Raw genomic sequence first — 55,680 nt, forward strand, 5'->3', positions numbered from 1 at the left:
ATCGGCGACCTGGCCCACCGTCTTGTTCGCGAACACCTCGGGGTGCGCGTTCGCTTCAGCCACCGTCCGCGGATCGTCCGGCCAGCCGGGTGTGAGCGCCGAGTAGCCGGCCTGCTCGAACACGCCCGCCCAGCGGTCCCAGCTGCTGGGCAGGAGCCACAACCCATGAACGAAAACGACCGGCTGCAGGCCGCTGGCGTTGGCCCGCGCGATCTGTTCGGCCTCGCGCGGCGTGATGGAGGAAGAAGTGGTTCGCGCTGCCGCATCGGCGATGGCCATGGGGACCTCCGGGGGGAGTGGGCAGATGGTTGTGCGCATCGGCTCTCGGTGGTTATATGCCTCCTGCATGCCTGTACCAACTGCCGAGCACCGATGACCCCTCCCCCTTTTGCGGCCGCTTGGCCGCCGCTTCCCCTCGCCGAATGGCAAGGCACGCACGACGCGCTGCACCGCTGGACCCAGGTCGTGGGGAAGCTGCGGCTTGCCTGTGCGCCCTGGACCAATCACTCCTGGCATGTGACCCTGGTGCTGACGGCGCGCGGCCTGGGAACCGGTCCGCTCGCCTGCGGCGATCATTTCTACCAGGTGGACTTCGATTTCCTGGCGCACCAGCTGCGCATCGAGGTGAGCGATGGCCGCTCCGCGTCCGTTCCGCTGGAGTCCCAATCGGTTGCGCGGTTCTACGCGCGCGTGCGGGCGGCGCTGCACTCGCTCGGGGTGCCGATGGAGATCCATCCCAGGCCTTGCGAAATCCCCGACGGGACGCCCTTCGAGGAGGACACGGCACCGCGGCCCTATGACGGCGAAGCCGCGCAGCGCTATTGGCGCGTGCTGCTGCAGGCCGACCGAGTGCTGCGCATCTTTCGCGCGCGCTTTGGGGGCAAGTGCAGCCCCGTGCATTTCTTCTGGGGCTCCGCGGATCTCGCCGTCACCCGCTTCTCGGGCCGCACCGCGCCGCGCCATCCAGGCGGCGTGCCCAACCTTGCCGACTGGGTGGTGCGGGAAGCTTATTCGCACGAGGTCAGCTCCGCCGGCTTCTGGGCGGGCACTGGCCTCGGCTATCCGGCGTTCTATTCGTATGCCTATCCGGAACCGGCTGGGTTCGCGCAATGGCCGGTTCAACCGGCGCAGGCCTTCTACAGCCAGGCGCTGCACGAATTCATCCTGCCTTACGACGCCGTGCGGACGGCGGAAGATCCGGACGCGACACTGCTGGCATTCCTGCAATCCAGCTACGAGGCCGCGGCCGTGACCGCTGGCTGGGATCGGGAGGCGCTGGAAGCGAAACTGCCGCCCGCAGGCGGCAGTCAATGAGGCACTCGCAGCAGCGTCAGGCCGTGACGGCCTGCGTGCAATAGTGCTTCACCAGGCTGAGGAGCTCTTCTTCGGAGTAAGGCTTGCCCAGGTAGTGGTTGACGCCCAGTTCCTTCGCGTGTTCGCGGTGCTTCTCGGCGATGCGCGAGGTGATCATCACGATCGGCAGGTGCGAGAGGCGGGCGTCGCCGCGGATGTTGCGCGCCAAGTCGAAACCGTCCATGCGCGGCATCTCGATGTCCGACAGCACCACCGACGGCAGCTCTTCGGCCAGCCGCTCCAGCGCCTGCAGGCCGTCGGCGGCCAGCGCCACGCGATAGCCTTCGCGCGTGAGCAGGCGCTGCGTCACGCGGCGCACGGTGATCGAGTCGTCCACCACCAGCACCAACGGCACCGCGGGCGCCGCCGGAATCGCTGCCACCGGCACGCCGGCCTTGCCTGACTGCTCCAGCATCTCGGGCTGCGCATGGTCGGCGCTCATTGCGCGCGCCTGCTCGCCATACACCTGCGCCAGCGCCACCGGGTTGTAGATCAGCACCACGGCCCCGGACGCCAGCACGGTCATGCCGGCGAGGCCCGGCAGTCGCGCCATCTGCGGGCCGAGGTTCTTCACCACCACTTCCTGGTTGCCCAGAACTTCGTCGACGTGCACCGCCACTCGCTGCGCGGCGGAACGGAACACGACCACCGGTAGCGTCTTGCCCTGAGGCTCCGAGCTGCGCGCGGAGGACTGCAGCAGGCCGCCGGACCAGAAGAACGGCAGCTGTTCACCGGCGAAATCGAACGTGCCGGCGTTGTACGCTTGCTGGACTTCCTTCAGGCTGGCGCGGCGAACCAGTTCCACGAGGTTGGCCGGTACTCCGATTGCGAGCTTGCCCGATCGCACCATGACCACCTGCGTTACGGCAGTGGTCAGCGGCAGCACCAGCCTGAAGCTGGTGCCGCGACCGGCCTGGGTGGTGGTCTCGATGCGGCCGCCCAGCGCGTTCACTTCCGCGCGCACGACGTCCATGCCGATTCCACGTCCGGCGAGTTCTGTCACCTGCTGCGCCGTGGAAAAGCCGGGCAGGAAGATCAGGTTGGCGGCTTCGGCATCGGACAGCTGTTGGTGCGGCGCGATCAAGCCCTGCTGGATCGCTTTCTCGCGGATCCGGGAGACGTTGAGGCCGGCGCCATCGTCCTGGAATTCCACGGAGACGTCGTTGCCTTCGTGGCGCACGTGAATGGTGATGCTGCCGGCGGCATCCTTGCCGGCGGCTGCCCGGCCTTCCGGCGTTTCGATGCCGTGGGCCACGCAGTTGCGCAGCAGGTGCTCGAACGCCGGCGTCATGCGGTCCAGCACGCCACGGTCCATCTCGATGGAGCCGCCGAGGATGTCCAGCTTGACCTGCTTCGCGCTTTCCTTGGCGGCCAACCGCACCACGCGGTAGAGACGGTCGGAGATGCCTTCGAACTCCACCATGCGAGTGCGCAGCAGGTCACGCTGCAGTTCGCGGGTCTGCCGAGCCTGCGCAATCAGGTCGTCTTCGGTCGCTTCCACGACGCGGTGGATGTTCCGCTGCACGGTGGCCACGTCGTTCACCGACTCGGCCATGAGGCGGGTCAGTTCCTGTACGCGGGTGAATCGGTCGAACTCCAGCGGGTCGAAGCCGGCCGCCGTGTCCTTCGCCTGCGCCATGCGCGATTGCATCTGGGATTCGGCCTGCAGCTCGATTTCCCGCAACTGGGTGCGCAGGCGATCCAGGTTGCCCGTCAGGTCGCCAAGCGAGCCGCGCAGCTGGCGCAGCTCGGATTCGAGGCGCGAGCGGGTGATCATCACCTCGCCGGCCTGAGTCACCAGCCGATCGAGGAGCTGCGAGCGAACACGCACGGCCTGGTTCGAAGCCTGGCGCGCGGAGGTGACGCTCGTCTGGACCGGCATCGCGATCGCGGTGCGGGAGATAGCGGGCGCCTGCACCGGTGCGGCAGGGGGCGCCTGGATCTCAACGGGCCGTGACTGAACCGGCGCGGCTTCCACGGGTTTGCCCGGCGCCTGCATGGGCGTGATTGACTGCAGTGGCGCGGCCGGGTGGTTGGCCGCCAGGGCCGCCCCGGGTTCTGCCGTAGCCGCGTCCGCCGGAGCGAAACCTCCGGTGGCCCGCAGCGTGTCGAAGCGCGCCTGCATCGTGTCGAAACGTTGCAGCAGGGCCTCGATGTCAGCCACGTGCACGTCGTCCTGGCCAAGGTACTCGACCTCGGATTCCATCCGGTGCGCCAGTTCACCCAGCTGGAGCGCGCCGGCCAGACGGGCACTGCCCTTGAGCGTGTGCAGAGCGCGCAACACCTGGTCGCGCGGTTCGCGCTGCTGGGGATGGGCCACCCAAGCGCGCAGTGCGCTGCCCAGGGAAGGCATGAGTTCCGCGGCCTCTTCCTCGAAGATCGGGAACAGGTCGGGATCGATCGCGTCGACGACGTCGAGTTCTTCCTCGTCATCGGCGTGCACCAGCGGCTTGCGCGGTGTGGCTGCTTGCACGAAGGTGGCGGGTCTTGCGATGGGCGCCTGCGGAACCATGGGCGCGGACGGTGCGGCCAGAGGGGGCGGATTGAGGCCGAGGTCCGCGAACCCTGAGATGGGCAGCTCCTCCGGGACGTCCGCACGCGATTCCCCTTCGGCGTCCTTGAGATCCTGCAAGTCCTGCAACAGGCGCGGGTCCGCTTCCTTCAGGAAACCGGCAGCGAACTGGTGCAGCAGGCGACGAACTTCCTCCGCTGCCTCGGTGAACGTGCGGGCATGCTGCGGAGTGCCCTCCGCGAGCGACTGCGTGTGCTGCAACGCGGCCTCGAGCGCCCGCGCGATGTCCGACAACGCTTGGAATCCCACGGTGGCAGAGCTGCCCGCGAGCGCGTGCGCCCATCCGACGGCGGAGTCCGGCACGGCCTTGTTCATTTCCAGCGTCCACTCGCTGATCTCGGTGGCCAGCCGGCGCGACCACTCATCCGCCTCGTTGAGGTACACGTTGTACAGCGGGATGCCGATGCGCAGGTCGCCGATCACCTTGACCTGTTCGTCGCGCGTCGGCGCGGCCGCTTCCATCGCTTCCGCCTCGGACGAGGTCTCGGGCAGGTCGATGTGGAACGCGTCCAGCGGCGCCATGGGCACTTCGCCCGTCGCCAGCGGACCGGTTGCGGCTGACAGGCTGGAGAAGTCGATGGCGGCGATCTCCATCGGCGCTTCGGCCGACTGCACCGGCGCGGGAAATCCGAAATCCATCTTCGGCAGGATGGCCGTGTTGACCAGCTCGGGGATGTCCTGTTGCGGCAAGGACGCGGTCGAAGCGTTCAGCGCGTCGGTCCGCGCCGGTTCAGGAGTGATGCCGAACTCTGCGAATTCCGAGGGAAGTTCATCGGCGCTGAGCTCGGACACCTCGGCTCCCGCAGGAGCGGCGGCCAACAGCTCGGCGCGATCCCCGAGATCGAACTCCATGGCTGGCAGATCGCCGTTCGCGGGCGTCGCCACGGTCGAAGCGGGTGCATCGAGGTCCAGCGAAAACGTCAGTTCCGCCCCAGTGGCAGCGGGCGGAAGTGCGGTCGGCGCGTCGAGCGTGACTTCCTCTGCGGCCCCGGCGCTCTGGTCGATGGCCAACAGATTCGAGAGAATGTCGGCGTCCTGCGCTGGCGCTCCTTGCGCTGCTGGCGCATGCTCCATGACCGCAGCGGCCGGCACAACCAAGGCCACCAGCCGTTGCTCGGAACGCATGGCTTCGCCTGCATCCCGGAACACCGAAGCCTTCCAGGCCGCGTCCGTCCCCTTCGCGATGTCATCGACCCAGCGACCGAAGGCCTGTAGCGCGTCGGTGGACAGCGAAAGCAGGTCGTCAGTGGCCGGCTTCTGGTCGGCCAGCCAGGTGTTGAGAACCTGCTCGAGTGCCCAGGCCGCCTCGCCGAACTCATTGAGGCCCACCATGCGCGAGCTGCCTTTGAGCGTATGGAACGCCCGGCGCAGGGTCGTCAGCTCCGCCACGTTCTTCGGCTCCTCGGACAGAACCTGCAGCGCATTCATGCCGTTCTGGACGACTTCGCGCGCTTCCTCCAGGAAGATCTCGCGCAATTCTTCGTCACCGTCGTCGTCTTGCGCCGCGGCCGTCGCGCTGGCAGGCGCCGACGCGACTGGCGCTGCGGTGCGCACTGCGGAAGCCGACGGAACAGGGGACGAAGCGGTCGCGAGTTCCAGCGAGGGCAGCTCCAGCGAAGGAGTTGCGGCCTCGGCGGTGATCGAGGATGAAATCGCATGCGCAATGTCCGAAGAAGCCGAACCCGGCTCAACGGCCGGCCGGGGCAATTCGGCACGGCCCATCAGCGGACGCAGCTCCGCGTGCACGTCGTCCCACACGAACAGCTTCTTGGCCAGCGTGGGCTGGTAGTTCAGCATGTCGATCAGGAAGCCGAGCGCACCGAGGTTGACGCCCAGCTTGTCGAAGGTGCCGGCCGTCCGCACCTGCTCCTCCTCGACTTCGGTGGTGATGGTGTCTTCCACCGTTTCGCGCATCCGCAGCACGGCTTGTGCGGCCTGGTCGAGTCCCAATACGGACAGCACCCCCCGCATCTGCGCGAGGAAGTTTGGCGCGTCGCGCAGAGGGCCCTTGTCGGCAGGGTTGCGGAAGAACTGGTCCAGCAGTTTTTCCAGTTCCGCCATCGTGCCGCGCAGCTCGCCCACCACGCTTCCCATGGTTTGCTTATCGCTCACGCGCCGATAGAGATCTTCGACCCAATGCTCCAGCGGTTCGGGATGTCCCCCCTGAACGACTTTCTTCAACCGTTCGGAGAGTCGCGCGGTCCGATCGGCCAGCTGCTGGTCGTTCGGGTCGAGGTCCTGGAAGGCAGCCTCAAGGTAAAGCACGGCCGTGGCAACTTCCATTGCCATCTCGGCGCTGGGCGCCTTGTTGCCCTTGACCACCGTGTCAACGGCGGAAGCCAGTGCCCCGGCCAGCGGCTGGGCTGCGGGATAGAGCTTCACCAGCGTGTCGCACAACGCGCCGAACTGCTCGCCGACTCCCTTGACCTTGTGGGCCTCGCCACCCGAAACCGCGGACCAGGTTTCCTTGCACGCGGCGATTCGCTTGCGCAGTTGCGTGAGCAGCAGCGGATCGAAGCGGCCAAAGGGACTGCTGGCGTAATCCACCGGCTTCGAGGCCGTCAGTGCGTAGCCCTGGCGCACCGCACTCAGTGCGGGCACCGGAGAGTCAGGCGCTGCCTGCGCGCAGAAGAAAACGAGGTCCTGGGCGAGCCGATCCGAGACGGCCGGGTCGCCCTTTGCGAGCGATGCGTACTGGAGCAGCACGCGCGAGGCGGCCCGCTTGACGTAGACATCGGCCGGCAACAGGCCTTGCGCAATGGCTTCGAAGTAGCCCGCGGCGATCTTCCAGAAGATCTTCGGCTGACGCGCGTCCTGCGCCGCCGCGAGCCCCAGGCTCACCGCGACCAGATCCTTGCCGGCCGCCGCGTCGGCAGACTTGACGATGCGCAGCACGGCCTGGTCCATGCGCCCACGGACGGTGACGTCATAGGCCAAAGGTGCCGCTGACGGCGCCGGGAAATCGTTCCAGCGCCAGTCCATGCCCCAGAGGTCGGCTGGGTGCACGCGATCGCCACCCGCGAGGTCCTGGACGTCCTTGTATTGCAGGAACAGCGACAGGGTCGACACGTTCTTGCCGCCCAGCAAGGCTTCGAGAAATTCGGTGAGGGCGAAGCCGGCGCGCTCCACTTTGGCCGCGGCGGCCTCGGTGCAAAGCTCCGGCCGCTCGACGAACTTTTGCGCGACGGCCTCCATGCTGCGCAGCATGTGCGCGGGCGCGGCCAGGCCGACCATCTCCAGCGCGCCGACCGCCTGGTGCATGTGCTGGCGGGCAATGCGCAGGTGGCCGTTGTCGACGTTGGTGAGGTCCTCGCCCCTCGCTTGCGCGGCATCGCGCACGAAGCGGCGCAACGCGGACGAAGCGGACTCGAGGGACTTGCGCAGTTCGTCCAGCACCCAGGCCAGGGGGCCCAGGTCATTGTTCGCCAGATCGGTTTCTTGGGCTGCTTGCATTGAGTGTTCCGTCTGCTGACGCTCTGCGCGGTGGGCGGCTCCCGCGACGCCCGCTGCCTTCTCTTATGCGATCTTGAATCGCGACACCGACTGGCGCAGTTCTTCCGCCATCCGGGTCAGTTCGCGAACCTGCTGCGCGGTCGACCGCGTTCCTTCACCGGTCTGCTCCGTCACCGCGAAGATGTGCTGGATGTTGCCGGCCACCACGTTCGCCGACTCGGCTTCCCGGGATGCGGACTGCGAGATCTGCTCAATGAGGTCCGCAAGCCGGCGCGACACCTGGTCGATCTCGGTCAGAGCAGTACCTGCGTTGTCGGACAGCTTGGCCCCTTCCACCACGCCCTGCGTCGAACGTTCCATGGCGGCCACCGCGTCCTGCGTGTCCGTCTGAATCGCCTTCACCAGCGCCGAAATCTGGCGCGTCGCGTCCGCGGAGCGCTCAGCCAGTCGCTGCACTTCTTCCGCAACCACCGAGAAGCCGCGTCCCGCTTCACCGGCCGACGCGGCCTGGATGGCTGCGTTCAGGGCCAGCACGTTGGTCTGTTCCGTGATGTCCGAAATCAGTTCGGTGATTTCGCCGATCTCCTGCGAGGATTCGCCAAGCCGCTTGATCCGCTTCGACGTTTCCTGGATCTGGTCGCGAATGGCGTTCATACCGCCGATCGCGTTCTGCACGGCCTGGAGGCCCTGCTCGGCGGCTTTCAGCGATTGGCGCGCCACCTGGGCAGACTCCTGCGCTTGACCCGACACGGTATTGATGCGGCCCGCCATGTCGAGCACCGACTGGCCAGTTTCGCGAATCTCGCGCAGCTGCTCGGTCGAAGCCGCAAGCAGTTCGGTCGAGGTGCTTTCCACCTGCGCCGTCGTCTGGGCCACCTTGGTCGCCGTGGTCTGCACGCTGCCCACCAGCTGGCGCAACTCTTCCACCGTGTAGTTCACCGAGTCGGCGATGGCGCCGGTGATGTCCTCGGTCACGGTTGCTTCCTGCGTGAGGTCGCCTTCGGCCACCGATTGCAGTTCGTTCATCAGCCGAAGAATGGCGGCTTGGTTCGCGTCGTTCACGCGCTTGGCTTCCTGCTCCTGGCGCTCGGCTTCCTGCCGCATGTTCTCGGCGCGCTCCTGGCGGGTGCGGCTGTCCTGCAGCTGCACGTAAGCGAGTCCGAAGGCGCACAGGATGGCGAAGGCAGCGGCAAGGGCCAGGGTCGCCAGGGAGCCGGCGCCGAGACCAGTCTGCGCGGACAGCTTGCCCTGGAGGTCTTCCAGCTGCCGGCGAAGCGGTTCCGAGTCCGCAATGATGGAAGCCTGAGCTTCACGCGCAGAGACCAGGCCTTGCAGGTTGCCCAGAATGGCGCCAGCCTGCGTGCGGGTCTGCTCGTACAGCTTCAGGAGCGCGTCCAGACGCTCGCGCGTCTGTTCATCTTTCGAACCCGGCAAACGCAGCTCGGGGCTGCCATCCATCAGGCCCTGCGCGATTTCCTTGAAAGAGTTCAGGTCCTTGCCAAGCAGGAACACGGCTTCCGGCGAGACACCCTCCATCGTCAGGAACTCGTTCGCCGACTTGCCGATCCGCTGCGTCAGCATCACGAGCTGACCGGCAGCGGAGATCTCCGCCGGGTTCGCGTTCTGCTGCAGCTTGAGGGAGGACACCGTCTCGGCGATTTCCAGCAGGTCCGAAGACTGGCGGTTGATGGTGCGCAGCGCCGCACCCACCTGCGTCAGGATCTTCTGCTGGCTCAGCACGGTCTGCGCATTCTTTTCAGCGCGCTGCATCAGCGGGAAGATTTTCTGCAGGTCGCCTTGCAGGTCTTCAGAAATAGGCGCCAGGCGCAGGTTGGCGTCGCCGTCCTTGAAGCCTCGCACCGTCTGCGCCAGCACCTGCGCGGATTCCTTCACGTCCGGGAAGGCCTGAGGGCTGCCGATGAGCGCCTGGGACACCGACTTGGCAAGCCGCTGCGACTGCATCAGCGAGTTACCCGTGCCAGCCACCTGCTGGGCCACCTTGTCGGCCTGCGTCACCGCCACACCGGCCACCGTTCCCAGTACCGCCAGCGCGAGCGCCAGCAGGGTGAACAGAATCCGCTGGTGGGTCGCCGTCGTGCGTCGTCCAAGCAGCGGCACAGAGATGAGTTCAGCCTGATCGATCTCCTCGACGATCGAGTCCTCGCCGATGGTGCTCTCGTTCTGCGTGCTTCCCGCCTCGATGGTGGCCGTGGTCGGATCCGGCGTGCCGAAGCTGAGGTTCTGGGTCACGGAGGGATCGGCTTCCTCGGGAGGCTTCTTGCCGAACAGGTTCTTCAGAGAAAAGACGACGGACATGGTGGTGCCTTCGGGAGGTCTAAGCGCTGATGCTCAGGAATTGCGATTGTTGAGACAGCGCCTGCAGATTGATTTCCTGCCAGTAGGCGCCACTGGCATCGGTGTAGCCGCTGCCGAAGTAGTCCGGAGAGCCTTCGGGAGCATCGCTGGACGAGACGAATGCGTCCATGTTGCGCAATCCGGCGAGCCGGTCGATCAACAGGGCGCAATTGATTTCGAGCAACTGGTTGAGCGCAACGAGGCGAGACTCGGCGCGCGCCGCGTCGGATCGCTGTGTCGGCGGCCTGCCGCTGACGTAACTCGCCAGATCGACCACCCCATACAGGCCACCGCGCAGGTTGGCCACGCCGAGAAACCAGCTCTGCGTATAGGGAACCGTCTGCGTAGCGGCGTACGGAAAGATTTCGCCGGATTGGCTCAGCGGAAACAGGTACTTGCTGCCGGCGGTTTCCACCGCGAGCCAGCCAGCCTGCACGCCCTCGGTCCGGGCTGCCTGCAGCCGGCTGGCGAGCCGGCTTTGCAGTTCGCGGAGGGCTTCGCGATTGGCCATGAGAGGGTGCGGCGCGCCGCTCTCAGCCCAGGGCCTTGATCTTGGCCATGAGCTCGGCGGAGTCCACCGGCTTGGTGATGTAGTCGCGCGCGCCTTGCCGCATTCCCCAGACCCGGTCGGTTTCCTGGTTCTTGCTCGTGCACATGATGATGGGCACGTCGGCGAACTGTGGGTCGCGCGTGATCGCGCGGGTCAGCTGGAAACCGTTCTGGCCGGGCATCACCACGTCCATCAGGATCAGATCGGGCTTCTCCTCGCCCAGCCTGCGGAACGCGTCTTCAGCGCTCTCGGCAGTCTTGACGGAAAAGCCGTTCTTTTGCAGCAGGTCCGTCATGAACATCAACTCGGTCTTCGAATCATCGACCACGAGTACTTTGCGGATGGCCATCGCCTCTCTCCTTATTGTTTCGCGCTGCCGAACTGCTGCACGGTCTGCAGCAGCTGGTCTTTGGTGAAGGGTTTGGTCAGGTAGTCCTGCGAGCCGACCATGCGGCCGCGGGCCTTGTCGAACACGCCGTCCTTGGAAGACAGCATGACCACGGGAACGGACGAGAACTTGGCGTTGCGCTTGATGATCGCGCAGGTCTGGTAACCGTCCAGCCGGGGCATCAGGATGTCGCAGAAGATCAGGTTGGGCTCGTAGTCGTTGACCTTGGAGAGGGCGTCAAAGCCGTCTTCGGCCAGCATGACCTCGTGGCCGCCCTGCTTCAGGAAGATCTCCGCACTGCGCCGGATGGTGTTGCTGTCATCGATCACCAACACCTTCAATCCAGTGGTGCTCACTTGACGCCTCTCCTCACTTGTAACTTCTCGAGGTGCGGCATCTCCTCAGACTCGCCCCAACGCCGCTTTCTCAGATCTGGACCATTTCGAAGTCTTCCTTGCGCGCCCCGCATTCGGGGCAAGTCCAGTTCATGGGCACTTGGTCCCACGGTGTCCCGGGGGAAATTCCATGTTCCGCAGCACCAGCGGATTCGTCGTAAATCCACCCGCAAATCAGACACATCCAGGTTTTTGTCTCGGTCACAGCTTAAAGGGCCTTCGCTTAGAATGCAACGATTGTATCTAGGCCCTCTGCCTACGAAATCGTCGGCGCGCCACAGCGAAGATCACGGGCCCATGACTAATTCCACACCTATCGAGACGAAGCCCTCGCAGCCCGAAGGCGACGACCAGGGACCGGCGTGCGTGTTGGTGTTCAACGCGAGCGACCCGAGCGGTGCAGGTGGACTCGCTGCGGACATCACTGCGATCGCGTCGGTCGGTGCGCATCCCCTGCCCATCGTCACCGGTGCCTACGTGCGTGACACCGCCGAAGTGTTCGACCATTTCGCCTTCGATGAAGATGCGGTCGCCGAGCAGGCGCGCACGATCCTCGAGGACGTCCCGGTGCAGGTGATCAAGGTTGGATTCGTGGGCAGTCCGGAGACACTGAGCACCATCGCGGAGATCACCGCGGACTATCCGGACGTGCCCGTCATCTCTTACATGCCGGCGTTGTCGTGGTGGGATGAAGGACCGACGGATCTCTACGAAGACGCGTTCCGCGAACTGATGTTGCCGCAGACCACCGTGTTGGTAGGAAACCACAGCACGCTGTGGCGATGGCTGTTGCCGGAGTGGAACAACGAACGCAGTCCCACGGCGCGCGACATTGCAAAAGCCGCATCCGAGATGGGCGTGCCCTACACGCTCGTCACCGGCGTGCCGCTGCCGGACCAGTTCGTCGACAACGTGCTGGCCACGCCGCAGGCCGTGCTGGCGAACGAAAAGTTCGAGCGTTTCGACGCGGTGTTCTCCGGCGCCGGGGACACGCTGTCCGCCGCGCTTGCCGCCCTGGTCGCGGGAGGTGCCGACCTCACGGCCGCCGCCGGCGAATCGCTGGCCTATCTGGACCGCTGCCTCGACGGCGGCTTCCGCCCGGGCATGGGAAATGTCGTGCCCGACCGGTTGTTCTGGGCCCAGCCCGACTCCGAGGAAGCCGACGACGAGGACGGCACGAGCAACGGCCCTTCGGCCTTCGACCTTCCTGCGCATGACACCAAGCACTGACAAGAACCAGCAACTGTTCGACCGCGCCCGCGCGCTCATCCCCGGTGGCGTGAACTCGCCGGTGCGCGCGTTCCGCGCCGTCGGCGGCACGCCCCGCTTCGTGCAGCGTGCGCAAGGCGCTTACTTCTGGGACGCCAACGACACCCGCTACATCGACTACATCGGTTCCTGGGGTCCCATGATCCTGGGCCACGGCCACCCCCGCGTGGTGGAAGCCGTGCAGAAGGCCGTGCTGGAAGGCTTCTCCTTCGGAGCCCCGACCGAACGCGAAATCGAGTTGGCCGAGGAGATCGTGAAGCACGTGCCGTCGGTGGAGATGGTGCGGCTGGTCAGCTCCGGCACCGAAGCGGCCATGAGCGCGATCCGCCTCGCGCGCGGCGCCACCGGCCGCAGCCGCATCATCAAGTTCGAGGGCTGCTACCACGGCCACGCCGATGCGCTGCTGGTGAAGGCGGGCTCCGGGCTCGCCACCTTCGGCCACCCCACCAGCGCCGGCGTGCCGCCCGAAGTGGTGCAGCACACGATGGTCCTGGAATACAACAACATCCAGCAGCTGGAAGAGGCCTTCGCCACGCATGGCCGTGAGCTCGCCTGCATCGTGATCGAAGCGATCGCCGGCAACATGAACTTCGTGCGCGCCAACGTGCCTTTCATGAAGCGTTGCCGCGAGCTGTGCACGCAACATGGCGCATTGCTCGTGTTCGACGAGGTGATGACCGGCTTCCGTGTCGCGCTGGGCGGCGCTCAGAGTGTTTACGCCAGGCAGATCCGCGGATTCGCACCCGACATCACCGTGATGGGCAAAGTGATCGGCGGCGGCATGCCGCTCGCGGCCTTCGGTGGTGCCCGCGCCCTGATGGAGCGACTGGCGCCCCTGGGCCCTGTCTACCAGGCAGGCACGCTGTCGGGCAATCCGGTGGCCACCGCCTGCGGCCTCGCGACCCTCAAGGAGATCTCGCGACCCGACTTCTTCCCTGCCCTCGCGCGGAAAACGAAGTCGCTGGTCGACGGCCTGCAGGCCGCCGCGGCTGAAACGGGCGTCCCCTTCTCCGCCGACTGCGAAGGCGGCATGTTCGGCTTCTTCCTGCTGCCGCAATTGCCGCAGAACTATCCCGCCGTGATGCAGAGCGATTCGCCGAAGTTCGGCAAGTTGTTCCACGGACTGCTCGACCGGGGCGTGTACATCGCGCCCGCCCTGTACGAAGCCGGCTTCGTGAGCTCCGCGCACACGGACGCCGACATCGCGCAAACCGTGCAGGCCGCACGCGAGGTGTTCAAGACGCTGGCCTGATCGAACGCGTTCATCCCAAAAGAAAAGCGGCCCGCGGGCCACTTTCTCCTTGCAGCTACGCGATTCAGTGTCGGAAGTGCCGCACGCCGCTGAACACCATGGCGACCCCGCGTTCGTTCGCGGCGTCGATGACCTCCTGGTCGCGCATCGAACCGCCCGGCTGGATTACGCAGGTCGCGCCCGCATCCACCACCACGTCCAACCCATCGCGGAAGGGGAAGAAGGCATCGCTCGCGACCGCCGTGCCCTGCAACGACAGCTTGGCGTGCTGCGCCTTGATGCTGGCGATGCGCGCGGAATCGAGACGGCTCATCTGCCCGGCGCCCACGCCCATCGTCATCCCGTCCTTGCAGAACACGATCGCATTGGACTTCACGTACTTGGCCACTTTCCATGCGAACAGCAAGTCCTGCAACTCCTGCTGCGACGGCTGCTTCCGGGTGACCACCTTCAGTTCGCCGAGTGTCAGTTCGCGGTTGTCGGCCGTCTGCATCAGCAGCCCGGAGCCGACGCGCTTGATGTCCATGAGGTTGCGGCCGTTGTCCCAGTCGCGCGAACCGCCAGGCGGCAGCGCGATCTTCAGCAGCCGGACGTTGGCCTTGCTGGAGAACACCTGCAGCGCCTCTGGCGAAAAGTCTGGCGCCATCAGCACCTCGACGAACTGTTTGGCCACCGCCTGTGCGCCGGCGCCATCCAGGGGACGATTGAAGGCGATGATGCCGCCGAACGCCGAGGTCGGATCGGTCTGGAAAGCCTTGCTGTACGCCTCGAGCGGATCCTTCCCGAGTGCGACACCGCACGGATTGGCATGCTTGACGATGACGCAGGCGGGCGTGTCGAAGCTCTTCACGCACTCCCATGCCGCATCGGCATCCGCGATGTTGTTGTACGAGAGCTCCTTGCCCTGCAGCTGCTGCGCCACCGCGAGGGAACCGGGGGCCGGGTAGAGGTCTCGGTAGAAGGCCGCCTGCTGGTGCGGGTTCTCGCCATAGCGCAGGTCCTGCAGCTTGACGAAGCGGCCGTTGGCTTGTGCCGGAAAGGGCGATCGGCTGCCGTCCTCCTGCAATGCGGACAGGTAGTCGCTGATCGCCGCGTCGTAGTTGCTGATGCGGTTGAACGCAGCGACTGCCAGCGAGAACTTGGTCTTCTGCGAGATCGCGCCGCTCGTGCGGAGCTCGGCGAGCACGGGCTCGTACTGCGAAGCGTCCGTCAGCACCGCGACGTCCTTCCAATTCTTCGCCCCGCTGCGCACCATGGCCGGGCCGCCGATGTCGATGTTCTCGATCGCGTCCTCCAGCGTGCAGCCCGCCTTGGCCACCGTCTGCTCGAAGGGATACAGGTTCACCACCAGGATGTCGATGGTGGTGATCGCATGCCGGTGCAGCGCCGCCACGTGGTCGGGATGGTCACGCCGCGCCAGCAGGCCGCCGTGGATCTTGGGATGCAAGGTCTTGACCCGGCCATCCAGCATTTCGGGGAAACCGGTGAGTTCGGCCACCTCGGTGACGTGCAGGCCGCTGTCGGACAGCAGCTTGGCAGTGCCGCCGGTCGAGATCAGGCGGACGCCGGCGGCGTGCAGCGCCCGCGCCAGTTCGACCACGCCGGCCTTGTCGGAGACGGAGAGAAGTGCGTTCATTTCAGCAGCTTGTGTTCGATCAGTTTCTTGCGCAGCGTGTTGCGGTTCAAGCCCAGCCACTCCGCGGCGCGCGACTGGTTGTTCTCGGCCTTCGCCATGACGACTTCCAGCAGCGGTTTTTCCACCACCTTCACCAGCATCTCGTACATCCCATCCGGCTCGGTCCCGCGCAGGTCGCGGAAATAGCCTTCCAGGCTGGCACGGACGCACTCTTCGATATGTTTCTTGCTCATGCGTCGTTCTCTACAGGTTCCTCCGTCGGCACGATCGCGGACGGCGCCGGCATCCGGTCCGCGTGCGCGGCGAGCTTGTCGAAGAAACGATGGACGGCCGCCACCTGCTGTTCGCAGTCCTCGATGGCGTTCATCTCGGCACGGAAAGCTTCCCCCTCCGGAAGGTCCCGCACGTACCATCCGATGTGCTTGCGCGCGCTGCGCACACCGGTATATGGACCGTACAGCGCATAGTGGTCCTCGAGGTGACCAAGCAGCGCGCGCCGGATCTCCGCCACCAGGGGCGGCGCGAGCCGCGTGCCGGTGGCGAGGAAGTGCACGATCTCCCGGAAGATCCACGGGCGGCCTTGCGCGGCGCGGCCGATCATGACGGCGTCGGCGCCGGTCCATGCCAGCACGTCCCGCGCCTTCTCGGGCGAGCAGATGTCGCCATTGGCCACCACGGGAATGCCCACCGCCGCTTTCACCGCCGCAATGGTCTCGTACTCGGCCTCGCCTTTGTAGCCCTGCTCGCGCGTGCGGCCATGCACCGTGAGCATCCGCACACCGGCCGATTCGAAGGCTCGGGCCAGGGTCACCGCGTTGCGGTGCTGCTGCGACCACCCGGTCCGCATCTTCAGCGACACGGGCACGGCATGGGGCTCGCAAGCCCGCACCACCGCCTCGGCGATGGCGAGTGCCAGCGGCTCGTCCTGCATCAGCGCCGAGCCCGCCCACTTGTTGCACACCTTCTTGGCGGGACAGCCCATGTTGATGTCGATGATCTGCGCGCCGCGATCGATGTTGTAGGCGGCGGCTTCGGCCATCATCTGCGCATCGGTGCCGGCGATCTGCACCGCCACCGGACCGGGTTCGCCTTCATGGTTGGCGCGGCGTGAGGTCTTCAGGCTGTTCCACAGATCCCTGCGCGACGTCACCATCTCGCTCACCGCGTGGCCGGCCCCGAACGCGCGGCACAGCTGCCGGAACGGGCGGTCGGTGACGCCCGCCATCGGCGCCACGAACACGTTGTTCGCGAGTGGGTAGGGGCCGATGTGCATGGAGGACGAACGGAAGGCTGCCGAAAAAAGAGGCACGATTGTAGGCTGGCGGCATTTCAGCGCTTGAAATCGATCCACTTGCGCTGCGGCAACCCGGAACCGTCCGACTTCCCTAAGATGGACGCGCATGCAAGCCTGGCTCCAGACCGCTCTCGCGCTGCTGGCTCTGCCCGAATACGGGCTGAGCACCCTGTTCGTGGCCGCCTTCGTCTCCGCCACGCTGCTGCCGGTGGGCTCCGAGCCGGCGTTGTTCGGACTGCTCCAGCTCAATCCCGACTTGTTCTGGAGCGCCCTGTTCGTGGCCACGGCGGGCAACACCCTGGGCGGCATGGTGGACTGGTGGATGGGCTATGGCGCGCACCAGGTCGCCGACAAGTACGGCACCTCCCGCGCGCACCTCAAGGCATTGGATTACCTCAAGCGCCTCGGACCCAAAGCCTGCCTCCTGGCCTGGCTTCCGATCGTCGGCGATCCGCTGTGCGCGGTGGCAGGCTGGCTGCGGCTGCCTTTCTGGCCCTGCACCGCCTACATGCTGGTGGGCAAGTTCCTGCGCTACCTGGCCATGACGACGGCCCTGCTCTGGATGTTCCCGCACTGAGGAGCAGGGTCGTCCCGGGCTCCTGCCTCTGGACAGCGACCGAAGCGACCAGCATTCTGTAAAGCCACAAGTCGTCGAACTGCAGACGGCGCAAGGCGGTCCAGTGGAGCTTGGAAATCCAGAGTGCTCGAATAAAGCCGAATCGTGCGCTTGCCACGAATGTTGAACGCGAGGAAGTAGTCATTTCGCCACGGCGACATAGACATCTCCCGTACGGCTCGCTTACATTCACTCACGTCCGCAAACCAATTTACTACTCATGGATTGATGGGTTGGCGGCCTGAACGCGGTTGTATTCAGGCGCGCGCTCATCGCACGGACCAACCGAGGAGGCCCCAGGCGTATCGCAGATTTCGGAAGCGGATCCGGCCGCCTGGAAAAGCTCCTCTCACGAACATACAGCAGGACAGCGCACAGCAGGCCCTTGTGGGCATTGCTTGGGCGGAGCTTTGAGTGAAGGAGATGAAGAAGAGAGACGACCCAAGAGAAAGGAAGACCAAGCTCGCACATTGACTTGCACCCTTACGCAGGTGGCCGCCGTCGTTGGGGCCAGACTGTTCCAGATCAAGACTTACCAAGAGGAGACAAAGATGAAGGCCATCCAATCCGTGTTCGCATCGGTCATCACCGCAGCACTACTTTGCACCGCCGCTTCCGCGCGTGCGACGGATCTGCTCGACACCGTCAAGCAGGCCGGCGTGTTGAAGATTGCGGTCGAAGGCACCTACCCGCCATTCACTTTTCGCGGCGCCGGTAGCGGACTCGAAGGTTTCGACATCGAGGTCGCCAAGGCCGTCGCGGCAAAGCTCGGAGTGAAGCCGGAGTTCGTCGTCACCGAGTGGAGCGGAATCATTGCTGGCCTGCAAGAAGGCAAGTTCGACGTCATCGTCAACCAGGTCACCATCACGCCCGAACGCCAGAAGGTGCTGGATTTCAGCCAGCCCTATGTTTTTTCTGCCGCGCAACTGATCCAACGCGCCAAGGACGACCGCCAGTTCACGGCGCTTTCCGATTTCACGGGCGACAAGAAGCTGGGCGTGGCTGCGGGTTCGAACTATCAGCAGATGGCTCGTGCGGTTTCCGGCATCAACGTGAAAACCTACGAAAGTGCACCCGAGAAACTGGGTGATCTGGTTCGCAGCCAGATCGACGCAACGATCGATGATCGTCTGATGGTGGCGCACACCATCAAGACGTTCCGCCTGCCGCTGCGCCCGGGCGCGATCCTGAAAGGACCCCAGCAGGAAATGGGCATTCCGTTCCGCAAGGGGAATCCGAAGTTCGCGAAGGCGATCGACGAAGCGCTCTCCTCGATGCGACAAGACGGATCGCTGAAGAAGATGTCGGTGGCCTGGTTCGGTGCTGACACCTCGGTGCCGGCAGGGCTGTAACGCAGGCACGACGGCGTTTCGGCGCGCAGCCGCGAGGGCGGCGCGCGCCCGAGACCCGTTCTGAGAGATTCTGGCCGTGCACTGCCCGCACGGGTGGCAAGTTCCTGCGCTATTCGGTCATGACGACGACGCTGCTCTGGACCCGCACTGAATGGGCTCCTCCGGCGGATCCTGCGCCGAGGCGGGGATCAGCGCGCCGGCAGCCAGTGCCAGCAGCATGGCGTACAGAAGGGCGTCGTAAGCCTGCAGGACGCGACGCCGCAGGCGCACGAAGAAGCGAGAAAGGTCCGGCATGCCGCCTCCTGGCCGCGCAGGGCGCGCGGCAGAAGGGGACTCTAGGCAGCAGCGCCGGCGGATTGCAGTGAACTCTTCACCGCAACCGAGCGGCGTTCAGACGTTGAACAGGAAGTTCATGACGTCGCCATCCTTGACGATGTACTCCTTGCCTTCGCTGCGCATCTTGCCGGCATCCTTGGCGCCCTGCTCCCCCTTGAAGGAGAGGAAGTCCTCGAAGGCAATGGTCTGCGCCCGGATGAACCCGCGTTCAAAATCGGTGTGGATCACGCCCGCCGCCTGTGGGGCCGTGGCGCCGATCGGGACCGTCCAGGCGCGCACCTCCTTCACGCCCGCCGTGAAGTAGGTCTGCAGGCCCAGCAGCTTGAACGCCGCCCGGATCAGGCGGTTCAGGCCGGGCTCGTCCTGGCCGATTTCCGCCAGGAACATCTTCTTGTCCTCGTCCGGCATGTCGGCGATCTCGGATTCGATCTTGGCGCAGATCGCCACCACCGGTGCGTTCTGGGTCGCCGCATACGCGCGCAGCTTGTCCAGGTGCGGGTTGTTCTCGAAGCCGCTTTCGTCCACGTTGCCGACGAACATCGCCGGCTTGGCAGTGATCAGGAACAGCGGCCTCAGGAGTGCCTTCTCGTCGTCGGTCAGCGCCAGCGTACGCACCGGCCGGCCCTCGTTCAGCGCCGCCTGCACCTTGGGCAGCACCTGCACCATCTTGGCGGCTTCCTTGTCGTTGCCGGACTTGGCGGCCTTGCTGTAGCGGGCGAGCGTCTTGTCGACCGTGCCCAGGTCGGCCAGGCACAGCTCGGTCTGGATCACCTCGATGTCGGACACCGGGTCGACCCGTCCCGCGACGTGGATCACGTTGGCGTCCTCGAAGCAGCGCACCACGTTCACCACCGCATCGGTTTCCCGGATGTGGGCGAGGAACTGGTTGCCCAGGCCTTCCCCCTTGCTCGCGCCGGCCACCAGCCCTGCAATGTCCACGAACTCGACGATGGCGGGAACGATGCGTTCGGGCTTGACGATGTCCGCGAGCGCGGTGAGCCGGGGATCGGGCAGTTCGACCACCCCCACGTTGGGTTCGATGGTGCAGAAGGGGTAGTTTTCGGCAGCGATGCCCGCCTTGGTCAAGGCATTGAACAACGTGGACTTGCCGACGTTCGGCAGACCCACGATCCCGCACTTCAAACTCATGTCAGTTCCCGCAAATCAAGCCGGAAAGTGTATGCCATGGCCATCTCCCGGCCTGCCGAGGCCGGGACCAGCACTCCGGGGAGCGGCGTCCTAGTCGAACTTCCAGCCCGCGCTCACCGGCTGGCCGACCCGCAGGGTGCGGTCGATTCCCTCCACCACGATCGCGTTCATGCCGAACGTGACGGCGCCTCCCACCAGGTCGTTGCGGCGGTATCCCTGCAGCGTGTCGGTGACCACCGGATCGCTTTCGGCGGTCGCCGGGTCGATGTTGGGGATGGGACAGCGCGGGCAAGGCTTGACCGGCCGCAGTTGCACCTCGCCATCGTCGGCGGCGATGCGTACCAGGTCCAGGCGATCCTCGTCCTGCGCCTGCAGCCCTTCCAGCACGATGTTGGGGCGGAATCGCTCGATGCCGACCGCCGGCTGGCCCTGCGCGGCGAGCTTCTGGTTCAGCTCCTCCAGCGAGGCCGTGCTGGCCAGCAGCAGCGGGTAGCCGTCGCTGAATTGGTTGAGCGCTTCGGCGCCCTGCGTCCAATCCTTGCTGGACAGCCGGCGGACCTCGGGGTCGAACCGCACCAGCCGCAGCTTCCGGCCGAGGAAGTCGGAAAACCATTGGGCCGCCACGGCGCCCATGTCGTAGGCGGTGACTTCGTCGTCCCAGATCCGCACCCGCACCGGCTCCTCGACGGTGTCGATCGCCAGGTGCAAGGCCAGCATGCCGGGCGCGCGCAGCACCACCTCGCTGAGCTTCAGCTGGGGACGGACCAGCGCCATGTGCGGCAGCTCGCGCTGGGACACGAACTCGCCAGCTTCGTCGACGACCATCCAGGCACGGTCCAGGTCCAGTCCCGTTTCGGTCAGCACGGCCTCGCGCAGTTCCACGCCGGCGCAGGACTTGACCGGATAGACGAACAATCTGGCGACACGGGCGGTGGCTTCGGGCGGCTGGCTCATGGGCGCCGATTGTGCCCGGCTCCTACAATCGCGGGATGGCTGCACCCTATGACGTTTGCATCCGCGGCGCGGGCATCGTAGGCCGCACGCTGGCCCTGCTGCTGGCGCGCGACCGGCTGCGCGTGGGCCTGGTCGACGTGCCGCCGTCCCCTGCCAGCCGCTCCGACGTGCGGGCCTACGCCCTGAACGCGGCATCGCGCGAACTGCTGCTGCGCCTGCGTGCCTGGCCCGACGAGCAGCATGCGACCCCGGTCGCCGCCATGGACGTGCGCGGTGACGACGGCGGCCGCGTCCGGTTTGCCGCTGCCGACGAAAACGTTCCGGCCCTCGCCTGGATCGTCGAAGTGGAGCCGCTGCTCGCCCGCCTGGCGGAGGCCGTTCGCTTCCAGGCACACATCGAGGTGCTTACTGCGCCGCAGGCGGCGGCGCTGACCGTGGTCTGCGAGGGCCGCGCCAGCAGCACCCGGGCCGAGTTCGGCGTGAACTTCGAACTCACCACCTATCCGCAGCGGGCGCTCGCCGCGCGGCTGGACTGTGAAACTGCGCATGGCGGCGTCGCGCACCAGTGGTTCGCCGACGGCAACGTGCTGGGCCTGCTGCCCATGGGGGGCTCGCAGGCGAACTCCGTGGCCCTGGTGTGGTCAGTGCTGGAGCCCCGGGCCGACGAGTTGCTGGCGATCACGCCGGAAGAATTCCAGGCGCGGCTGCAAGCCGCCTGCGGCAACGTCCTGGGCGCGATGAAGCTGACGACGGAGCGGATGGCGTGGCCGCTCCAGAGGGCGCTGGCGGACCGCTGGTGCGGTCCCGGCTGGGTGCTGGCGGGCGACGCGGCGCACAACGTGCACCCGCTCGCCGGGCAGGGCCTGAACCTGGGCCTCGCCGATGCCGAGACGCTGGCGCAGGTGCTGCACGCGCGGGAGTATTGGCGCAGCCTGGGAGACGAGAAACTGCTGCGCCGCTACGAGCGCGCACGCAAGGCGGACGTGCTGGCGATGGCCTGGACCACCGATGGGCTGCAGCAGCTGTTCGCCCAGCCGGCCGAGCCTGTGGCATGGTTGCGCAATTGGGGCATGCGCGGTTTCGACCGCAGCGGCCCGGTCAAGCACTGGGTGGTGCGCCAGGCCATGGGGCACGCGCAGAATCTGTTGAGAACGGAAAAGTCATGAACGCGAAAGCGATCCGCATCGGGCTGGCCGCAGCCCTCCTGGGCTTCGGCGCGCTCGCCAGTGCCGCTGACGGCAACAACATGGCGCCGACGGCCGCCAACGCGGCCACGCAGGTGCCGCCCGCGGTCGAGGCCGCCCTGCGCAAGAACCTGCCGGCGCGGCTGCCCAGCTTCCCGCAGATCGACCAGGTCAGCCGCACGCCCATGGCCGGCATCTACGAGGTGCGCATCGGCAGCGAGCTGTTCTACACCGATGCCGAGGGAAACTACATCATCAACGGCGAGATGATGGACACCCGCGGGCGCCGCAACCTGACCGAAGAGCGCATGGACAAGCTCCTGGCGATCGACTTCAGCCAGCTGCCGGTCAAGGACGCTTTCGTCATCGTGCGCGGCAATGGAAAGCGCAAGCTGGCGGTGTTCGAGGACCCCAACTGCGGTTACTGCAAGCGCTTCGAGCGCGACCTGCAGAAGATCGACAACGTGACGGTCTACATGTTCCTGTACCCCATCCTCGGCCCGGACTCGATCGACAAGTCGCGCGCGGTCTGGTGCGCGAAGGACAAGGGCACGGCCTGGACCGGCTGGATGGTGCGCAACGAGCCCCTGCTCAAGCCCGACGCGAACTGCGACGCCAGCGCGCTCGCGCGCAACACCGAATTCGGCCGCAAGCACAAGATCACCGGTACGCCGACGCTGGTCTTCCTGGACGGTTCGCGCGTTCCGGGCGCGATCGCGGCAGCCGACATCGAGAAGCTGCTGGCGAACGGCGGCAAGTGACCGCCCCGCGCCCCGCCGGCCCCCACTACCGGGTCGAGGCGGCGGATCCCGCCGCGCACCTGTTCCACGTCACTCTCACGGTCCCCCGGCCCCAGGCGGGGCAGCGGCTGTCGCTGCCAGCCTGGATTCCCGGAAGCTACCTCGTGCGGGAATTCGCCCGGCACCTGCAGAAGCTCAGCGCTCGGCAGGACGGAAAGCCGGTCGCCATGCACCAGCTCGACAAGGCGAGCTGGCAGGTCGATTGCGTGCCCTCCAGCCCGCTCGTGCTGTCCTACGAGGTCTATGCCTTCGACAACTCGGTGCGCACGGCCTGGCTCGATGGCCAGCGCGGGTTCTTTAATGGCACCAGCCTTTGCCTGCGCGTGCATGGCCAGGCGCAGGAGCCGCACGAGCTGGAGCTGGTCGCGCCGCGCGCGTTCCCGCACTGGGAGGCGGCCACCGGACTCGAACCGCTGAAGACCGGCAAGCGCGGATTCGGCACCTACGCGGCGGCGGACTACGACGAGCTGGTGGATTGCCCGGTGGAGCTGGGTGCTTTCTGGAGCGCCGAATTCCGGGCGGGAGGGGTGCCGCACCGGGTGGTGGTGTCGGGAGGCACCGCGGCGTTCGACACGGACCGCTTCGTGGCCGACATGCAGAAGATCTGCGAAGCGCAGATCCGCTTCTGGCACGACCGCAAGCGGCCGCCGTTCAAGAACTACCTGTTCCTGCTGAACACGGTGGACGACGGCTACGGCGGGCTGGAACACCGCAATTCGACGGCGCTGATCGCCTCGCGGCGGGACCTGCCACGGGTGGGCGAGCCGCGCCAGGCCGAAGGGTATGTCACGCTGCTGGGCCTGATCAGCCACGAGTACTTCCACACCTGGAACGTCAAGCGCCTGCGTCCGGCGGAGTTCGCCCACTACGACTACAAGCAGGAGAACTACACCCAGCTGCTCTGGTTCTTCGAAGGCTTCACCAGCTATTACGACGACCTGCTGCTGCGGCGCGCGGGACTGATCGACGACGCCACCTACCTCAAGCTGCTCACCAAGACCTGCAACCAGGTGCTGCAGACGCCCGGCCGCGAGGTCCAGTCGGTAGCGCAGGCCAGTTTCGACGCCTGGGTGAAGTACTACCGGCAGGACGAGAACACGGCCAATGCCACGGTCAGCTACTACACCAAGGGTGCGCTGGTCGCGATGTGCTTCGACCTCGCACTGCGGCTGGAAGGCCACAGCACGCTCGACGAGGTGATGCGGGCGCTCTGGCAGCGCTGCAAGGGCGGCCCCATGGCGGAGGCCGACTTCGCCGCGGTGCTCAAGGAGCTGGGCGGACGCGCCTTCACGCGCGAACTGGCGGCCTGGGTGCATGGAACGCGCGAACTTCCGCTGAAGGAACTGCTGGAGCAGCACGGCATCGCAGTCATGGAAGAACCCGCGCAGCTGCAGCAGCGTCTTGGCGTGCGGGTCACCGAGTCGCAGGGCATCGTGCTGAAGAACGTGCTGCGCGGCGGGGCGGCGGAGCAGGCGGGCTTCGCGTCGAACGACGAATGGATCGGCGTGGAGGTCACGGGCACGGGCTGGCGGCTCGGCAAGCTCGACGACCTGCTGCTGTACGCGGGCAACCAGCGCAAGCTCACCGCGCTGGTGGCGCGCGACCGGCGCCTGCTCCGGCTGGATCTCGCGATCCCGGCGGGCGTCACCACCTGGCGGCTGGTCCTGCGCGACGCCGCGAGGGGCCAATCGTGGTTCGGGCCACAAGGCTGAAGCTCGCTGCGCTGGCGTGCGCCGTGGGCGTCCTCCACGTGGTGGCGCTCGAATGGATCGGCCGCGAGATGGCGACGATCTCCGGCCTCGCGGCGATGGCGCCGGTACTGTTCACCCGCACCTTGACGCCCAGTACGCCACCGCCGGTGGTCGCTGCGGCGCCCGCGCCTGCGCCCGCACCCAAGCCGCGCCCGCGTGCAGCGCCCCGTCCCAAGCCCCCGGCGTCGTCCCCCGAAGAATTGCGCCGGCAGCAACAGGAGGACGAACAGGCGCAGGAAGAAGCGCGGCTCCGGGTCGAAAAGGTGCGGCGCGAAGCCGAGCTGGAGCGCCAGGCCGCCGAAGCGCAGGTGCAGGCCGCGGCCGCCGCCGCGTCACAGCCAGCCAGCGCGCCCACCGAGGCCGCGAGCCAGGCGAGCGCGGACACCCCCTCGCTGGACCACTGGCCCACCGACACGCGCCTGACCTACCAGCTCTCCGGCGAGTTCCGGGGGCCCCTGTACGGGGATGCCCATGTGCAGTGGCAACGCGAAGGCGCCAAGTATCAGGTGCGGCTGGATGTGCGCATCCAGGTGTTCGGCACGCAGATCATCACCAGCCAGGGCGAGGTGACACCCGAGGGCCTGGTGCCCCGCGCCTACGAGGAACTGCGGCCCGGCAAGCGACGCTTCGCGCAGCTGGGGGACGAGGTCATCGTGCTGGAGAACGGCCGCACGCTGCCGCGGCCGCCGGGTGTACAGGACACGGCCAGCCAGTTCGTCGAGTTCTCGCAGCGCTTCGCGACCGGGAAAGAGGTGCTGCAGGTGGGGCGCAGCGTCAGCGTGTGGCTGGCCCGCCCCGGCGGGCTGGACCAGTGGACCTACGACATCGTGGACCGCGTGATGCTGCGCACGCCGAGCTTGGGCGAGATCGAAGCATTCCACCTGAAGCCCCGCTCGATTCCCAACCCCCGGGGCAACATCACCGCGGAGATGTGGATTGCGCCCAGCCTGCAGTACCTGCCCGTGCGCATCAAGGTGGTGATGGGCAACGAGGCCTGGCTCGACCTCATGGTCGACCACATCGAGCAGAGATAGCGGTCGGCGTCCCGCCGGCTCAGGGCTTTCGCTGGTCTACCACCCGCCTGGCCTTGCCCAGGCTGCGCTCGACACCACCGGCCGGCCGCAGCTCGACCTGTGCGCTGGTGCCGATGAAGGACTTGATGTGGTGGGCGAGCGCCTGCGCTGCCGCCTGCGCCTGGCTGCCGTCGGGCGCCACGCCGGCCGCGACCTCCACCGCGACCGTGAGCGCGTCGAGCGGCCCCTCCCGCGTGAGGATGCACTGGTAGTGCGGCGCCAGGTCCGGCTGCTTGAGGATCAGCTCCTCGATCTGCGTCGGGAACACGTTGACGCCGCGGACGATCATCATGTCGTCGCTGCGGCCGGTGATCTTCTCCATGCGCCGCATGGTGCGCGCGGTGCCGGGCAACAGGCGCGTGAGGTCGCGGGTGCGATAGCGCACGATGGGCAGCGCCTCCTTGGTGAGGCTGGTGAACACAAGCTCGCCGAATTCGCCTTCGGGCACCGGCTGGCCCGTCTCGGGATCGACGATCTCCGGGTAGAAATGGTCCTCCCAGATCGTCGGGCCGTCCTTGGTCTCCCAGCACTCGTTGGCGACGCCCGGTCCCATGACCTCCGACAGCCCGTAGATGTCCACCGCCGAAAGATCCAGGCGCTGCTCGATCTTGGCCCGCATGTCGTTGGTCCAGGGTTCGGCCCCGAAGATGCCGATGCGCAGGCTGCTGGCGCGCGGGTCCAGCCCCTGGCGTTCGAATTCGTCGGCGATCGCCAGCATGTAGCTGGGCGTCACCATGATGAGGTCCGGCCGGAAGTCGTTGATCAGCTGCACCTGTCGCTCGGTCTGGCCGCCGCCGAAGGGCACCACGGTCAGGCCCAGCTTCTCCGCGCCGTAGTGCGCGCCCAAGCCGCCGGTGAACAGGCCGTAGCCGTAGCTCACGTGCACCATGTCGCCGGGCCGCGCGCCGGCGGCGCGGATGCTGCGCGCCATCACCAGCGACCAGGTCTCGATGTCGCGCTGCGTGTAGCCGACCACGGTGGGCTTGCCGGTCGTGCCACTGGACGCGTGGATGCGCACGCACCGTTCCCGCGACACCGCGAACATTCCGAAAGGGTAGCCCTCGCGCAGGTCCGCCTTGGTGGTGAACGGGAACCTGGCCAGGTCGTCGAGGCTGCGGCAATCGTCCGGGTGTACCCCGGCGGCGTCGAACTTGCGCCGGTAGGCAGGCGAGTTGGCGTAAGCATGCTGCAGCGTCGCCTTCAGTCGCTTCAACTGCAGCGCCCGCAGTTCGTCGACGCCGGCCTTCTCGATCGCTTCCAGGGGAAAGCTCTTCATCACTCCTCCGGGATCACCGTGCCCTGGATGCTGGTGCTCTTGCCGCGGAACATGGCGACCACTTCGCCGCGTTGGTTCCGCACCTGCATGTCGTAGATGCCGTGGCGCCCCTGCAGCACCTGCTCGACGCCTTCGCAGGTGAGCACGTCGTCCAGGTGCGCGGGCCGGAGGAATTCGATGCTGCACCCGGCAGCCACCGTCACCTTGTTGTGGCTGTTGCACGCGAACGCAAAAGTGGAGTCGGCCAGGGTGAAGATGAGCCCGCCGTGGCAGATCTTGTGGCCGTTGAGCATGGGCTGGCGCACCTCCATGCGCATCACCGCGCGACCGGGCTCGCACGACACCAGTTCCATCTGCAGGAAATCCTTGCTGGCGGCATCGACGGCGAACATCGCCTCGCCGACCTTCGCCGCAAGCTGTTGGGGCGTGAGCTTGCCGGTCATTCGCCCTTGAACTGCGCGGGACGCTTCTCGCGAAAGGCCATCACCCCTTCGATGTAATCGTGGGTCCGGCCCAGTGCGGACTGCGTGTCCCGCTCGAGATCGAGTTGCTGGTCGAGCTCGTTGGACGCAGCGGCACGCAACAGCTTGCGCGTGCGCACCAGGGCCGCCGTCGGCATCGTCGCGAGCCGCTGGGCCAGCCCAAGCGCTGCCTCGACGCAGTCCTGTCCTTCCGGCGCCACGTCCCAGATCATTCCCCACGCCTTGGCATCCTGCGCGCCCACCTTGTCGCCCAGCATCGCGCAACCCATGGCGCGCGCCAGCCCCAGCTTCTTCACGAGGAACCAGGAGCCGCCCGCATCGGGCACGAGGCCGATCTTGCTGAAGGCCTGGATGAAGGACGCGCCCGGGGCTGCGACGGCGAGATCGCAAGCCATGGCGAACGAAGCCCCCGCGCCCGCGGCCACGCCGTTCACGGCAGCGATGGTGGGCACCCGCAGGTCCATCAGCTTGCGGATGGAGGGGTTGAAGGCCTGCTCGATCACCGGCCCCGGATCCGCGCGCTTCACGAGGTCGGGTCCCGGCTCGAAATCGAACTCAGCCAGGTCGGCGCCGGCGCAGAAGCCGCGCCCCGCACCGGTGAGCACCGCGGCGCGCACCGCCTTGTCGCCGTCGATGCGCTCGAACGCGGACCACAGGTCCCGGTGCATCTGCCGCGTGAAGCTGTTGAGGGCTTGCGGCCGGTTCAGCGTGATGATCGCCACGCTGCCCCGGGTCTCGTACAGGACGGTCGCTTCGCTCATGATCCGGTCTCCTTCCCGTTGAATCTAGCATCCGCCGCGCGCCGCGGCGGGTCATGGTTTCCCTTGGTTATAGTGGTCATCCTCAGGAGACCGGCATGGCCTACGAACAGATCGAAGTACGCACCGAGGCGGGCAAGGTGGGCGTGATCACGCTGAACCGGCCCAAGCAGCTCAACGCCCTGAGCAACCAGCTGATGGACGAGCTGGGCCAGGCGCTGAAGGCCTTCGATGCCGACGAAGCCATCGGCTGCATCATCGTCACCGGCAGCGAGAAGGCGTTCGCGGCGGGCGCCGACATCGGGGCGATGGCCACCTACACCTTCGCCGACGTCTACAAGGGCGACTACATCACGCGCAACTGGGAGACCATCCGCTCGGTGCGCAAGCCGGTGATCGCCGCGGTGAGCGGCTTCGCGCTGGGTGGCGGCTGCGAACTGGCGATGATGTGCGACTTCATCATCGCGGCGGACAACGCGAAGTTCGGCCAGCCCGAGATCAAGCTCGGCATCATCCCGGGCGCCGGCGGCACCCAGCGCCTGCCCCGTGCAGTGGGCAAGGCCAAGGCGATGGACATGGTGCTGACCGGCCGCATGATGGATGCGGCCGAAGCCGAGCGTGCGGGCCTCGTCAGCCGCGTGGTGCCGCTGGACAAGCTGGCCGAAGAGACGCTGGGCGCGGCGCTGCAGATCTGCGACTTCTCCCGGGTCGCCGTGCTGGCCGCCAAGGAATCGGTGAACCGTTCCTTCGAAAGCACGCTGTCGGATGGCGTCATGTTCGAGCGCCGGCTGTTCCATGCGCTGTTCGCCACGCAGGACCAGAAGGAAGGCATGGACGCCTTCGTCGCCAAGCGCAAGCCGCAGTTCAAGAACCAGTAGCGCTCAGCGCGGCAACAGCTTCTGCGCCTCCTCGCGCAGCGCGGCGGCGATGCCGGCGTCGGCCCGCAGCAGGCGCGCCTCGCGGGCGCCTCGCAGCGGCGTCCAGCGCCAGTGGTCGCCCACCATGTCGAGCACGCCGATGGCCTCGTCCCCCTGGGCCAGTTCCAGGCGCAGGCTCGCGGCGGCGGTGGCATCGGCATCGTCCGAAGGCGATGCCAGCAGGCTGGTCACCAGCGCCGGCAACTCGCCAGCCTGCATGCGCGCCACCACCACCGAGCGGCCGCCTGCCTCGATGCGCAACTGCGTCCAAGGCAGCGAAGCGGGCGAAGCGCGCAGTGCCGCCTGGGGCGTAAGGGTCGCGCCCTGCCGCTGAGCCGCGGCGGGCGCGGGCGGCGCTGGTGCAGGCGTTGCCGCCGGAGCAGCGGCCACCACCCGCGGCGGGGATGCAGTGGCGCGCGCCTCCTCGGCCACGGATGCGGATGCGGCGCGCGACAAACCCTCGGCCGCCGAGGTGCCCGCGTCGCGCGTGACCGGGTCGTGCGGCACGGCCTTCACCGCAGGTGCCCTTTCGATCGCCGCTTCACGCGCCGGCGGCGTGGAAGCAGCGGGAGGCGGCGCCAGCGGCCGTTCGCGTGAACGCACGGCAGCCGTCCCCGGCCTGGCTGGCGGGACCGGTGGTGCGGACGGCGCGCCGGCGGCGGGAACGTGAGGTTCCGATAGGGCCGTGCCGGGAAGAGCGGCCGGTACCGACGCCGCCTTCCTGGCGGGCGCCGGTGCAGCCGGAATGGGCGACGTCTCCGGCGCGGCCTCGCGCCTTGCCCCCGGGATCTCGCGGTCTCCCCACATCACGGTGACCAGGGTCGCCAGCGCGACGGTCGCTAGCGCCGCGCCCCACGGCCTGCGGTGATCGCCGGCGCTGCGCCACCAGCGGCGCCATCCGGGTTGGACCGCTGCGTGCGCTGCCGCGCGGATGGCATCGCGCGTGCGCTGCGGCGGCTGCAGCGCGGCATCCGGCGCCTCGTGCAGTGCCTTGCCCAGGCGCGCGTCACGCAACTCCGTCATCGCGCCGGCTCCAGCGGCACCAGGTAGGCGCCCATGCAGCCACGCAGCTTGCGCAGTGCGTAGCGCAAGCGGCTCTTGGCCGTTTCGAAGGGCAGCGACAGCCGCTGCGCCAGGTCTTCCACGCTGGCGCCATCCTCGTGGTGCAACAGGAAGGCCGCGCGCTGCGGCGCCGGCAGGTCCTCCAGGCAGTGCAGCAGCTGGGCGCCGGCGGCGCGCCAGAAGGCGAGTTCCTCGCTGGACGGAGCCACGTGGTCCAGCCGCGCCATCAGCCACTCCATCGGCGCGTCGGAATCGCTCTCGCTGTCCACCGCCACTTCGCGGCCGGAAACACGCAACCGGTCCATCGCCAGGTTGTGCGCGATGGTGAAGGCCCAGGTGCGCCAGGCCGCGCCCTGCGACCGGAAGCTGCCGCGTGCCGCGACGATCCGCAGCCATGCGTCCTGGAACACCTCGTCGGCCTGCGCCGCCAGCGCGCTTCCGAGCAGGCGGCGCACGAAGCGGTACAGCGCGGCCTCGTGGCGCGCATAGAGCATGTCGAAAGCAGCGGCATCACCGCCCGCGTAGGCGAGCATCAGGTCCTCGTCCGGCAGGTCGCGATGGGCGGCAGGCATGGGCGCATTCTCACATCACGTTGTACGGGCTTGCCTGCGCCTCGGGGTTAACGACGGTGGTGAAATCTGACCCCGTCGCGTGCGCCGCGCCGTGCAACAGGGACCGACAACAGGAGTGGTCCCATGCTTCATCGCCTTCCTTGCCGCACCGCCGTCGCACTGGTTTGTGCGCACTGGCTGCTGGCTTCCTGCGCCGCAACGGCCCAGGCGGTCTGGCCCGACCCCAAGCCCGACACGGCGCCGGCGGCGACGCGCCTGGCCGTGCGCCCCAACTTCCAGGCACCTTCCGCCACCCACTGCGCGCGGCCTGTCACGACCCGCGAAGTCCCGGGCTGGCCTGCAGGCGACGGGCAGGCGCGACGCGGCGCCCCGGCGATGGAGTCGGCGGAACGCGCCGCACGCTCCGAGGACCGGCTACGCGCCGAGCCGGCTCCGCCAGCCCTTGCGCGCTCCATGCCGGCGCCGGCCGCGGCCGGCGTTGCCGCGGCACCCGCTGCACAGGGCGCGCCGCAGGACCTGGCGCCGCGGCAGATCCCTTCCGACCCGGTCACCGCCGGCGTGGTCGACGACAACGCGGACTTCCATGGCTACCTGGCCTTCCGCGATCGCACCTCGGTTGCGCACCGGCCGCGCGACGTGCACGAACGCTACCTGCTGGAAGTGAAGGACCGCCGGGGCCAGGGCGTGGGCGACGCCGAGGTCGCCCTGCGCGCGCGCAATGGTTCGGCCATGTGGGCCCGCACCGACACCGGTGGCCGCGCCTGGCTGCATCCGGGCGCGTTCGACACCAGCGGCGCCGGACCCTACGAAGTCCTGGTGCGCAAGGACGGTCGCGAGGCTGTGGGCCGCCTGGTGCGGGACCAGAAAAGCAGCGTCGAAGTGATGCTGGACGTGGCGCCGCCACCGGCACGGGCGCGCCTGGATCTCGTCTTCCTCATCGACGCCACCGGCTCCATGGCCGACGAGATCGACAAGCTGAAGGCAAGCCTGCGTGCGATCACCGAAGAAGTCTCCGGCCTGCCCAGCCGGCCCGACATCTGCCTGGGCCTCGTCGCCTACCGCGATCGCGGCGATGCCTTTCTGCTGCGCAGCCACGATTTGAGCAACGACGTCGGCGCCTTCCTGCGGCAGGCGCTTGGTCCGCTGCAGGCCCTGGGCGGTGGCGATTACCCGGAAGCCATGAACGAGGGCCTGCACGAAGCCGTGCACCAGCTCAGCTGGCGAGGCACCGGCACCACGCGCATGCTGGTGCTGTTGGCCGACGCGCCGCCGCATCTCGATTACGGCACGCCTCATTACGACGACGACATGCTGGCCGCCCTGGGCAAGGGCATCAAGGTGTTTTCCGTCGGCGCGAGCGGCCTGGACCGCCAGGGCGAGTTCATCCAGCGGCAGATCGCCCAATACACCGGGGGGAAGTTCGTGTTCCTGACCTACGCCGACGCGCGCCGCCCGGGCAGCGGCCCGGGACGCGAGACCGTGCACGATGTGCGCAACTATTCGGTGGACTCGCTGGACCGGCTGGTCGTCCGCTTGGTCACCGAAGAACTCGCGCTGGCCGGACGCCGCGGGAACTAGCCCGCCCACGTCTTGGCGGCAACCGCAGGGAGAACGCCAGGCGCCCCGCCTGGCAAGCCCGTCTGCTATCGTTTCGCCGGGAGCATGACGAGAGTGCAGCGATGCACCCGACCCACGCTGCCATCGAAGTGAGACTCCCCATGCCGGCGCCCGTCCCTCAGGGACCGCCGGCGAAGTTCAGGCGCCCCGCGGCGCAAGAGAGACCGATGTTCGAGAACATGCGTGCGGATCTGCGTGCCCACAAGGGCCACTGGATGGCGCAGGGCTTCTGGGCCCTGGTGGTCTGCGCTGAGGCATGACGGTGCAGGCGATTGAAGCGGTCTTCGGGGTCGTCGCCATCGGGCGCAACGAAGGGGAACGCCTGAAGCGCTGCCTGCATTCGGCATTGAGTACCACGCCCCACGTGGTTTACGTGGACTCGGGCTCCCAGGACGGGTCCGTCGTCTTCGCGCGTTCCGTCGACGTCGACGTGGTGGAACTGGACACTTCGACGCCCTTCACCGCCGCGCGCGCGCGCAATGCGGGCTTCCGGCGCCTGAAGGAACTGGTCCCCGCTGTGGAATTCGTGCAGTTCGTCGACGGGGATTGCGAGTTCGCGAGCGGGTGGCTGGCTGAGGCAGCCGCCTTCCTGCTCGCGACTCCGAAGGCTGCGGCGGCGTGCGGACGACTGCGCGAACGCCACCCCGAGCGCAGCATCTACAACCGGCTGTGCGATGCGGAGTGGAATACGCCCATCGGCCGCGCGCTGGCCTGCGGCGGCATTGCAATGATGCGCGCCGATCCGTTCGATCAGGTCCAGGGCTTTCGCGAGGGCCTGATCGCCGGGGAGGAGCCGGAACTCTGCCTGCGGCTGCGACGGGGCGGCTGGGAGATCTGGCGGCTGGACGCGGAAATGGCATGGCACGACGCCGCGATGACGCGCTTTGGCCAGTGGTGGCGCCGCAGTGAACGTGCCGGCCACGCCTATGCGGAGGGATCGGCTCTGCACGGCAAGTCGCCCGAACGTCATTGGGTGCGCGAATCGCGCAGCTCGTGGTTCTGGGGCGCAGGACTGCCGGTGGCGGCATTGCTGGCAGCCAGCTTGTTCGGAAGTTGGGGCCTGCTCCTCTTGCTGGCCTATCCGCTGCAGTTCCTGCGCATGCTGACGCGTTCAACCGACGAGGCATCGCTGAAGGTCCCGCGCGCCTTCTTCCTGCTGCTTGGGAAGTTCCCGGAAATGCTCGGGCAGGTCCGCTACTGGAAGAACCGCGCGGCGCGACGGCGCAGCCTCTTGATCGAATACAAGTAAAGGGCGTGGAGGCAGGCGAATCGCCTGACCCCCCCCCCAACCCGGCTGGCGGCGCGCCGCGCCATGGGGCGCCGCTCCTCGGCCCCCCACGGCAAACGGACCCTTCGGTTTCGCTATAATTGCGGGCTTGGCGCTTTAGCTCAGTTGGTTAGAGCGACGGAATCATAATCCGCAGGTCCGGGGTTCGAGTCCCTGAAGCGCCACCAGTTTCACAACGCCGTGCGTTGACACCAAAGGCACTGTCCAGCACAGTGCCTTTGTCATTTGACAGCCTCTGGATCTACACCATGAATCGCTGGACCCGAACCGCCGCCGTGGGCTTCGCCATCGTGGCGACCCTTGCCTCGGCGCAGGTTTCTTCGATCCGCAACGCGCCGCGCGACGTCAGGCCGGCCATCATCAGCGTCAGCGCCACGCCACCGATCATCGAAGTGGACGGCAGGCCCGACCGCTTCTCACCAGGCGCCCGCATCCGCGACCGCGAAGACCGCCTGGTGCTCACGGGCACGCTCGCCGGCAGGTCGGTGTATACCGTCTACAAGCGCGACTCGGTCGGCCTGGTGCACGAAGTCTGGCTCCTCGACGAAGAGGAATACCGCAAGCTCGGGGGTGTCGACACCTCCAGCGCCGACGGGTACAAGCGCTTCGCCGAGCTGCTGGACCTGGTCTGGGCGGCCCGTTGGCTGCTGCTGAAGTAAGCGGGGTGCTGCGATGAAAAAGGTCTACATCAAGACCTTCGGCTGCCAGATGAACGAGTACGACTCGGACAAGATGGCGGACGTGATGAACGCCGCGCAGGGCTACGAGCCCACGCAGGATCCGGAGCAGGCCGACCTGATCCTGTTCAACACCTGTTCGGTGCGCGAGAAGGCGCAGGAGAAGGTGTTCTCCGACCTCGGCCGCGTCAAGCACCTGAAGAAGAAGGGCGTGCTGATCGGCGTCGGCGGCTGCGTCGCCAGCCAGGAAGGCGCGGCCATCATCGAGCGCGCGCCCTACGTGGACGTGGTGTTCGGCCCCCAGACGCTGCACCGGCTCCCGGAGCTGCTGGCCGAGCGCGAGCGGCTGCAGCGCCCGCAGGTGGACATCAGCTTCCCGGAGATCGAGAAATTCGACCATCTGCCGCCGGCGCGGGTGGAAGGCGCGTCCGCTTTCGTGTCCATCATGGAAGGCTGCTCCAAATACTGCAGCTACTGCGTCGTGCCCTACACCCGCGGCGAAGAAGTCTCGCGTCCCTTCGAGGACGTGCTGACCGAGATCGCGGGCCTGGCCGACCAGGGCGTCAAGGAAGTGACGTTGCTGGGCCAGAACGTGAATGCCTACCGCGGCAGCATGGGCGGCACCGCGGAGATCGCGGACTTCGCCCTGCTGATCGAGTACGTGGCGGAGATTCCCGGGATCGCCCGCATCCGCTACACCACCAGCCACCCGAACGAATTCACGCAACGCCTGGTCGACGTGTATGGCAAGGTGCCGCAGCTGGTGAGCCACCTCCACCTGCCGGTCCAGCACGGGAGCGACCGCATCCTGATGGCGATGAAGCGCAACTACACCGCCATGGAATACAAGAGCACGATCCGCAAGCTGCGGGCCGTGCGGCCGCAGCTCTCTCTGTCCAGCGACTTCATCGTCGGCTTTCCCGGCGAGACCGAAGAAGACTTCGCGAAGATGATGAAGCTGGTGGAGGACGTCGGCTATGACGCGAGCTTCTCCTTCATCTTCAGCCCGCGTCCGGGCACACCGGCGGCGAACCTTCCGGACGATACGCCGCATGCCGTGAAGCTCAAGCGTCTGCAGCACCTGCAAGCCGTGCTGGAGGAGAACGTGCGCCGGATCAGCGACAGCCGCGTGGGCACGGTGCAGCGCATCCTGGTGGAAGGCCCGTCGCGCAAGGACGCCAGCGAGCTGATGGGACGCACGGAGTGCAACCGCATTGTCAATTTCGCCGGGCCGGCCCGGCTCGTGGGCCGGATGGTCGACGTGACCATCACGCAAGCCATGCCGCATTCGCTGCGCGCCGAGGTGCTCACGAAGGAAGCGGCGGTCGCCTGAGGCCCCGCCGTCCGCGGCCGACCCGCACCGGACGGCCGCAGTGGGTCCAACGGGCGCTATTCGATCCGCGCTCCCGACGCCTTCACCAGGACGCCCGCCGCCTCGTAATCGGCGCGCAGCAGCTTCTGGAAGTCGTCCGAGGACATCAGGGGGCCGGTCTCCACGCCGAGACGCGTCAGGCGCTCCTGCACCGCCGGGTCGGCGAGGGCCTTGTTGATCGCCGCATTGAGCTTGTCCACTTCGGCCTTGGGCATGGTGGACGGAGCGAGCACGCCGATCCAGGAATCGAACTTGTAGCCCGGCACGCCGGCCTCGGCGACTGTGGGCAGTTCGGGCAGGAACTTGGAACGCTGGGTGCCGGTGTAGGCCAGCAGCTTGATGCGCGGGTCCTGCTTGAAGGCGGTGATGCCGATGAGCGCGGAGGTCACGCCCTGCACGCGGCCCGCCAGCACTTCGTTGACGGCGTCGCCGGTGGACTTCATCGGCACGTGCTGCATGTCCACGCCGGCCTTCGCCAGGAAATAAGCCATGCCCAGGTGCGTCGCGCTACCGTTGCCGGCAGAGGCGTAATTGAGCTGTCCGGGCTTGCCCTTGAGCAGCTTGACGTAATCGGCGAGATTGTTGACGCCGAGGTTGCCCGGTGCCGCGATCACGTAGCCGGAATTGCCGATGTGGGCGATGCCGACGAAGTCCTTGATCGGGTCGTAGCCCAGCTTGCTGTAGAGGTGACCGGCCAGCGTGTGGCTGGCGGCGGCAAGTACCAGCGTGTTGTTGTCCGTGGCCTTCGCGACGGCGCCGGTGCCTACCGTGCCGCCGGCGCCGGGCCGGTTTTCGACAATCACGCTGGCGCCGAGGATCTGGCCCAGTTCGGCATTGAAGGTGCGGGCAACGGTGTCCTGCACCGCGCCGGGGCCGAACGGCACCACGATCCTGATCACGCGCTGCGCATAGGCGGGGGCAGCCGCGGCGGCGGCGAGGACCAGCGCGACGGCGGCGCTGCGGTAACGGCGGAACTGCATGGACACTCCTCTGTTCAGGGTTGGGCCAGCCACTTCTGCGCCAGCCGGACGAAGTAGCTGGCGCCGATGGGAATGATCTCGTCGTTGAAGTCGAACGAGGTGTTGTGGATGATGCAAGGACCAGGCCCATGGTCCGGCATGCGGTGGCCGCCGTCGCCATTGCCGATGAAGGCATAGCAGCCTGGCTTGACCCGCAGCATGTGCGCGAAGTCCTCGGCGCCCATCACGGCGGGGTAGTCCTCGTCGACGCGCTCGGCGCCGACCACTTCGCGCATCACTTCGGCGGCGAACCGCGCTTCGCGCGCATGGTTCACCACCGGCGGCGAGGCGCGGCGGAACCAGACGTCCGCCCGGCAGCCGTGGGCCGCGGCAATGCCTTCGGCCAGGCGCCGCAGGCCGGCTTCGATCTTGTCCGTCGCGTCTTCGGAAAACGTGCGGACCGTCCCGCCCACCCAGGCTTCGTCGGGGATGACGTTGGGCGCACCCGAGCCCTGGATCTGCGTCACCGCGAGCAAGGCCCGTTCGGTCGAGTCGATCACCTTGGGTACCAGCGTCTGCAGCTGCTGGCCGAGGTCGATCACCGCGGCGACCGGATCGATGCCGGTGTGCGGCATCGATGCGTGCGTGCCGCGGCCGTGGAGGGTCACCTTCCAGGTGTTGCTGGACGCCATCAGCGCGGCCTGGTTCAGCGCGAAGGTGCCGGTCGTGACGGCGAAGTTGTGCAGCGCGAACACGGCCTCGCAGGGGAAGCGCTCGAACAGCCCGTCCTGGATCATCTTCAGCGCGCCGGCCTTGCCCATCTCCTCGGCGGGCTGGAAGATGAAGTTCACGGTCCCGTCCAGGTCGCGCGACTGGGCCAGGTGCCACGCCGCCGCCAGCAGCATGGTCGTGTGGCCGTCGTGGCCGCAGGCATGCATGCGCCCGTCGTGCCGGGAACGGTGCGGGAAATGGTTCTCCTCCTGCAGCGGCAGCGCATCGAGGTCGGCGCGCAGGCCGATGGTTCGCTTGCCGTTGCCGTTGCGCAGCACGCCGACCACGCCGGTTCCGGCAATGCCGGTGTGCACCTCGATGCCCCATTCGCGCAGCCGCTCGGCCACCATCTGGGAGGTGCGGTGCTCCTCGAAGCCGAGTTCGGGGTGCGCGTGGATGTCGCGGCGCAGCTCCACGAAGCGGGAAATGTCGGCGAAGCTGTCAACGAGTTTCATGGTGACTCAGTATCCAAAGTTTTGCCCCCTCTCCCCCCGGGGGAGAGGGATGGGGAGAGGGGGTTCCTGATAACGGCCATGCCGCGCTAGGCCGCAGGCCTAGAAAGGCATCTTCGGCGCACCCTTGCCGCCGCCCATGCGGCGCATCATCTTCATCAGGCCGCCGCCCTTCATCTTCTTCATCATGGTCTGCATCTGCTCGAATTCGTTGAGCAGGCGGTTGACCTCCTGCACCTGCACGCCGGCGCCGGCCGCGATGCGGCGCTTGCGGGTGGCCTTGATGATCTCGGGCTTGCGCCGCTCGGCCGACGTCATCGAGCAGATGATGCCCTCCTTGCGGCGGATGTCGCGCTCGGCCTTCGCCATGTCGACCTGGCCCGCCTTGGCCTGCACCTGCGCGGGCATCTTGTCCATCAGCGTGGACAGGCCGCCCATCTGCTTCATCTGCTGGATCTGCGCCAGGAAGTCGTTGAGGTCGAAGCCCACGCCGCTCTTGACCTTGGCGGCCAGCTTCTGCGCGGCTTCCATGTCGACGCCGGCCTGCACCTGCTCGACCAGCGCGACGATGTCGCCCATGCCGAGGATGCGCCCGGCGTGGCGATCGGCGTCGAACACCTCCAGGCCGTCGATCTTCTCGCTGACACCGGCGAACTTGATGGGGGCACCCGTGATCTGCCGCACCGACAGGGCGGCGCCGCCGCGCGAGTCGCCGTCGAGCTTGGTGAGGATGATGCCGGTCAGCGGCAGCGCTTCCTTGAAGGCCTTGGCGGTATTCACCGCGTCCTGGCCCTGCATCGCGTCGACCACGAACAGGGTCTCCACCGGCTTGAGGGCCGCGTGCAGCTCCTTGATCTCCCGCATCATGGCTTCGTCGATCGCGAGACGGCCTGCGGTGTCGACCAGCAGCACGTCGAAATACTGCTTGCGGGCGTAGTCGAGCGCCGCCCGCGCGATGTCCACCGGCTGCTGGTCGGGAGAGCTCGGGAACCACTCCGCTCCGGCCTGCTGCGTCACGGTCTTCAGCTGTTCGATGGCGGCCGGCCGGTAGACGTCCCCGGACACCGTCAGCACCTTCTTCTTGCGTTTTTCGATCAGGTGCTTGGCCAGCTTGGCGGTCGTGGTCGTCTTGCCCGCGCCCTGCAGGCCCGCCATCAGGATCACCGCCGGCGGCTGGGCCGCCAGGTTGATGTCGCTGACGCCCTCGCCGATGGTGGCCACGAGTTCCCGGTGGACGATGCCCACCAGGGCCTGGCCGGGGTTCAACGAGCCCGCCACCTCCTGGCCGAGCGCCTTGTCCTTCACCCTGGCGATGAAGTCGCGCACCACCGGGAGCGCCACGTCGGCCTCCAGCAGCGCCATGCGCACCTCGCGCAGCATTTCCTGCACGTTCTCTTCGGTGATGCGGGCCTGGCCGCGCATCTGCTTGACCAGCCGGGAAAGTTTGTCGGAGAGTGCGGAGGCCATGGGAAGTGGGGGTTGCGCCACACGGGCCGTGCGGGCGGATGGGCCAGGATGGGCCCGGGCTAAACTCGTCCCATGATTCTATCCAGTGCGTCCCCGGCCAGCGTGGTCCTGGCCCTGGCGACCACCGCGGCCTACGCGGTGCCTGCCGCCGGCGCCGCGCGGTTGAGCGAGAAGGGCGCGCGGCGCGCGCTGCTGGCCGCCTGGCTGCTGCACGCGGCCACCCTGGTGTGGGCCCTGCTGGGCGACTCCCCGCGCTTCGGCTTCGCGCCCGCGCTGTCCGTGACGGCGTGGCTCGTGCTTACCGTCTACGCGGTGGAGCGCCAGATGTTTCCGCAACTGCGCGCACGCTGGGCGCTGGCCGCCCTGGGTGCCGCGGCGGTGGTGCTGGCGCTGGTGTTTCCGGGCACGCCCCTGCACGTCGCCGCCTCGCCCTGGCTCTCGCTGCATTGGGCGCTGGGGGTCGCCGCCTACGGCCTGTTCGCCGCAGCGGCGGTCCATGCCTGGCTGCTGCAGCGGGTGGAACACAGCATCCGCAACGCCTCGGAACCCCAAGCCGGCCTGCCGCTGCTCACGCTCGAGCGGCTGACATTCCGCTTTGCCTCCGCGGGCTTCGTGCTGCTGTCGGCGACGCTGGTGGCCGGCATCTTCTTTTCCGAGATCCTGTATGGGCGCGCCTGGCGCTGGGACCACAAGACCGTGTTCTCGGTGCTCTCCTGGATCGCCTTCGCGGCGCTGCTGCTGGGACGCTTGCGCTTCGGCCTGCGTGGGCGGCGCGCCGTGAATTTCATCTACGTCGGCTCGCTGCTGCTGCTGCTCGCCTACGTGGGCTCGCGCTTCGTGATGGAAGTGGTGTTGAGGCGCGCAGCATGAAGTACCTGGTGCTGTTCGCGGTGCTGCTGATCGCCTACTTCCTGTGGCGCAACGCGCGGATCGACCGTGGTCCTGGCAGGAACCGCGGCGCGGCGCCGCCTGCCGGCCCCATGGAAATGGTGAGCTGCGCCCAGTGTGGCGTGCACCTGCCCAAGCCGGAGGCGATCGCGGGAGCCGACGGCCGCCTCTATTGCAGCCAGGAGCACCGGCTGCGCGGCGGCGGCTGAGGGCTCGCATGGCCAGCCCATCGACGCCACCTTCCAGCTGGAACCATTCGACGTGGACCTGGGAGCCGCCGGAGTTGCCGGCGCCGCCCGGGGTGACGGCCTTCCAGCGCGTGTGGCGGACCTTCATGCTGGCGCGCCTGGGGATCGCCGTGGCGCTGCTCGCCTTGCTCGGCGGCATGATGGTCCTGGGACTGGTGCCGCTGGACTACTGGCAACTGAGCCTGTGCGCGGTCTACCTGGGCGGGGTCCTCGCCGTCCGCGTGCTGACGCGCCCGGCGCCGCGCGGCCGCAGCTTCGATCCGCAGTGGGTCTCCACGATCGGCGTGGACCTGCTGACGTTCTCCACCCTGCACTTCCTGCAGACCGCCGGCCTCAACTTCACCCCGCTGTTCGCGCTGCCGGTGCTCACGGCCTCCGTGCTGGGTTCGACGCTGCTGGCTTTGGGCACCGCTGCCAGCGTCGCCTTGCTGCTGCTCGTGGATGCCTGGTTGCAGGCACTGCACCTGGCCGAGTTCGCACCGCGCCTGGCGCAGGCCGGGCTTGCGGGCGGCGGCTACTTCCTCATCGCCCTGCTCGCCAACCAGCTGGCCATGCGGCTCGAGCGCGAGGAGAACGCGGCTCGCCGCAGCCTGTCCGCCGCGCGAACGCAGACGCACGTGAACCAGGTGGTGATCGAATCGCTCAGCGACGGCCTGCTGGTGGTCGGAGAGGACTGGCGCATCCACGCCGCGAACCCCTCCGCGCGCGACTTGCTGGGCTGGGAGGCACGCGAAGCGCCGGCGTCGCTGGCGCTCGTCTCCCGCCCCGGATGGAAACCCCTGGCCGCGCTTGCGCAGCGCACCTTCGATACCGGGAGTGCGCAAAGCGCGGAGCTGGCCCTGGACCTTGCGGCCGGCGAGCGGCTGCACCTGCGCGTGCGAACCCAGCTCACACCGCCGCAGGATCCCTACAGCGAGACGCTGTGCGTGATCTTCCTGCAGGACCTGCGCGAGGCGGAGGCGCGCCTGCGCACCGAGAAACTCGCCGCCATGGGGCGCATGTCCGCCGCGGTGGCGCACGAGATCCGCAATCCGCTGGCCGCCATCGCCCAGGCCAATGGCCTGCTCGCCGAAGAGCTGTCGGATCCCGGGCAGCAGCAGCTCGCCACGCTGGTGGGCAAGAACACGCAGCGGCTGACGCAGATCGTCGATGAGATCCTGAACCTGGTGCGCGTGCAGGCCCCCAGCACGGACTGGCTGGAACTGGACCAGGTCGTGCAGGCGCAGGTCGGCGAATGGCAGCGGCATGCCGCGGGCGGCGACCGCGTGCGGATGCATCTGGCCTCCAGTCCTGCCTGGGCGGCGTTCGACGGCGAGCACCTGCGCCGCATTCTGGTCAACCTGCTGGACAACGCGCTGCGCTATGCGTCTCCCGCACCGGGCGCCATCCTCGTGGCCACCGACCTGCATGCCGCCGAAGCGCGCCTGCACGTGTGGAGCAATGGCGGCCCGCTCGATCCCGGCGTGCAGCGCCACCTGTTCGAACCCTTCTTTTCGTCGGAGAGCCGCTCCAGCGGCCTGGGCTTGTACATCTGCCGCGAGTTGTGCGACCGCCACGGTGCGCGCATTGCCTACGCGCGCGAACAGGCGCCGGATGGCAGTTCCCGAGAGGGAAACAGCTTCAGCGTGACATTCCGCACGCGCACGACAGTTGCGCCGGATGGCGCTCCCTTTGCCACAATACGCGCCTGATGCCGCAAGCCGCGTCCCCTGCCCACATCCTCGTCGTCGACGACGAACCCGACCTCCGCACGCTCTACGAGCTGACCTTGCTGCGCGAGGGCTACCGGGTCGACGCAGCGGCCACGCTGGCCGAGGCGGTCCAGATGCTGGAGCGGCAACGCTTCGACGCGGTGATCACCGACATGCGCCTGCCGGACGGCATGGGCCTCGAACTGCTGCAGAGGATGGTGGCCGAGCAACGCCCGGAGCGTTGCATCGTGATGACCGCCTATGGGTCCACCGAAAACGCCGTGGACGCGCTCAAGGCCGGGGCCTTCGACTACCTGACGAAACCGGTGGACCTGAAGCAGTTCCGCAACGTCGTCGCGTCCGCCATCCTCGAAACCGTCCCGGCCGATCGCGCGCGCGCCGGCCCCGCGGGCCGCCCCGGCGGGGGCAACGGCGAGCGTGCCGGCACCGGCGGCCCCGCAGCACTGCAGCGCCTGGTGGGCGATTCCGCCGCCATGCGCGCCGTCAAGGAGCGGATCGGGAAGGTCGCGCGCAGCATGGCGCCGGTGCTGGTGCGCGGCGAATCGGGAACCGGCAAGGAACTGGTGGCCCGCGCCATCCACGCCTGCAGCCATCGCAGCAACGGCCCCTTCATCGCCGTGAACTGCAGCGCGATTCCCGAGACGCTGTTGGAGGCGGAGTTCTTCGGCGCCAAGAAGGGCTCCTACACCGGCGCGAGCGCGGACCGCGAAGGCTATTTCCAGGCGGCGCGCGGCGGCACGCTGTTCCTGGACGAAATCGGCGACCTGCCACTGGCCATGCAATCCAAGTTGCTGCGCGCGATCCAGGAACGCCAGGTGCGTGCGCTCGGGTCGACGCAGGAGGACACCGTGGACGTGCGGATCGTGAGCGCCACCCACCGCGACCTCGCCACCGACGTTCAGGGCGGCCGTTTCCGCCAGGACCTGTTCTACCGGCTGAACGTGATCGAGATCGTGGTGCCGCCGCTGCGCGAGCGCCGCGAAGACCTGCCCGCGCTGTGCGAAGCTCTGCTCGCGCGCATCGCCCAGGACTCGGGCATGACGCCGCCCAAGCTGACCGCCGAATTGCTGGCACAGCTGCAATTGCATCCGCTCCCGGGCAACGTGCGCGAACTGGAGAACCTGCTGCACCGCGCGCTCGCCCTGTTCGACGGCGCCCAGCTGCAGGTGGACCTGGCCCCCATTCCTCCAAGCGCCCCCTCCGCACCGGAACCCGTCGCCGCGGCGGCGGCTGCCTCCGCGCCGGTCGGCACGCCCAGCGACCTCCAGGCCTACCTGGACCAGCAGGAACGCGAGATCCTGGTGCGGACGCTGCGCGACACGAACTTCAACCGCACCGCGGCGGCGCAGCGGCTTGGCCTGAGCCTGCGCCAGATCCGGTACCGCATCGCGCGCCTGGCGATCGCCACCCCGGGCAGCGAGGAAGTCGATGACCCGGCGCCGGGCTGACCCGCCCGACCCGCTCTGGCAGCAGGGCTGGTACCGCTTCGCGCACCGCATCGCTTCGCCCAACTTCGGCCCTCGCCCGCAAAGCGCCAGCACCGACCTCATCGTCGTGCATTCCATCAGCCTGCCGCCGGGCGCGTACGGCGGCGACGAAGTGCCGCGCCTGTTCACCAACACGCTGGACTGGGACGCGCACCCGTACTTCCAGCAGATTCGCGGCATGCAGGTGTCGGCGCATTTCTTCATCCGCCGCGACGGCGCGCTGCTGCAGTTCGTGAGCTGCGACGACCGCGCCTGGCACGCCGGCGCGTCCAGCTACCGGGGCCGGGACAACTGCAACGACGACTCGATCGGCATCGAGCTCGAAGGACTCGAAGGCGAGTCTTTCGAGCTCGCCCAGTACGAGGCACTGGCGGCGGTGTGCGCCGCCATCGCGCAGCACTACCCGATCCGGCACATCGCCGGCCACGAGGACATCGCTCCGGCGCGCAAGAAGGACCCCGGAGCGGGCTTCGAATGGGCGTTGCTTCAGCGCGAACTCGGGTGGCCCGGCGAGTGGTTTCCCACCGCGCGTTGCTGATCCCCAACGCATCCATCCCGAAGCTGTTCATGTCCTGACCTGCCGGCCGCGAGATGCGGCGCGAGTCACAGGCGCTCCACACGGTTGTCCACAGGTGGTGCACTGCTTCGTCGGGGTCAACCACTACATGTAGTGCTTGATCGGGCTTTGCACACTAGATATAGTGCCCCGCACGACCTGGCTCGGAAATCCTTGCCCACGGTCAAAGAACAACTGCAGACGAGGAAATACACATGCAAGCTGCCTTGGGCTCCCCTTCCGCTCCCCTTGCCGGCGCCGTCGGCGCCACCCCGCTGGCCGCCTCCGTCCAGCCCGCCGCCAACGCGCTCGCCCACTACCAGATCATTCGCCGCAACGGCGCCGTCGTTCCGTTCGAGCCGGACAAGATCGCGGTCGCCATGATGAAGGCCTTCCTCGCCGTGCACGGCACGCAGGGCGCCGCATCGGCCAGCGTGCGCGAGACCGTGGACGTGCTGACGAAGGCGGTCGTGCGGGCGCTGGTGCGTTCCCGCCCGGGCGGCGGCACATTCCACATCGAGGACGTGCAGGACCAGGTGGAACTGGGCCTGATGCGCGGGGGCCACCACGACATCGCCCGCGCCTACGTTCTGTACCGCGACCGACGCGCGCAGGAACGCGCCAAGCAGGCGCAGCCGGAAGCGCCGGTCGCGCCGAAGTTCCACGTGCTCGACCGCGGCCAGCGCGTTCCGCTGGACACCGAGGGCCTGCGCTCGCTGATCCTCTCCTCCTGCGCCGGCCTCGGCGCCGACGTCCAGCCCGACCCGATCTACGCCGAGACGCAGCGCAACCTGTATGACGGTGTGCCGCTGGACGAGGTCTACAAGGCCTCCATCCTGGCCGCCCGCACCCTGATCGAGAAGGAGCCAGACTACACCTTCGTCACGGCCCGCCTGCTGCTGCACACGATCTTCAAGGAAGTCGTCGGCCAGGAAATCGCTCCGGCCGAGCGGGCCGCCGCCTATACCGACAACTTTCCCCTGTTCATCAAGAAGGGCGTCGACAACGAGCTGCTCGACGAGAAGCTGCTGCAGTACGACCTGAAGCGCCTGGGCGCCGCGCTGCAGGCCGACCGTGACCTGAAGTTCGATTACCTCGGCCTGCAGACGCTCTACGACCGCTATTTCCTGCATGTGCGCAAGACGCGCATCGAACTGCCGCAGGCCTTCTTCATGCGCGTGGCGATGGGCCTGGCGCTCAACGAAATCGATCGCGAAGCCCGCGCCATCGAGTTCTACGAAGTCCTGTCCAGCTTCGACTTCATGTCGTCCACGCCGACCCTGTTCAACGCCGGCAGCCTGCGCTCGCAGCTGTCCTCGTGCTACCTGACCACGGTGCCGGACGACCTGGATGGCATCTACGAGTCGATCAAGGAAAACGCGCTGCTGTCCAAGTTCGCCGGCGGCCTGGGCAACGACTGGACCCGCGTTCGGGCACTGGGCTCCCACATCAAGGGCACCAACGGCGAATCGCAGGGCGTCGTGCCGTTCCTGAAGGTGGTGAACGACACCGCCGTGGCGGTCAACCAGGGCGGCAAGCGCAAGGGCGCGGTCTGTGCCTACCTGGAAACCTGGCACCTGGACGTCGAGGAGTTCTTCGAGCTGCGCAAGAACACCGGCGACGACCGCCGCCGCACCCACGACATGAACACGGCCAACTGGATCCCGGACCTGTTCATGCGCCGGGTGATGGAAAAGGCCGAGTGGACGCTGTTCTCCCCGTCCAATGTCCCCGACCTGCACGACAAGTTCGGCACCGAGTTCGAGAAGGCCTACCTGGCCTATGAAGAGAAGGCCAGGCGCGGCGAGATCAAGCCGACCAAGACGGTCCAGGCGACCGACCTGTGGCGCAAGATGCTCTCGATGCTGTTCGAGACCGGCCACCCCTGGATCACCTTCAAGGACGCCTGCAACGTGCGCTCGCCGCAGCAGCACGCCGGCGTGGTGCACTCGTCCAACCTGTGCACGGAAATCACGCTGAACACCAGCGACACCGAGACCGCCGTCTGCAACCTGGGTTCCGTGAACCTGCTGCAGCACCTGAAGGACGGCAAGGTCGACCAGGACAAGCTCAAGCGCACCATCACGACGGCGATGCGCATGCTCGACAACGTGATCGACATCAACTACTACGCCGTCAAGAAGGCCCGTGATTCCAACATGCGGCATCGGCCGGTCGGCCTGGGCGTGATGGGCTTCCAGGATGCGCTGTACGAACTGCGCATCCCCTACGCGTCCAAGGAAGCGGTCCAGTTCGCCGACGAATCGATGGAAGCGGTTTGCTACCACGCCTACTGGGCTTCGACGGAACTCGCCCGCGAGCGCGGCAAGTACTCCAGCTACAAGGGCTCGCTGTGGGAAAAGGGCGTGCTGCCCCTGGACACGCTGAAGCTCCTGGCCGAGCAGCGCGGCGAGCAGTACGTGGACGTCGACCGGTCCGCGACCCTGGACTGGGACGCCCTGCGCAAGAAGATCGCCGCCGACGGCATGCGCAACAGCAACTGCGTCGCGATCGCTCCGACCGCGACGATCTCGAACATCATCGGCGTGGACGCCTCCATCGAGCCCTGCTTCGGCAACCTGTCGGTCAAGTCCAACCTGTCCGGCGAGTTCACCGTCATCAACCACTACCTGGTGCGCGACCTGAAACGCCTGGGCCTGTGGGACGACGTCATGGTCATGGACCTGAAGCACTTCGACGGATCGCTGCGGCCCATCGACCGCGTGCCGCAGGAAGTGAAGGCGCTCTACGCGACCGCATTCGAGGTGGAACCGGTGTGGCTGGTGGAGGCCGCGGCGCGCCGCCAGAAGTGGATCGACCAGGCCCAGTCGCTCAACATCTACATGGCGGGCGCCTCCGGCAAGAAACTGGACGAGACCTACAAGCTCGCCTGGCTGCGTGGCCTGAAGACGACCTACTACCTGCGCACCACCAGCGCGACGCAGGCCGAGAAGTCGACGGTGCAGTCGGGCCGGCTGAATGCGGTGACCAACGGCAACGGCGCGGGCGGCATGAGCGCGATGGACGCGGCGGCCGCCGCTGCGCGCGCGCAGATCGAGGCGGCGACGGCGCCCGGTGCGACGCCCGCGACCGACATCAAGTTCTGCGGCGTCGACGATCCGACGTGCGAAGCGTGCCAATAACTCGCGTCGATCACGCGAAGCACGAACGAAATGAAAGAGGTGTCGGCGTTCTCCGACAGAACGCCGATGCAATCAAGCAACAAAATGCGACCCGGATGTGAATGGACACTTTGAATTCCACATCGGGGCTCACATAATCCGAGCACTGGAACACCTATGTTGACCTGGGACGACGAAGTCACGCCCACACCGTCAAAGTCCGTGAGCAGCGGTTTACCCACCAACCGCGAGGCGATGCATTCACCGCTCACGCAGCCCGCTTCCATTTCCCAACCCGCGCTGCGCACCCTGGACGATGGAGCGATCGCTCCGATCGCCACGCAGCCGTCGCGCACCGCCACGACCTCCGCGATGCCCGCCAGCACGCGCCGCGTGAGCGCCGCCGACAAGCGCATCATCAACGGCCAGACCGACGTCAACCAGCTCGTCCCCTTCAAATACAAGTGGGCTTGGGAGAAGTATCTGGCGACCTGCGCCAACCACTGGATGCCGCAGGAAATCAACATGAACCGCGACATCGCCCTGTGGAAGGACCCGAACGGCCTGACCGAGGACGAGCGCCGCATCATCAAGCGGAACCTCGGTTTCTTCGTCACTGCCGACTCGCTGGCGGCCAACAACATCGTGCTAGGCACCTACCGTCACGTCACGGCACCCGAAGCCCGCCAGTTCCTGCTGCGCCAGGCCTTCGAGGAAGCGATCCACACCCACGCCTACCAGTACATCGTGGAGTCCCTCGGCCTGGACGAGTCCGAGATCTTCAACGCGTACCACGAGGTGCAGTCGATCCGCGACAAGGACGAGTTCCTGATCCCGTTCATCGACGCGATCATGGATCCCAACTTCCATACCGGCACGCCGGAATCCGACCAGACGCTGCTGAAGAGCCTGATCGTTTTCGCCTGCCTGATGGAAGGCATGTTCTTCTATGTCGGTTTTACCCAGATCCTGGCAATGGGCCGGCAGAACAAGATGACCGGCGCCGCCGAGCAGTACCAGTACATCCTGCGCGACGAGTCGATGCATTGCAACTTCGGCATCGACCTCATCAACACCATCAAGCTGGAGAACCCGCACCTCTGGACCGCCGACTTCAAGGCGGAGATCAAGGGCCTGTTCCACAAAGCTGTCGAACTCGAGTACCGCTACGCCGAGGACACCATGCCGCGCGGCGTGCTGGGCCTCAATGCGTCCATGTTCAAGGGCTACCTGCGCTACATCGCCAACCGGCGCGCCACGCAGATCGGCCTGGAAGCGCTTTTCCCGAACGAGGAAAACCCCTTCCCGTGGATGAGCGAAATGATTGACCTGAAGAAAGAGCGCAATTTCTTCGAGACCCGCGTGATCGAATACCAGACGGGTGGAGCTCTTTCCTGGGATTGACGGCAACTGCAAGGTAGTTTGGGTTTGTCGCCCGCACGCACCACGGCACGAAGAGGCCGGGGCGTGGCGGGCGCAGGTGTTCGTGAGGCTGGGCGTCAGGCCCAACCGCACGGATCGCTTCGCGCCACCAACAACGCGTGGAGTGCTCTTTGGTTGATGTTTGAATCAACTTGAACAGGAGATAGAAATGGCAACTGCGAAGAAATCGGCCGCGAAGAAGGCCACGGCCCGTAAGTCGACTGCGAAGAAGGCGCCGGCGAAGAAGGCCGCTGCGAAGCGTCCGGCAGCCAAGAAGGCCGCTGCGAAGCGTCCGGCGGCCAAGAAGGCCGCTGCGAAGCGTCCGGCTGCCAAGAAGGCTGCCGCGAAGCGTCCGGCGGCGAAGAAGGCCGCTGCGAAGCGTCCGGCTGCCAAGAAGAGCGCGGCGAAGAAGACCACGGCCAAGAAGTCGGCCGCGAAGAAGAGCACCGCGCGCAAGGCGACTGCGAAGAAGAGCACGGCCAAGAAGGCGGCGAAGAAGTCCTCCGGCGGCGCGAAAAAGGCTGCGAAAGCGCCTGCTGCGAAAAAGGCTGCGAAGGCGCCTGCTGCCAAACCGGCTGCAGCAGCGTCTGCTGCCCCGGCACCCGCGGCTCAGACCACTCTGAACCCGCAGGCCGCCTGGCCTTTTCCGACTGCTGCCAAGCCCTGAGGCAGTTCACGGGAACAACGCTCCGCGTTGTTCCCGTGGGTTCCTGGCACGATCCGACCCGCGGCACCCGCCGCGGGTTTTTTCTTGGGCGCGCCACTGACCTCTTGCCGGGAGGACCGCCGGCATCCGGTTGCGCATCGCGCGGCTAAGCTCATGCCATGCAAGGTGATCTGTTCGGCGGGGAGGCCAGCGCGGCCATGGCACTGCCCGATGGCATGCGGTTCGACGAGGCCTTCCTTTCTCCCGAAGAGGAGGCACGGCTGATCGCCATCATCGAACGCCTGCCGCTGGCGAACATGAAGTACCAGCAGTTCACCGCGCTGCGGCGGGTGGTGAGTTACGGCGGCCAGTACGACTTCAGCGCCCAGCGGCTGAAGGCGGCCGCGCCGCTGCCGGCGTGGCTGGATCCGGTGCGGCAACGCGCAGGCGCCTGGGCCGGCATCGCGCCCGAGCGGTTCTCGCAGGCCCTGGTGGCCGAGTACCAGCCGGGCACCCCGCTGGGATGGCACCGCGACGTGCCCGACTTCGAAGACATCGTCGGGATCTCGCTGTTGGGCGACGCCGTGATGCGCTTTCGCACCTATCCGCCGGATGCGCCCAGGAAATCCGACGTTTTTCGCGTGCGCCTGCCGCCCCGCTCCATCTATCTGCTGCGCGGCGCCGCGCGCTGGGGCTGGCAGCACAGTGTCGCGCCGACCAGGCAACTGCGCTACTCCGTCACACTGCGTACGCCCCGTGAGCGCTAACGCTGCTCGGCCGCGAGTTCGATGCGCCGGCGCAGCCGCGCAGCCTCTTCGGTCGCCCCGGCCTTCTCGGCGCGCATCGCTTGTGCGCCCAACCAGGCCAGCACGGCACGCCGCCAGCCCTGCTCGGATGCGGTGTCGGTGGCGAGTTGCAGCACTTCGGGGTCGGCCTTCTCCATGCGCAACAGGACCCCCGACGCGATCAGCCGTGGCACCGGGTCCTTGATCTTCTTCAGCGCCGCGGCGCCGCCCTCGCCTCCCGCGATCCCGCGGTAGTCCTCGGGCAGCAGCTTCGCCTGTTCCGCGGTCGCCTTGCCTTCCAGGAAATCGGCGTAGGCACGCTCCGCATCCGGCGCATCGCGGCGCAGGACTTCGAAGCCGGTGCAGGGGGAGAGGTCGAGGCTGGCGACCTGCACCGCACAGCGCGTGAGTTCCGCGCGCGCCACGAGGCCAGGCTGCGCTGTGCTCGCCACTTCGCTGCGGAAGCGGGTGAACTCCGAGGCCGCCACGCGGTCGTTGCCGGACAGGTAAGCGCGCTCGAAGCGATCCTGCGCGCCGTCGGCGTTCACCAGCCAGTCGGGTTGCCGCGGCTTGCTGCCGCAGGCGGCCAGCAGCACGGCGATGACGATGGGCAGCAAGGTCTTCACGGCAACTCGATCTTCCGGTCTTTTGCAAACGGCCACTTGCGGTTGAGGTCGTTGATCAGGTCCTCGATCTTGCGCAGGTTGGCCTCGACGTCGCCGCGCAGGCTGCCGAGGTCCTGGGTCGCCTTGTTGACGTTGCCGGCAATGCCCTGCGCATCCTTGAGCACCGCGTCGAGGCGTTGCAGGCTGCCACGCGCGTCGGTCAGCAGCGTGTTCAGCTGGCGGATGGTCCCCTGGGCGTCGTCGGCGAGACCGTTGCGGCCGAACACGCGGCTGTCCGCGTGCGCGACGAAGGTGTCCACCCTCGCCATCGCCGCGTCGGCGCGCTCCACCGCCTGCAGCAACTTGCGCGCATCCTGCTCATTGCCGAAGATCGCGCGCAGCGCGCCCTGCCGGCTTTGCAGCTTCTCGGTAAAGACCTGCAGGTTGGCCATCGAGCGGTTCAGCTCCGAGTTCTGCGCCGTGAACTGGTTCAGGTTGTCCAGCACGTCCTTGGTGGCCCCGATCACGCGGCCGACTTCTTCGTTGAAGTCGCCCCGCAGCACCGGTCGTTCCGCGCCGTCCTCCAGCGCCGGATCGGTCAGCACGCCGGTGTACGCGCGCAGCTGCGCAGGGCCGAAGATCGGCTTGATCAGCGTGAAGACGCTGGAGGTGCGCAGCCACTTGGCATCCTTTTCGATCACGTCGATGTCGATGCGCACGTTGCCTTTCTCCCCCAGCGACACCTTCTTGACGGTGCCGATGGGGAAGCCGGAAAAGGTGAGGTCCATCCCGGCAACGACGCCCTCGGCGTTGTCCGCGAGCAGCACCAGGTGCTGCTTGGGATCGAAGTAGCCGCGCGCCCGCATCACGAACAGCCCCGAGGCGACGACCAGGGCCACGGTGAACGCCAGCAGCAGGACCGCCTTGAGCTCGAGGTTGCGCACCGGCACGTGCTTGGCGGTCGGCTCGGATTTCTGGACCGGCGTCTCCGGCTGCGGAGGCGCCGTGGGGTGGGGCGGGGGTGTGTTCTTCGGTTGGTCGGCCATGGTCAGATGTAGTTCCCCACCAGGGAAAGCGCTTCCAGGATCAGCAGCACGCCGAACATGCGGACCAGGCCCTGCAGCGCGGCACTCTCGCGTGAACCGTCGTCCTCGATGTTGTTCAGGCCCGAGGCCATGGGGATCACCGACACGGCGATCGCGAAGAACAGGGTCTTGAGCGCGAAGATCACGGTGAACAGCGGGTCGAACACGCGTCCCGTCATGTGCGTATAGGCCTCCATGCCGGCGCTGGTGAAGCCGTACACCGCGAGGTAGGCCAGCACGCCGGCGACCACGCAGCTCAGCGCCGCGAGCGTGATGCAGGAGAAGATGCCGGCGATCAGCCGCGGCAGCACCTCCACGGCAATCGGGTCCAGCCGGCGGCGGCGCAGCGTCCGGAAGTGGCCGATGCGCCGCATCTCCACCAGCGCGGCGCCGCTCGGGATGGTGCAGCGCAAGGCGACGAACAGCGCGGCGGTGAGCGGGATGAGCTCCACCACCAGCACGCGGATCACCATCTCCAGCGCGTATTGCGAAAGGCCGTAGCTGGACGACGTGACGATCACGATGCGGGTGATGATCATCGTGAACAGCGCGATCAGCACCGTGAACCAGCCCAGGATCGGCGCGGTGTCGATGTAGACGTGGCGCGCCAGGTTGTGGCGCGTCTCGGGCCCGTAGCTGCCCGGTGAAAAGGCACGCACCACCATCACCGACCCGAAGAAGGTGATTCGCGCCCAGGCGGCCGCCCAGCGCACCGGCGCCATGCTGGTGTGGCTGACCCGGCGGTACCACGTCGACAGGTGCGTCATGGGGCGATGGTAATGGTGTGGCTGGGGCACGGCCGTAAGGGAGCGCCTACAGTTGAGCCTGCCAGTGTTGCGGCGCGCAATGGAAAGGATGCAGGCCATGAGCGGGTTCGATTGCGACTTCTTCGTCGTCGGCGGGGGTAGCGGCGGCGTGCGGGCTGCCCGCATGGCCGCGCAGCGCGGCGCCCGGGTGGTGCTGGCCGAGGCGGCCGCCCTCGGCGGCACCTGCGTCAATGTCGGCTGCATCCCGAAAAAGCTTTACAGCCAGGCGGCCCACTTTGCCCAGGACTTCGCCGATGCGGCGGGGTTCGGATGGGACGTGTCGCCGCCCCGCTTCGACTGGCAGCGCCTGAAGCAGAACCGGGCCCAGGAGATCCGGCGCCTCAATGGCGTCTACGAGCACCTGCTGCGCACGGCGGGCGTGGAACTGCTGCGTGGCTGGGCGACCCTGTGCGATGCGCACACCGTGCAGGTCGCGAGCGCGGACGGCGCGCGGCGCTGGCGCGCCCGCCACATCCTGCTGGCCACGGGCGGAACCCCTTCGGTGCCGCATTTCCCCGGCCGAGAGCATGTACTCACCTCGGACAGCATGTTCGACCTCGAACCCTTCCCCCGCCGCCTGGTCGTGGTGGGCGGCGGCTACATCGCCTGCGAGTTCGCCTCCATCTTTCAAGGCCTGGGCGCACAGGTGGTCCAGCTCTACCGCGGCGAGCAGATCCTGCGCGGCTTCGACGAGGAAGTGCGCGGCTTCCTCGCCGGGGAAATGCGCAAGCACGGTGTCGACCTCCGGCTTCGCGCCGACGTGGCGCAGGTCCGCCGCGACGCGGACGGCCGCCTCGCCGTGGCGCTCACGAACGGCGAGACATTGGCGGCCGACACCGTGCTGTACGCCACGGGCCGGGTTCCCAATGTCGCGGGACTGGGGCTGGAAGCGGCCGGCGTGGCGCGCTCGCCCCACGGCGGCATCGTCGTCGACGACCAGTACCGAACTTCCGCGCCCTCGGTGCTGGCGGTCGGCGACGTCACCGCGCGCATCCAGCTGACGCCGGTGGCCCTGGCCGAAGCCATGGTGGTGGTGGACCAGTTGTTCGGCGACGGCGCCCGCCGCATGGACTACGGCTGCATCCCGACGGCCGTCTTCACGCATCCCAACGTGGCAACGGTGGGCCTGACGGAACAACAGGCGCGCGAGCGGCATGGCGCCGTGCGCGTGTTCCGCACCGACTTCCTTCCGCTCAGGAACACCCTGGGCGGCGCCAGCGGGCGCGTGCTGATGAAGCTGTTGGTCGATGCCGCCAGCGACCGCGTGGTGGGCCTGCACGTGGTCGGGCCGGATGCCGGCGAAATCGTGCAGGGCTTTGCCGTCGCCATGAAAGCGGGAGCGACCAAGGCCGAGTTCGACTCCACCATCGGCATCCATCCGACGGCCGCGGAAGAGCTGGTGACGATGCGCGAACCGGCCTCGAAGCAGGCCTGATTTCCCTCGACACGGCCGGCGTGAGAACTTCACGCAGGTGAAGGAAAGTCGGAATTGACCTACAGGCTTTACATCGCCTTTGCATCCCTTTCAGCTGTCTCAGGCGTTCAATACCGCATGAACGCACTCCTCAGCGATGCCGGCGGCCGGGGCTCCCGTCGGTGGACGCATCGTCTGGCGGCCCTGGCATTCGTCTGGGGTGGGAGCGCGTTCGCGCAGGAGGTCGTCGTGGTTCCCACGGCCCACCTGCACCATGCGGAAGGCTCCGTCGCCTATGCGCCTCCCGGGGACAAGGAATGGCACGACGTGCAGCCGCGCCGCCTGCTCAAGCGCGGCGACCGCCTCTGGACCGACCGAGGCTCGCGTGCCGAAGTGCAGGCAGGGGGCCACGCCGTCCGCCTCAACGGCGAAACGCAGCTGGTCCTGGAAAACGTCTCCGAAACCGCCACCCAGCTGAGCCTGACCCAAGGCAGCATCGCCGCCACCGTCACCGGCATGAACCCCGGTGACAGCTTCGAGGTCGGCACCCCCAACCTGGCTTTCCGCGCGCGCCAGGTCGGCGATTACCGGATCGATGTCGACAGCAAGCAGGGCGTGACCCGCGTGGTGGTGCTCTCCGGCTCCGGCGTGGTCTACGGCGAAAAAGGCGAGGCCGTCGAGGTGCGCAATGGCCAGCGCATCACCTTCCGGGAGCGCCGTCTCGCCCGGGTGCAATCCGCCGCCTTCGCCGCCACCGATGATTTCGACAAGTGGGTGGGCGCGCGCCGGCGGGGCGAACCCACCGTGACCATGCCCGCCGTCGCGGCTGCAGGTCCTGCCGCCGTGCCGGCGCCCGCGACCACGGGCCTGGTCAACAAGGGACGCGACATCGTCATTTCCGGCCCGGCGTCCTCCCTCCCCGGGTCCAAGTCGGCGACCGCGTCCACGCAGCAAGCCGCCGCGCCGAAGGCGCAGCCGATTCCGCCAGCCAGCGCAGTCGCTCCCGCAGCCCTGCCCCCCTTGGGCAAGGCCCAGGCGATTCCCAATGTCACCATGACGCCGGCCGCGCCTCCCGCCGTTCCCCTGCGGGTCGCGGTGCCGGGCGCGACCACGACGGCGCAAGTGCAGCCGCAGGCGCCGGCGGACGCACGAACCAGGGCCGATGCCGACGCTCGCGCGAGAGCCGATGCCGAGACCGAGGCACGTATCAAGGCGCAGGCGCAAGCCGATGCCCGGGCAAAGGCGGAGGCGGACGCACGGCTCAAGGCGCAGGCGCAGGCGAAAGCCGATGCGGATGCCCGTGCAATAGCCCAGGCGCAGGCTGACGCACGCTCCAAGGCGGAAGCCGACGCCCGGGCGAAGGCGGAGGCCGATGCATGGCTCAAGGCGCAAGCAAAAGCCGACGCCGACGCCCGGGCCAAAGTCCAGGCGCAGGCCGATGCACGCGCAAAAGCGGAAGCCGACGCCCGCGCGAAGGCAGAGGCGGAGACACGCCTCAAGGC

General features: G+C 67.5%; 49 protein-coding genes and 1 tRNA gene (2 of these 50 running past the window's edge). 26 read left to right on the forward strand and 24 right to left on the reverse strand.

Annotated features, from left to right (window positions below; translation table 11 throughout):
• A protein-coding gene (locus AC1DSA_RS02240; protein ID WP_477885605.1) for an alpha/beta fold hydrolase crosses the window boundary here: on the reverse strand, nt 1–162 show its 5' portion. 618 nt of this gene lie to the left of the window's left edge; only the first 162 of its 780 coding nucleotides appear in the window; its start codon is at nt 160–162; the stop codon falls past the left edge of the window.
• A gap of 3 nt (nt 163–165) precedes the next feature.
• On the opposite strand from AC1DSA_RS02240, the gene AC1DSA_RS02245 reads away from it, so the two are divergent.
• On the forward strand, nt 166–1,314 hold the full coding sequence (locus AC1DSA_RS02245) for a DUF5996 family protein (protein WP_477885607.1): 1,149 nt from the start codon (nt 166–168) through the stop codon (nt 1,312–1,314).
• Between the two features lie 16 nt (nt 1,315–1,330).
• Here the strand turns inward: AC1DSA_RS02245 and AC1DSA_RS02250 are convergent, their stop codons facing one another.
• The 6 genes from AC1DSA_RS02250 to AC1DSA_RS02275 all read right to left on the reverse strand — a co-directional run bounded on the left by AC1DSA_RS02250 (nt 1,331) and on the right by AC1DSA_RS02275 (nt 11,271).
• Entirely contained in the window at nt 1,331–7,378 is a 6,048-nt protein-coding gene (locus AC1DSA_RS02250; protein WP_477885609.1) for a hybrid sensor histidine kinase/response regulator, read from the reverse strand.
• Nucleotides 7,379–7,441: 63 nt separating this feature from the next.
• Nucleotides 7,442–9,694: a methyl-accepting chemotaxis protein gene (locus AC1DSA_RS02255; RefSeq protein ID WP_477885611.1), complete on the reverse strand. Its 2,253-nt coding sequence runs from the start codon at nt 9,692–9,694 to the stop codon at nt 7,442–7,444.
• Nucleotides 9,695–9,713: 19 nt separating this feature from the next.
• Nucleotides 9,714–10,244 carry a chemotaxis protein CheW gene (locus AC1DSA_RS02260; RefSeq protein WP_477885612.1) on the reverse strand — a complete coding sequence of 177 codons (531 nt, stop codon included), beginning with the start codon at nt 10,242–10,244 and terminating at the stop codon, nt 9,714–9,716.
• 22 nt (nt 10,245–10,266) lie between these two features.
• A complete protein-coding gene (locus AC1DSA_RS02265; protein ID WP_477885614.1) occupies nt 10,267–10,632 on the reverse strand; it encodes a response regulator transcription factor in 366 nt (121 codons plus the stop codon).
• An 11-nt stretch (nt 10,633–10,643) separates the two neighbouring features.
• Nucleotides 10,644–11,027 carry a response regulator gene (locus AC1DSA_RS02270; protein WP_477885615.1) on the reverse strand — a complete coding sequence of 128 codons (384 nt, stop codon included), beginning with the start codon at nt 11,025–11,027 and terminating at the stop codon, nt 10,644–10,646.
• Between the two features lie 70 nt (nt 11,028–11,097).
• Nucleotides 11,098–11,271, reverse strand: coding sequence for a rubredoxin (locus AC1DSA_RS02275; protein WP_477885617.1), 174 nt, complete (start codon nt 11,269–11,271; stop codon nt 11,098–11,100).
• 92 nt (nt 11,272–11,363) lie between these two features.
• On the opposite strand from AC1DSA_RS02275, the gene thiD reads away from it, so the two are divergent.
• Both thiD and hemL read left to right on the forward strand, forming a co-directional pair.
• Nucleotides 11,364–12,296 (forward strand): bifunctional hydroxymethylpyrimidine kinase/phosphomethylpyrimidine kinase, encoded by a 933-nt coding sequence (thiD, locus tag AC1DSA_RS02280; protein WP_477885619.1) that lies wholly within the window; start codon nt 11,364–11,366, stop codon nt 12,294–12,296.
• Complete coding sequence (gene hemL, locus AC1DSA_RS02285; protein WP_477885621.1) at nt 12,280–13,587, forward strand: glutamate-1-semialdehyde 2,1-aminomutase; 1,308 nt, start codon at nt 12,280–12,282, stop codon at nt 13,585–13,587. The genes thiD and hemL overlap by 17 nt, the downstream gene beginning before the upstream one ends.
• A gap of 64 nt (nt 13,588–13,651) precedes the next feature.
• On the opposite strand, the gene purH is transcribed toward hemL, so the two are convergent.
• Genes purH through dusB form a run of 3 tightly spaced genes read right to left on the reverse strand, consistent with a single transcriptional unit; the run spans nt 13,652 to nt 16,496 of the window.
• The gene (gene purH / locus AC1DSA_RS02290) at nt 13,652–15,223 is read right to left on the reverse strand and encodes a bifunctional phosphoribosylaminoimidazolecarboxamide formyltransferase/IMP cyclohydrolase (RefSeq protein WP_477885623.1); all 1,572 of its coding nucleotides are present in this window, start codon (nt 15,221–15,223) and stop codon (nt 13,652–13,654) included.
• Complete coding sequence (locus AC1DSA_RS02295) at nt 15,220–15,456, reverse strand: Fis family transcriptional regulator (protein WP_477885625.1); 237 nt, start codon at nt 15,454–15,456, stop codon at nt 15,220–15,222. Before AC1DSA_RS02295 ends, purH begins: the two co-directional genes overlap by 4 nt.
• Nucleotides 15,453–16,496 (reverse strand): tRNA dihydrouridine synthase DusB, encoded by a 1,044-nt coding sequence (dusB, locus tag AC1DSA_RS02300; RefSeq protein ID WP_477885627.1) that lies wholly within the window; start codon nt 16,494–16,496, stop codon nt 15,453–15,455. The genes AC1DSA_RS02295 and dusB overlap by 4 nt, the downstream gene beginning before the upstream one ends.
• Nucleotides 16,497–16,623: 127 nt before the next feature.
• On the opposite strand from dusB, the gene AC1DSA_RS02305 reads away from it, so the two are divergent.
• Complete coding sequence (locus AC1DSA_RS02305; protein WP_477885629.1) at nt 16,624–17,094, forward strand: YqaA family protein; 471 nt, start codon at nt 16,624–16,626, stop codon at nt 17,092–17,094.
• A gap of 590 nt (nt 17,095–17,684) precedes the next feature.
• Entirely contained in the window at nt 17,685–18,485 is an 801-nt protein-coding gene (locus AC1DSA_RS02310) for a transporter substrate-binding domain-containing protein (RefSeq protein ID WP_477885631.1), read from the forward strand.
• Nucleotides 18,486–18,602: 117 nt separating this feature from the next.
• Here AC1DSA_RS02310 and AC1DSA_RS02315 read toward each other — a convergent pair whose 3' ends face one another.
• The 3 genes from AC1DSA_RS02315 to AC1DSA_RS02325 form a co-directional block, all read right to left on the reverse strand.
• A complete protein-coding gene (locus AC1DSA_RS02315) occupies nt 18,603–18,779 on the reverse strand; it encodes a hypothetical protein (protein ID WP_477885633.1) in 177 nt (58 codons plus the stop codon).
• 96 nt (nt 18,780–18,875) lie between these two features.
• Nucleotides 18,876–19,970: a redox-regulated ATPase YchF gene (ychF, locus tag AC1DSA_RS02320; RefSeq protein ID WP_477885635.1), complete on the reverse strand. Its 1,095-nt coding sequence runs from the start codon at nt 19,968–19,970 to the stop codon at nt 18,876–18,878.
• Between the two features lie 90 nt (nt 19,971–20,060).
• A complete protein-coding gene (locus AC1DSA_RS02325; protein ID WP_477885637.1) occupies nt 20,061–20,924 on the reverse strand; it encodes an MOSC domain-containing protein in 864 nt (287 codons plus the stop codon).
• Between the two features lie 35 nt (nt 20,925–20,959).
• Between AC1DSA_RS02325 and AC1DSA_RS02330 the strand changes: the two genes are divergently transcribed.
• From AC1DSA_RS02330 to AC1DSA_RS02345, 4 genes are all read left to right on the forward strand, one after another.
• Complete coding sequence (locus AC1DSA_RS02330) at nt 20,960–22,090, forward strand: FAD-dependent monooxygenase (protein WP_477885639.1); 1,131 nt, start codon at nt 20,960–20,962, stop codon at nt 22,088–22,090.
• Between the two features lie 80 nt (nt 22,091–22,170).
• Nucleotides 22,171–22,869 carry a DsbC family protein gene (locus AC1DSA_RS02335; protein ID WP_477885964.1) on the forward strand — a complete coding sequence of 233 codons (699 nt, stop codon included), beginning with the start codon at nt 22,171–22,173 and terminating at the stop codon, nt 22,867–22,869.
• Nucleotides 22,866–24,620: a M61 family metallopeptidase gene (locus AC1DSA_RS02340; RefSeq protein ID WP_477885641.1), complete on the forward strand. Its 1,755-nt coding sequence runs from the start codon at nt 22,866–22,868 to the stop codon at nt 24,618–24,620. The genes AC1DSA_RS02335 and AC1DSA_RS02340 overlap by 4 nt, the downstream gene beginning before the upstream one ends.
• Nucleotides 24,621–24,643: 23 nt before the next feature.
• Nucleotides 24,644–25,693 (forward strand): DUF3108 domain-containing protein, encoded by a 1,050-nt coding sequence (locus tag AC1DSA_RS02345; protein WP_477885643.1) that lies wholly within the window; start codon nt 24,644–24,646, stop codon nt 25,691–25,693.
• Between the two features lie 19 nt (nt 25,694–25,712).
• Here AC1DSA_RS02345 and paaK read toward each other — a convergent pair whose 3' ends face one another.
• Genes paaK through AC1DSA_RS02360 form a run of 3 tightly spaced genes read right to left on the reverse strand, consistent with a single transcriptional unit; the run spans nt 25,713 to nt 28,251 of the window.
• A complete protein-coding gene (gene paaK, locus AC1DSA_RS02350; protein WP_477885645.1) occupies nt 25,713–27,008 on the reverse strand; it encodes a phenylacetate--CoA ligase PaaK in 1,296 nt (431 codons plus the stop codon).
• Nucleotides 27,008–27,451 (reverse strand): hydroxyphenylacetyl-CoA thioesterase PaaI, encoded by a 444-nt coding sequence (paaI, locus tag AC1DSA_RS02355; protein ID WP_477885647.1) that lies wholly within the window; start codon nt 27,449–27,451, stop codon nt 27,008–27,010. The genes paaK and paaI overlap by 1 nt, the downstream gene beginning before the upstream one ends.
• Entirely contained in the window at nt 27,448–28,251 is an 804-nt protein-coding gene (locus AC1DSA_RS02360; protein ID WP_477885649.1) for an enoyl-CoA hydratase-related protein, read from the reverse strand. Before AC1DSA_RS02360 ends, paaI begins: the two co-directional genes overlap by 4 nt.
• 95 nt (nt 28,252–28,346) lie before the next feature.
• Here AC1DSA_RS02360 and AC1DSA_RS02365 point away from each other — a divergent pair, with 95 nt between their 5' ends.
• Complete coding sequence (locus tag AC1DSA_RS02365; RefSeq protein WP_477885651.1) at nt 28,347–29,126, forward strand: enoyl-CoA hydratase; 780 nt, start codon at nt 28,347–28,349, stop codon at nt 29,124–29,126.
• 3 nt (nt 29,127–29,129) lie between these two features.
• On the opposite strand, the gene AC1DSA_RS02370 is transcribed toward AC1DSA_RS02365, so the two are convergent.
• Both AC1DSA_RS02370 and AC1DSA_RS02375 read right to left on the reverse strand, forming a co-directional pair.
• Complete coding sequence (locus tag AC1DSA_RS02370; RefSeq protein WP_477885653.1) at nt 29,130–30,188, reverse strand: hypothetical protein; 1,059 nt, start codon at nt 30,186–30,188, stop codon at nt 29,130–29,132.
• Nucleotides 30,185–30,799 (reverse strand): sigma-70 family RNA polymerase sigma factor, encoded by a 615-nt coding sequence (locus tag AC1DSA_RS02375; protein WP_477885654.1) that lies wholly within the window; start codon nt 30,797–30,799, stop codon nt 30,185–30,187. The genes AC1DSA_RS02370 and AC1DSA_RS02375 overlap by 4 nt, the downstream gene beginning before the upstream one ends.
• A gap of 123 nt (nt 30,800–30,922) precedes the next feature.
• Between AC1DSA_RS02375 and AC1DSA_RS02380 the strand changes: the two genes are divergently transcribed.
• The 5 genes from AC1DSA_RS02380 to miaB all read left to right on the forward strand — a co-directional run bounded on the left by AC1DSA_RS02380 (nt 30,923) and on the right by miaB (nt 35,714).
• Entirely contained in the window at nt 30,923–32,377 is a 1,455-nt protein-coding gene (locus tag AC1DSA_RS02380) for a vWA domain-containing protein (RefSeq protein ID WP_477885656.1), read from the forward strand.
• Nucleotides 32,378–32,672: 295 nt separating this feature from the next.
• The gene (locus tag AC1DSA_RS02385; RefSeq protein ID WP_477885658.1) at nt 32,673–33,665 is read left to right on the forward strand and encodes a glycosyltransferase family 2 protein; all 993 of its coding nucleotides are present in this window, start codon (nt 32,673–32,675) and stop codon (nt 33,663–33,665) included.
• A 129-nt stretch (nt 33,666–33,794) separates the two neighbouring features.
• Nucleotides 33,795–33,871 (forward strand) — tRNA-Met (locus AC1DSA_RS02390).
• Nucleotides 33,872–33,952: 81 nt separating this feature from the next.
• Entirely contained in the window at nt 33,953–34,363 is a 411-nt protein-coding gene (locus AC1DSA_RS02395) for a hypothetical protein (protein WP_477885660.1), read from the forward strand.
• 13 nt (nt 34,364–34,376) lie between these two features.
• The gene (gene miaB, locus AC1DSA_RS02400; RefSeq protein WP_477885662.1) at nt 34,377–35,714 is read left to right on the forward strand and encodes a tRNA (N6-isopentenyl adenosine(37)-C2)-methylthiotransferase MiaB; all 1,338 of its coding nucleotides are present in this window, start codon (nt 34,377–34,379) and stop codon (nt 35,712–35,714) included.
• A 56-nt stretch (nt 35,715–35,770) separates the two neighbouring features.
• Here the strand turns inward: miaB and AC1DSA_RS02405 are convergent, their stop codons facing one another.
• The 3 genes from AC1DSA_RS02405 to ffh form a co-directional block, all read right to left on the reverse strand.
• Nucleotides 35,771–36,733, reverse strand: a complete 963-nt coding sequence (locus AC1DSA_RS02405) for a tripartite tricarboxylate transporter substrate-binding protein (protein ID WP_477885664.1) — start codon at nt 36,731–36,733, stop codon at nt 35,771–35,773.
• Between the two features lie 14 nt (nt 36,734–36,747).
• Nucleotides 36,748–37,938 (reverse strand): M20 aminoacylase family protein, encoded by a 1,191-nt coding sequence (locus AC1DSA_RS02410; protein WP_477885666.1) that lies wholly within the window; start codon nt 37,936–37,938, stop codon nt 36,748–36,750.
• A gap of 99 nt (nt 37,939–38,037) precedes the next feature.
• The gene (gene ffh, locus AC1DSA_RS02415) at nt 38,038–39,402 is read right to left on the reverse strand and encodes a signal recognition particle protein (RefSeq protein ID WP_477885668.1); all 1,365 of its coding nucleotides are present in this window, start codon (nt 39,400–39,402) and stop codon (nt 38,038–38,040) included.
• 72 nt (nt 39,403–39,474) lie between these two features.
• Here ffh and AC1DSA_RS02420 point away from each other — a divergent pair, with 72 nt between their 5' ends.
• From AC1DSA_RS02420 to AC1DSA_RS02460, 9 genes are all read left to right on the forward strand, one after another.
• Nucleotides 39,475–40,272, forward strand: a complete 798-nt coding sequence (locus tag AC1DSA_RS02420; RefSeq protein WP_477885670.1) for a cytochrome C assembly family protein — start codon at nt 39,475–39,477, stop codon at nt 40,270–40,272.
• Nucleotides 40,269–40,499, forward strand: coding sequence for a PP0621 family protein (locus AC1DSA_RS02425; protein ID WP_477885672.1), 231 nt, complete (start codon nt 40,269–40,271; stop codon nt 40,497–40,499). The genes AC1DSA_RS02420 and AC1DSA_RS02425 overlap by 4 nt, the downstream gene beginning before the upstream one ends.
• Nucleotides 40,500–40,507: 8 nt before the next feature.
• A complete protein-coding gene (locus AC1DSA_RS02430) occupies nt 40,508–42,229 on the forward strand; it encodes a sensor histidine kinase (protein WP_477885674.1) in 1,722 nt (573 codons plus the stop codon).
• Nucleotides 42,229–43,698: a sigma-54-dependent transcriptional regulator gene (locus tag AC1DSA_RS02435; protein ID WP_477885676.1), complete on the forward strand. Its 1,470-nt coding sequence runs from the start codon at nt 42,229–42,231 to the stop codon at nt 43,696–43,698. The genes AC1DSA_RS02430 and AC1DSA_RS02435 overlap by 1 nt, the downstream gene beginning before the upstream one ends.
• Nucleotides 43,679–44,275 (forward strand): 1,6-anhydro-N-acetylmuramyl-L-alanine amidase AmpD, encoded by a 597-nt coding sequence (ampD, locus tag AC1DSA_RS02440; protein ID WP_477885678.1) that lies wholly within the window; start codon nt 43,679–43,681, stop codon nt 44,273–44,275. Before AC1DSA_RS02435 ends, ampD begins: the two co-directional genes overlap by 20 nt.
• Nucleotides 44,276–44,508: 233 nt before the next feature.
• Nucleotides 44,509–47,436 carry a ribonucleoside-diphosphate reductase subunit alpha gene (locus AC1DSA_RS02445; RefSeq protein WP_477885680.1) on the forward strand — a complete coding sequence of 976 codons (2,928 nt, stop codon included), beginning with the start codon at nt 44,509–44,511 and terminating at the stop codon, nt 47,434–47,436.
• A 156-nt stretch (nt 47,437–47,592) separates the two neighbouring features.
• Nucleotides 47,593–48,819: a ribonucleotide-diphosphate reductase subunit beta gene (locus AC1DSA_RS02450; RefSeq protein WP_477885682.1), complete on the forward strand. Its 1,227-nt coding sequence runs from the start codon at nt 47,593–47,595 to the stop codon at nt 48,817–48,819.
• 187 nt (nt 48,820–49,006) lie between these two features.
• The gene (locus tag AC1DSA_RS02455; RefSeq protein ID WP_477885684.1) at nt 49,007–49,504 is read left to right on the forward strand and encodes a histone H1-like DNA-binding protein; all 498 of its coding nucleotides are present in this window, start codon (nt 49,007–49,009) and stop codon (nt 49,502–49,504) included.
• A gap of 158 nt (nt 49,505–49,662) precedes the next feature.
• Complete coding sequence (locus AC1DSA_RS02460) at nt 49,663–50,250, forward strand: alpha-ketoglutarate-dependent dioxygenase AlkB (protein ID WP_477885686.1); 588 nt, start codon at nt 49,663–49,665, stop codon at nt 50,248–50,250.
• On the opposite strand, the gene AC1DSA_RS02465 is transcribed toward AC1DSA_RS02460, so the two are convergent.
• Genes AC1DSA_RS02465 through AC1DSA_RS02475 form a run of 3 tightly spaced genes read right to left on the reverse strand, consistent with a single transcriptional unit; the run spans nt 50,247 to nt 52,725 of the window.
• A complete protein-coding gene (locus AC1DSA_RS02465) occupies nt 50,247–50,894 on the reverse strand; it encodes a hypothetical protein (RefSeq protein WP_477885688.1) in 648 nt (215 codons plus the stop codon). The two genes, AC1DSA_RS02460 and AC1DSA_RS02465, sit on opposite strands and share 4 nt — an antisense overlap.
• Complete coding sequence (locus AC1DSA_RS02470) at nt 50,891–51,919, reverse strand: MlaD family protein (RefSeq protein ID WP_477885689.1); 1,029 nt, start codon at nt 51,917–51,919, stop codon at nt 50,891–50,893. The genes AC1DSA_RS02465 and AC1DSA_RS02470 overlap by 4 nt, the downstream gene beginning before the upstream one ends.
• Nucleotides 51,920–51,921: 2 nt before the next feature.
• Entirely contained in the window at nt 51,922–52,725 is an 804-nt protein-coding gene (locus AC1DSA_RS02475; protein WP_477885691.1) for an MlaE family ABC transporter permease, read from the reverse strand.
• 97 nt (nt 52,726–52,822) lie between these two features.
• Here AC1DSA_RS02475 and gorA point away from each other — a divergent pair, with 97 nt between their 5' ends.
• Both gorA and AC1DSA_RS02485 read left to right on the forward strand, forming a co-directional pair.
• Entirely contained in the window at nt 52,823–54,199 is a 1,377-nt protein-coding gene (gene gorA / locus AC1DSA_RS02480) for a glutathione-disulfide reductase (protein WP_477885693.1), read from the forward strand.
• Between the two features lie 117 nt (nt 54,200–54,316).
• On the forward strand, nt 54,317–55,680 hold the 5' portion of the coding sequence (locus AC1DSA_RS02485; RefSeq protein ID WP_477885695.1) for a FecR family protein. 1,204 nt of this gene lie beyond the right edge of the window; the window shows 1,364 of its 2,568 coding nt (coding positions 1–1,364); it begins with the start codon at nt 54,317–54,319; its stop codon lies off the right edge, out of view.

This window comes from Ramlibacter sp. P4_H7 (assembly GCF_056400765.1).

What these genes read in the sequence shown, in the direction of transcription:
- AC1DSA_RS02475 (WP_477885691.1), bottom strand. Translation starts at nt 52,725, where the DNA reads ATGACGCACCTGTCGACGTGGTACCGCCGGGTCAGCCACACCAGCATG.
- gorA (WP_477885693.1), top strand. Translation starts at nt 52,823, where the DNA reads ATGAGCGGGTTCGATTGCGACTTCTTCGTCGTCGGCGGGGGTAGCGGC.
- purH (WP_477885623.1), bottom strand. Translation starts at nt 15,223, where the DNA reads ATGAACGCACTTCTCTCCGTCTCCGACAAGGCCGGCGTGGTCGAACTG.
- AC1DSA_RS02335 (WP_477885964.1), top strand. Translation starts at nt 22,171, where the DNA reads ATGGCGCCGACGGCCGCCAACGCGGCCACGCAGGTGCCGCCCGCGGTC.
- AC1DSA_RS02435 (WP_477885676.1), top strand. Translation starts at nt 42,229, where the DNA reads ATGCCGCAAGCCGCGTCCCCTGCCCACATCCTCGTCGTCGACGACGAA.
- ampD (WP_477885678.1), top strand. Translation starts at nt 43,679, where the DNA reads ATGACCCGGCGCCGGGCTGACCCGCCCGACCCGCTCTGGCAGCAGGGC.
- AC1DSA_RS02365 (WP_477885651.1), top strand. Translation starts at nt 28,347, where the DNA reads ATGGCCTACGAACAGATCGAAGTACGCACCGAGGCGGGCAAGGTGGGC.
- AC1DSA_RS02460 (WP_477885686.1), top strand. Translation starts at nt 49,663, where the DNA reads ATGCAAGGTGATCTGTTCGGCGGGGAGGCCAGCGCGGCCATGGCACTG.
- AC1DSA_RS02375 (WP_477885654.1), bottom strand. Translation starts at nt 30,799, where the DNA reads ATGCCTGCCGCCCATCGCGACCTGCCGGACGAGGACCTGATGCTCGCC.
- AC1DSA_RS02295 (WP_477885625.1), bottom strand. Translation starts at nt 15,456, where the DNA reads ATGAGCAAGAAACATATCGAAGAGTGCGTCCGTGCCAGCCTGGAAGGC.
- miaB (WP_477885662.1), top strand. Translation starts at nt 34,377, where the DNA reads ATGAAAAAGGTCTACATCAAGACCTTCGGCTGCCAGATGAACGAGTAC.
- AC1DSA_RS02455 (WP_477885684.1), top strand. Translation starts at nt 49,007, where the DNA reads ATGGCAACTGCGAAGAAATCGGCCGCGAAGAAGGCCACGGCCCGTAAG.
- AC1DSA_RS02470 (WP_477885689.1), bottom strand. Translation starts at nt 51,919, where the DNA reads ATGGCCGACCAACCGAAGAACACACCCCCGCCCCACCCCACGGCGCCT.
- AC1DSA_RS02310 (WP_477885631.1), top strand. Translation starts at nt 17,685, where the DNA reads ATGAAGGCCATCCAATCCGTGTTCGCATCGGTCATCACCGCAGCACTA.
- AC1DSA_RS02305 (WP_477885629.1), top strand. Translation starts at nt 16,624, where the DNA reads ATGCAAGCCTGGCTCCAGACCGCTCTCGCGCTGCTGGCTCTGCCCGAA.
- AC1DSA_RS02245 (WP_477885607.1), top strand. Translation starts at nt 166, where the DNA reads ATGAACGAAAACGACCGGCTGCAGGCCGCTGGCGTTGGCCCGCGCGAT.
- AC1DSA_RS02450 (WP_477885682.1), top strand. Translation starts at nt 47,593, where the DNA reads ATGTTGACCTGGGACGACGAAGTCACGCCCACACCGTCAAAGTCCGTG.
- AC1DSA_RS02425 (WP_477885672.1), top strand. Translation starts at nt 40,269, where the DNA reads ATGAAGTACCTGGTGCTGTTCGCGGTGCTGCTGATCGCCTACTTCCTG.
- ychF (WP_477885635.1), bottom strand. Translation starts at nt 19,970, where the DNA reads ATGAGTTTGAAGTGCGGGATCGTGGGTCTGCCGAACGTCGGCAAGTCC.
- AC1DSA_RS02360 (WP_477885649.1), bottom strand. Translation starts at nt 28,251, where the DNA reads ATGAGCGAAGCGACCGTCCTGTACGAGACCCGGGGCAGCGTGGCGATC.
- hemL (WP_477885621.1), top strand. Translation starts at nt 12,280, where the DNA reads ATGACACCAAGCACTGACAAGAACCAGCAACTGTTCGACCGCGCCCGC.
- AC1DSA_RS02250 (WP_477885609.1), bottom strand. Translation starts at nt 7,378, where the DNA reads ATGCAAGCAGCCCAAGAAACCGATCTGGCGAACAATGACCTGGGCCCC.
- dusB (WP_477885627.1), bottom strand. Translation starts at nt 16,496, where the DNA reads ATGCACATCGGCCCCTACCCACTCGCGAACAACGTGTTCGTGGCGCCG.
- thiD (WP_477885619.1), top strand. Translation starts at nt 11,364, where the DNA reads ATGACTAATTCCACACCTATCGAGACGAAGCCCTCGCAGCCCGAAGGC.
- AC1DSA_RS02410 (WP_477885666.1), bottom strand. Translation starts at nt 37,938, where the DNA reads ATGAAACTCGTTGACAGCTTCGCCGACATTTCCCGCTTCGTGGAGCTG.
- ffh (WP_477885668.1), bottom strand. Translation starts at nt 39,402, where the DNA reads ATGGCCTCCGCACTCTCCGACAAACTTTCCCGGCTGGTCAAGCAGATG.
- AC1DSA_RS02325 (WP_477885637.1), bottom strand. Translation starts at nt 20,924, where the DNA reads ATGAGCCAGCCGCCCGAAGCCACCGCCCGTGTCGCCAGATTGTTCGTC.
- paaK (WP_477885645.1), bottom strand. Translation starts at nt 27,008, where the DNA reads ATGAAGAGCTTTCCCCTGGAAGCGATCGAGAAGGCCGGCGTCGACGAA.
- AC1DSA_RS02405 (WP_477885664.1), bottom strand. Translation starts at nt 36,733, where the DNA reads ATGCAGTTCCGCCGTTACCGCAGCGCCGCCGTCGCGCTGGTCCTCGCC.
- AC1DSA_RS02260 (WP_477885612.1), bottom strand. Translation starts at nt 10,244, where the DNA reads ATGGCCAATCGCGAAGCCCTCCGCGAACTGCAAAGCCGGCTCGCCAGC.
- AC1DSA_RS02315 (WP_477885633.1), bottom strand. Translation starts at nt 18,779, where the DNA reads ATGCCGGACCTTTCTCGCTTCTTCGTGCGCCTGCGGCGTCGCGTCCTG.
- paaI (WP_477885647.1), bottom strand. Translation starts at nt 27,451, where the DNA reads ATGACCGGCAAGCTCACGCCCCAACAGCTTGCGGCGAAGGTCGGCGAG.
- AC1DSA_RS02330 (WP_477885639.1), top strand. Translation starts at nt 20,960, where the DNA reads ATGGCTGCACCCTATGACGTTTGCATCCGCGGCGCGGGCATCGTAGGC.
- AC1DSA_RS02370 (WP_477885653.1), bottom strand. Translation starts at nt 30,188, where the DNA reads ATGACGGAGTTGCGTGACGCGCGCCTGGGCAAGGCACTGCACGAGGCG.
- AC1DSA_RS02385 (WP_477885658.1), top strand. Translation starts at nt 32,673, where the DNA reads ATGACGGTGCAGGCGATTGAAGCGGTCTTCGGGGTCGTCGCCATCGGG.
- AC1DSA_RS02265 (WP_477885614.1), bottom strand. Translation starts at nt 10,632, where the DNA reads ATGGCCATCCGCAAAGTACTCGTGGTCGATGATTCGAAGACCGAGTTG.
- AC1DSA_RS02380 (WP_477885656.1), top strand. Translation starts at nt 30,923, where the DNA reads ATGCTTCATCGCCTTCCTTGCCGCACCGCCGTCGCACTGGTTTGTGCG.
- AC1DSA_RS02255 (WP_477885611.1), bottom strand. Translation starts at nt 9,694, where the DNA reads ATGTCCGTCGTCTTTTCTCTGAAGAACCTGTTCGGCAAGAAGCCTCCC.
- AC1DSA_RS02445 (WP_477885680.1), top strand. Translation starts at nt 44,509, where the DNA reads ATGCAAGCTGCCTTGGGCTCCCCTTCCGCTCCCCTTGCCGGCGCCGTC.
- AC1DSA_RS02430 (WP_477885674.1), top strand. Translation starts at nt 40,508, where the DNA reads ATGGCCAGCCCATCGACGCCACCTTCCAGCTGGAACCATTCGACGTGG.
- AC1DSA_RS02420 (WP_477885670.1), top strand. Translation starts at nt 39,475, where the DNA reads ATGATTCTATCCAGTGCGTCCCCGGCCAGCGTGGTCCTGGCCCTGGCG.
- AC1DSA_RS02395 (WP_477885660.1), top strand. Translation starts at nt 33,953, where the DNA reads ATGAATCGCTGGACCCGAACCGCCGCCGTGGGCTTCGCCATCGTGGCG.